Here is a 57,671-nt window from a genome sequence, read left to right on the forward strand (position 1 = left end):
GGCCTGCTGGATCTCGAAGGGCGTGCCGGAGAAGTCGATGCCGGGGTTGCGGCGGGCGGAGTTCAGCGACGGGGCCAGCGCGCGATGCCGCAGCTGGAGCAGCACCTTGGTCAGTCCGGCGATGCCGGCGGCGGACTCCAGATGACCGATGTTGGACTTCACGGAGCCGACGGCGACGGCCGGCCGCTCGGCGCCGGACCGGCCGCCGAACGCCTCGGCGAGGCCGGCGATCTCGATGGGGTCGCCGAGCGGGGTGCCGGTGCCGTGGGCCTCCACGTAGCCGACGGTGGCCGGCTCCACCCGGGCGCGCCGCAGCGCGCCGCGGATCACCTCGGCCTGCGCGGTGGCGCTGGGCACGGTGTAACCGCCGGTCTTGCCACCGGCGTTGATGGCGGACCCGCGGATGACGCCGAGCACGCGGTCCCCGTCGGCGACGGCGTCGGCGAGGGGCCGCAGCAGCACGGCGCCCACGCCCTCGCCGTCCACGAAGCCGTCGGCGCCGGCGCCGAAGCTCTTCAGCCGGTCGTCGTGGGAGATCATCCCGCGGTCCGCCAGCATGCGCAGGTGCATGGGGTGCAGGATCAGGTTGACCCCGCCGGCCACGGCGGCCCGGCACTCCCCCGCCCGGATGCTCTCGCAGGCCAGGTGGATCGCGGTGAGCGAGGCGGAGCAGGCGGTGTCGACGGCGAGGCTGGGGCCGGTGAAGTCGAAGGTGTAGGACACCCGGTTGGCGATCGACCAGTGGTTGGAGTGGGCGTCGGTGCGCACGCCGCGCGCGTTCGCCTCGCCGCCCATCCACTCGTAGTTGTTGTTCATGACGCCGACGAAGACGCCGACCGGGCCGCGTGCGGCGAGCCGGGCGGCCGGGTGGCCCGCGTCGTCCAGGACGGCCGCGGCGGTCTGCAGGAAGAGGCGTTCCTGCGGGTCCATGGCCTCGGCGTCGGCGGGCGAGATCTGGAAGAAGAGCGGGTCGAACTTGTCGACGTCGTCGATGAACCCCGCCCACTTGCTGTAGCTGCCGTGGGTCCCGGCGGGGTCGTAGTGCGTGTCGGCGTCCCAGCGGTCGGCGGGCACCTCGCGGATGCAGTGCCGGCCCGTCCGCAGGTTCTCCCACAGCTCGCCGACGGTGCCGGCCAGCGGGTAGCGGCCGGAGACGCCGACGATCGCCACGCCCTCGCCGGCCGCCGGGGTCTGGCCCGGGTCGCGGGCGGCCAGCAGGCTCAGCAGCAGCTTGCGCTTGTCGTCCACAGTTGCTCTCTCTCAGGTCTTCGATCGGCCGCCGCGGGCCGGGAGTTCACCGCCGGGAGGCGGGCCGGCCGGGGCCGTGGCCGGCCCCGGTCGGTTGAGGTGGCGGCCGGTGCGGGACGTCCGGGGCCGCCGGGGGTCAGGCCGGGTCCGTGGCGCGGGCCGCGGCCCGCTGGGCGCGCCGGGAGACCCGGGCCGGTTCGGCCGGCGCGGCCGGCGCGCCGCCGGGGGCCGGGGCGAGGCCCATCAGCTCGGCGAGGTTGCCGACGAAGGAACGGATGGTGGGGAACTCGACGAAGGCCGTGGCCGGGACATCGAAGTCGAGTTGCTCGCCGAGCTTGGCGACGACCTCGATCAGGACCAGCGAGTCCAGGCCCAGGTCGAAGAGGTTGATGTCGAGGGCAGCGCGGTCGCGGCCGCCGAGCACCTTGCCGATCTCCCCGGTGAGGTAGTCGGTGACGAGCCGCACGTTGTGCTCGGGGTCGGCCGGGTCGAGCCGGTGCAGCAGCCGGTCGTCGTCCTGGCCGGCCCGTGCGGCGGGGCCGTGACTGCCGGGCTCCACCCAGTGGCGGCGCCGTTCGAAGGGCTGGGTGGGCAGCGGTACCCGGTGGACGTCCCGGTCGCCGTGGACGGCCGCGAAGTCGAGGGCGGCGCCCCGCGCCCATGCCTGGGCGGCGACGGTGAGCAGATGGGCGTGGCCGGCCGGGGCCCCGTCCGACGGGGTGAGCGGGAGGGCGAAGCCGCCGGTGTCCGCGAGCAGCGCGTCCAGTGTGTCGAGGGAGGCCCGGCCGGTCCAGGTCACCGGGTCGCGGGCCTCGTCCTCGGTCATCCAGCGGCCGGTGCGCGCGCTGAGCACGGGCAGCCGGGGCGCCTGCGCGCGCTCCGGCGGGGTGCCGGTGGCGAGGGCGAGGGCGGCGGCTAGCGGGAGCGCCCCGGACAGGGCCGCGGCGGCGGCCGTTCCGGTACCGGTCGCGGCGAGACCGGTCGGGGTGAGGCCCCAGGCGGTCAGGGCGGTGGCGAGGGCGTACTCGTGGGCGAACGCCGCGTGCGGGTCGTCGCCGGCGAGCAGGTCCTCGGTGCGGCCGGCCCGGCCGAGGGCGGCGGCGCAGGCGTCGGCGGCGTCCCGGTAGGCGGGCACCGCGCCGTACAGCCCGGCGGTGTCCGCCGCGTCGGCGCCGGTGCCGGTGAGGACCAGCACGGCGCCGGTCTCGCCGGGCCCGGCGACGCCCTGCCGGGTGCGCGCCTCGTCGCCGAGGGCGAGGGCCATGGCGGCCTCGCGGGTGCCGCGGGCGACCACGGCGAGCCGGTGCGGATGAGCCCGGCGGCCGAGCCCGAGGGTCTGGGCGACGGCGCTGAGGTCGAGGCCGGGGCGGGCCCTGAGGTGGCGGGCGAGCGCTCCGGCGGACTGCTTCAGGGAGTTCGCGGAGCGGGCGGAGAGCACCAGCAGCTCCGGGTCGCGGCCCGGGTCCGTCTCGGTGCGGGCCGGCGGCTCCTCCAGGACGACGTGGGCGTTGGTGCCGCCGATGCCGAAGGAGCTGACGCCCGCCCGCAGCGGGTGGTCGCCCTCGGCCTTCCAGTCGGTGGTGCCGGTGTTGACGTAGAAGGGGCTCGTGGCGAAGTCGATCTCGGGGTTGGGCCGGGTGTAGTGCAGGCTCGGCACCAGCGTGCGGTGTTCCAGCATCAGCGCGGCCTTGATCAGGCCCGCCATCCCGGCCGCGGTGTCGAGGTGGCCGATGTTGGTCTTCACCGAGCCGAGCGCGCAGTACCCGGTGCGCTCCGCGCCGCCCTGCCGGAACGCCTCGGTGAGCGCGGCGACCTCGATCGGGTCGCCGAGCGGGGTGCCGGTGCCGTGCGCCTCGACGTAGCCGATGCTCCCGGGGTCGACGTCGGCGACGTCCTGGGCGTCGGCGATGACCTCGGCCTGCCCGGCGATGCTGGGCGCGGTGTAACCGGTCTTGGCGGAACCGTCGTTGTTGACGGCGGAGCCCTTCACGACGGCGTGGATCCAGTCGCCGTCGGCGAGCGCCTCGGAGAGCCGCTTGAGGACGACGACGCCGGCGCCGCTGCCGATGACGGTGCCCCGGGCCTCGGCGTCGAAGGCGCGGCAGTGGCCGTCGGGAGAGAAGATCATGCCGTCCTGGTACTGGTAGCCCTGGCGCGGCGGGGCGAGGTGCACGGCGCCGACGAGGGCCATGTCGCACTCGCCGCCGAGCAGGGCGAGGCACGCGGTGTGCACGGCCACCAGGGAGGTGGAGCAGGCGGTGTTGACGCTCATGCTGGGGCCGCGCAGGTCGAGCTTGTAGGACACTCGGGTGGCCAGGAAGTCCTTGTCGTTGGCGAGCATCAGCCGGTAGTGGTCGACGGTGGACGCGGCCCGGTAGCGCTCGCCGAGGTTGTGCAGCAGGTAGGTGTTGAGGCCGGCGCCCGCGTAGACGCCGATGTGCCCGTCGGTGCGCCCGGGGTCGTATCCGGCCCGCTGCAGGGCCTCCAGGGCGCACTCCAGGAAGACGCGGTGCTGGGGGTCGAGGATCTCGGCCTCGTCGTGGGTGAACTGGAACAGCTCGGAGTCGAACAGGTCCGTGCCGTCGACGGTCTGGGCGGCCCGGACGTAGCGGGGGTCGGCCAGCCGTTCGGCGGGGACGCCGGCGGCGAGCAGTTCCTCGTCGGTGTAGCGGGTCAGGGTCTCGCGGCCCTCGCTGAGCACGTCCCAGAACCGCTCGACGGAGTCCGCGCCCGGGAACCGGCAGGCCATGCCGACGATGGCGACGTCGGAGTCGGAAGGGGTCATGGTGGTTGTCTCCTGTTGCTGCTGGTTTCTCAGCCGAGCTGTATGCCGAGGTCCGCGGCGACGGACCGCATGTCGAGGAAGCTCCTGGCGACGAAACGGGCGGCGTCCTCGCCGGCGTCCATGCGCTGGAACAGGTCGATCAGGGTGCGTTCGTGCTCGTCGCGGTCGCCCTCGCCGGCGGCGATCTCCCGGACCACCGTGCCGAGCCGCTCCTCGACGTCCGCGAGGTCGAGCGAGCGGGGGAACTTGATGCTGAAGGTGTTCCGGTCGTAGGAGGCGTTGCGCTTGACGGACCGGACGTGGCTGGCCGCGTTGAGCTTGTAGAACATGCAGTCGAAGTTCTTGAACGAGTAGTAGTTCAGGAGCGGGAAGAGCGTGCAGTGGGTCTCCATCGGCGAGGACTCGTACAGGCCCTTGGCGCGCAGTTCCTCGACGATGCGGTCGGGGTCGTAGTCGTGGCGCATCGCGATGAACGGGAAGACGATCTTCGGCAGGTTCTCGTCGTCGTCGAAGAGCAGTTCCTCGAGCTGTCCGCCGAAGAGGGTGTCGGTGAGCCGCTCGCCGAACGTCTTGTAGAAGTCGCGGACGATCTCGCGGACGTTGGACTCCATGGTGAGGATCTGCTGCGGGTCGGCGCACAGCGCGATGTAGGGGATCTTCTGCCGGTAGGCCATGAGGATCGCGCGGAGCACGAAGAAGGTGCGGCAGGAGACACAGGGCAGCTTCTCGTCGAGGTAGTTGCCCGGCTTCTTGGGCGCGGGGCGGTTGAACACCTCCCGCATCATCAGCTTGATGTTGTCGTCGTCGGCGTCGAGGACGAACGTCGCCGGGATCTTCTCCCGGGCGAGCGCGATGTTCTGCGCGGCGTGCACGCTCTCGAAGGGCACGTCGAAGGTGAAGGCCAGCACCCGCTTGCTGTACTCGTTGGCGAACTTGTCCAGCATGTACGTGCTGTCCTTGCCACCGCTGTACATGAACAGGCAGTCGTACTCACCCGGTCCGGCCTTCGCCTGCTGGAACTCGGTGAACACCTCGCTGGTGTAGCGGTAGTTGACGAGGAGGTCGGAGGCGAAGTCCAGGTTGCACAGGTTGCACACCCCCTGGTCGTCGAGCACCACCCCCGGGTGGTCGGCCTTGAGCGAGCAGACGGTGCAACTGGACACGGAACCCCCTGTGGAACCTGTCGGATACGGCTGTGCGGTGTGTGTGGTCGGTGCGGTGCGGTGGCCGGTCGTCACGGGCGCTGCCTCCGGTCGCGGCGCCGGGTCAGCGCGCCGACGTCGCGGGAGCGCCGGGGCCGGCGCGCGGCGGGCCCGGTGTCCTCGCCGGCGTGTGCGGCCATGGCCCGTACGGTCGGATGGCCGAACATGTCGAGGCGGGTGACCCGCAGGCCGAGCCGCTCCCGCAGGGCGGCGACCACGGAGGTCAGGCGCAGTGAGTCGCCGCCAGCGTCGAAGAAGTTGTCCTCCGCGCCGACCTCCTCCAGGCCCAGCACCTCGCACCAGATGCCGGCGATGCGGCGTTCCAGGTCGGTGCGGGCGGCGGCCCCGCCCCCGGCGACGCGGGTGCCGCCCGGCCGGGGCAGCGCTCCCCGGTCCACCTTGCCGTTCGGGGTGAGGGGCAGCTCCGGGAGGGCGACGACGGCGGCCGGGACCATGTAGGCGGGCAGGACCTCGCGCAGGCCGGCGCGCAGCGCGTCCGGGGCCGGGGCGCCGGGCCCGGTGACGTAGGCGACCAGACGGCGCTCGCCCGGCCGGTCCTCGCGCACCACGGCGACGGCGGCGGTGACCCCCTCGGCGCGCCGCAGCGCGGACTCCACCTCGCCGAGTTCGACGCGGTAGCCGTTGAGCTTGACCTGGCCGTCGATGCGCTCCAGGTACTCCAGGCGGCCGTCGGGCAGGTGCCGCACCAGGTCGCCGGTGCGGTAGGCCCGGCCGGTGCCGCCGTCGGGTGCGGTCACGAAGCGTTCGGCGGTCAGCTCCGGGCGGCCGAGGTAGCCGTCGGCGACGCCGTCGCCGGACAGGTACAGCTCGCCCGGGACACCGGGCGGGACCGGGACGCCGCGCTCGTCGAGGACGTGGCAGCGGGTGTTGCCGATGGGGCGGCCGATGGTGACCTGCTCGCCGGGGCGCACCCGGTCGACGGTGGACCAGATGGTCGTCTCGGTCGGCCCGTACATGTTGTACAGGGCGCCGACGAGCGGCGCGAGGCGGTCGGCGAGTTCGCCGGGCAGTGGCTCGCCGCCGCACAGGGCACGCAGGGTCGGGTCGCCCCGCCAGCCGGCGGTCAGCAGCATCTGCCAGGTGGTCGGGGTGGCCTGCAGGACGGTGGGCGCCGACCGCTCCACGCGCTCGCGCAGGGCGAAGCCGTCGGCGGCGACGGCGGCGGACAGCACCTCCACGGTGCCGCCGCGCACCAGCGGCAGGTACAGCTCGAGGCCGGCGATGTCGAAGCAGACGGTGGTGAGGGCGAGCAGCGAGTCCGTGGAGCCGAAGCCGGGGGTGCGGGCCATGGTCCACAGGAAGTTGACCAGCGCCCGGTGCCCGACCTGGACGCCCTTGGGCGCCCCGGTGGAACCGGAGGTGTAGATGACGTAGGCGGGCGCGCCCGGCTCGGACCGGTCGAACGGTCCGCTCCCGTCCGCGCCGGGCGTGGTGCCGGCCAGGACCTCCGGCACGACGACGGGGGTGGCCGGGAAGGCGACGAGGGTGCCGCGCAGGGTTTCGTCGGTGAGGACGAGGCCGGCCCCCGAGTCGGTCAGCATGTGGCCGATGCGGGCGGCCGGGTAGATGGGGTCGATCGGCACGTAGGCGGCGCCGCTGCGCATCACCGCGAGCAGGCTGACCAGCAGCTCCGCCGAGCGCTCCAGAAGGACACCGACCACGGTCCCGGGGCCGGCGCCCAGCCCGGCCAGGTGCCGGGCCAGCCGGTCGGCCGCCGCGTCCAGTTCCGCGTAGGTCAGCTCGCGGTCCTCGAAGCGTACGGCGGTGACGTCCGGGGCGGCACAGGCGAGGTCGCCGATGAGCCGGCTGACGGTGCGCTCGCGCGGGTAGTCGGCTGCGGTGTCGTTCCAACGCCGCAGCACCAGCTCCCGCTCCTGGGGGTCCAGCAGTTCGACGGAGCCCAGCGGGCCTTCGGGTTCCCTCGCGGCACCGTCGAGGAAGAGCGCGAAGTGTGCTGTCAGCCAGCCTTCCTGACGCTCCGTCACTTCAGTGCCGCAGAAGCGCACCGAGCCGTCGGCGTCGATCCGGACGGTCAGCGGGCGGCGGGCGGGCCCGGCCGGTCCGTCGGACAGGACCACGGCGACGGGCAGCCCGGTGCGGGCGGCACCGGCCAGCTCTGGGTGGCGCAGCGCCACGTCACGGCGATATGGCGCGCGGGCCCGGATCCGGTCCAGTTCGGCGCCGACCCGGCCGGTGAGGTCGTCGAGGGTGTCCTCCAGCAGGCCGTGCGGGGCGCGCAACGGCACCTCGGTGGCCAGCAGCCCGGCCGCCGCGCCACCGGCGGGCGGGACGGACACGGCGACGTCCTGTTCGCCGCCCCGGGAGAGCCGGGCGAGGAAGGCCAGGACGGCGGCGAGCGCGACCCGCTCGGGCGCGGCGCCGTCGCGGGTGAGGGCCTCGGGCAGCGGAACGGGACCGGCCGGGCGGGCCTGCTCGGCCAGGCCGCCGAACCGGGGCGGCAGCATGGGCTCCAGCGACCGGAGCAGCCGCAGCCAGTGCCGCTCCTGCCGGTGCGCGGCGCGGGCGGCCTCGGCCAGCTCGGCCGCGGCGGCGTCGCCGAGGTGCGGGAAGCGGCCGTCGTGGTCGTCGGCCAGGATCGCGGCGAGCGCGACGGGGTCGAGCCGTTCGCCGGACAGGCCGGCGAGATCGGTGAGGCGCACGTCCCGGTCGCCGGTGGCCACGGTGAGGGCGTCGGAGCCCGAGCCGACGACCGTGCCGGGCGCGGCGGTGGAGGCCCGGCCGGTGACCTCCGCACCGCGTACGGCGACGAGTTCACCGCCGAGGGCGAGCAGCGCGGTGCCGAAGTCGTTGCGGCGGCGCCCGAACGACGTGGCCCGTACCAGCGCGTCCAGCTCGGCGGCGGGCTGGTGCCAGTCGAAGACACCGGCGCGCGGCAGTCCGTCGTAGCGGCCGTGGTAGGTCCGCAGGCCGAGGTCCTGCGGGGTACGGGTGACCGTCCCGGCGGCGAGCTCGTCGACCAGTTCGGCGAAGGACTCGATGCCCGCCTCGAAGCAGGCGACGTCCAGGTCGTGCGCGGTGGCGTCCTGGTCGACGGGCAGCGCGCGCCGCTTGAGCACGTCGCCGGTGTCCGCCTCGCGGTCCATCACGTGCCAGGTCACGCCGTGCTGCTTGTCGCCCTCGAGGATCGCCCAGCTCGTGGCGAACAGACCGGCGTGCCGGGGCAGCGGGCCGTCGTGGAAGTTCACCGGCAGCCCGGTCGGCAGCGCCAGCACCTCCTCGGGCAGCATCCGCAGGTTGGCGATGCTGAACAGGTGGTCGAAGCGCAGCGGTGCCAGCCGCTCGGCGAGGTCCGGGCCGAACCGCACGGCGGCCAGGCCCTCGCCCTCGGCCCAGGCGAGCAGCTCGGGCGACGGGGACACCACGGCGGCCACCGTGTGCCCGCGGGCCAGGAGCAGTCTCGTGCACTCGACGAGGAGGGTCTCCTCGCCGATCACGACGCAGCTGAACGGCTCGGCAGTCATCGTGCGTCTCCTTCGAACTTCCCGCGCTCCGCGAGCAGTACGGCCAGCAGCTCGTCCACGGCCGCGTCGGACAGGCCCTCGATCAGACGCCCGGCGTCGGCGGCCGGGTCGGGACCGGCGGGGGCGGTGGCGGGCCCGGGGACCGTGACAGGTCCGGGGGTGGCGGGCCCGGTGGGTGCCGGGACCGCTCGGGCCTCGGGAGCGGTCGGCTCCTCGGGCCGGATCGCGGCTTCGGGAGCCGGTTCGCCGACCGGCTCCGGGGCCGGTCCACCGGTCCGTTGCGGGGCCGGTCCACCGGTCCGTTGCGGGGCCGGTCCCGTGGTCGTCGTCGCCAGGCCGTGGAAGTGCTCGGCCAGGCGCCGGACGGTGATGCGCTCGAAGAGCAGCGTCGCCGGCTGGGGGCCGTACACGCCCTCCAGGGCCCGGGTCAGTTCCAGCACGACCAGCGAGTCCACTCCGTAGTTCTCGAAGGTGAGGTCCGGGTCGAGCTGGTCCGGGGCGAGCTCCAGCACCCGGGCGAACACCTCGGTCACCTTGCGGAGTTCGTCGTCGACGGCCGCGCGGTCACCGGCGGGAACGGCCGGGGTCCCGTCCGCGACGGGAGCGACCGGGGCGCCGGCGGCCCGGTGCGCGGCCTGGACCGCCGGGGGCCGGGACGCGGGCACCAGGCCGTCGCTGACGGCGGCGATGACGCTCTGGAAGGCCGGGCCGGCCTGCGTGGCCGGCGCCGCCGCGCCGATGTGGGTGAACCCGCAGACGGCGAGCGCGTCGCGCCACTGGCGCTCGCTCGCCAGCGGCGAGCGGGGCAGCCGCTGCTCGGGGTCGGCGAACAGCCACCAGCCGGGGGTGAGTCCGAAGACGAGCGCGAGCTGGTCCCGGGGCCGGGTGCCCTCGACCAGCAGCAGGGCCCCGTCCCGCCGCAGCAGCGCCTTGGCCCGCAGCAGCGTGTCGGTCAGGCGCTGCGTGGCGTGGAACACGTTGGTGCCGAGCACCACGTCGTACGCGCCGGGCTCGATGCCCTGGCCCTCGGCGTCCGCCTCGATGTCGAGCACTTCGAAACGGGCGAAGGGGTGGCCGGCGCCGAACCGGGTCCGGGCCTTGCGGACGAAGGCCGGGGAGACGTCGGTGAAGACGTACTCCACGGAACCGGCGTACGGCGCCAGCGCGGCCAGCACCGTCGCGGTGGTCCCGCCCGTGCCCGCGCCGACCTCCAGGATCCGCACCGTGCGGCCGGGCTCGGCGGCCCGGCGGGCGCGTACCCGATCGGTCACCAGCCGCGCCACCTCGGTGTTGCAGCGGTCGGTGACCGGGTCGCCCCGGTACACGGCGGCCACGCGCTCGGCGGAGCCGTCGGGGAAGAGGACGTCCATCGCGGAACGGCGGCCGGTGAGCACGTCGGGCAGTGCGGCCAGGCAGTCCCGCAGCAGCGAGCCGATGGGGGTGAGGGCCGGGTGCCGGTCCGTCAGGTCGTCGAGAGCGGCCACCAGGGCGGCCTCGTCCTCCACGGCGCGGTCCGTCGGACGCAGAGCGCCGTCGTCGTCGGCGCGCAGCACGCCCGAGGTCACCAGGATGGCGAGCTGGGCCTCGAACAGCGCCCGGTGTTCCGGTACGACACCCAGCCGGGCGGCGAGTTCCTCGTGTCCGGGCCCGTGGGCGCCGGGCGTGAACTGCTCGAACAGGCCGGCCCGGCGCAGTGCCGGGGCCAGCAACCGGTGCGCGAGATCCTCCAGCAGGTCGACCGCGCGCTGGTGCCCGGCCAGTTCGCCGTCGTCGGTGATGGTCCGGCCGGTGAAGCGGACCTCGGGCAGCGGGCCGGGCGTGCCGCCGGGCAGCCCGGGCAGCACGGTCAGGGTGCGGTCCGGGTCGATGCCCAGGTTGTCCAGGATGTGCCGCTCGGCGTCCAGCGCGAACACCTGCGGCAGGCCCGCCGCCAGCGCGCGCTCCACCACGGCCATACCGCGCTCGGCGGTCAGCGGACGGATGCCGGCGGCCTCGAACCGGCGCAGCACGCGCTCGCGTTCGGCGTCACCGCCCGCGTGCCAGTACCCGAGGTTCAGCACCCGCACCGGGAAGGGCAGCGTCCGCCCGGCGTGCGCGGCGTAGGCGTCGGCGAAGGTGCAGCCGGCCGCGTAACCCGCCTGGCCGTGGTTGCCCTCGAAGGCGACGCCGGAGGAGTAGAAGAGCACGAAGTCCAGCGGCTCCTCGCGCACCGCGTCCAGCACCGCGAAGGCGGTGTCCGTCTTGGACTCCACGGCGCGGCGCAGCTCCCGTTCGGACAGCTCGCGCAGCTCCCGGTTGACCAGCACCATCGCCGCGTTGAACACGCCGTGCAGGGCGCCGAACTCCTGCCGGGCCAGCCGGACGGCCTCGGCGAGCGCGGCCGGGTCGCCGGCGTCCAGGGCGAGGTGGCGCACCTCGGCCCCGTCCTTCTCCAGCTCGGCGATCACGCGCCGGCGCGTCTCGTCCAGCGGGGAGCGGCCGACCACGACCAGCTTCGCCCCGTAGGCGCGGGCGAGATGCCGGCAGGTGTCCCGGCCGACGGCACCGAGACCGCCGACGACGAGGTAGACACCGCCCTGCCGGAACGAGGGTGTGGCGCCGGGCAGTTCGACGCGCTCCAGGGTGCGGACCCGGCGCACACCGGCCCGGATCGACACCGGGGCCGGGCGGGCCGGGAACGGCTCGGCCACGATCGCCCGCGCGGTGTCCGCGGCCTCCGCGGAGCGCACGTCGACCAGCGCGACCCGCAGGTTCGGGTACTCCTTGGCCGCCACGGACGCCAGTCCCGCGAGGCCGGCGGCCCACGGGGCGGAGGCGTCGCCCGCCTCCAGCGGGTGCACGTCGGTGGTGACGACCTTCAGCCGCAGCGGCCGGTCGAGGACACCGTGCCGGTCCAGGGCCCGCACCAGGCGGTGCAGGGCGAGGACCGAGCGGTCCGTCAGGGCCCGCAGTTCACGCCGGCCGGCGGGCTCGCGGCCGGTGCCGGCACCCGTTTCGGGGCCGGTTCCGGTGCCGAGGAAGTAGACCAGGTCCGGCGTGGCCTCGCGCAGGGCGCGGTCCAGGCCGGCGTCGGTCAGACCGTCGGCGCCGATCCGCAGCCGCCGGACGTCCGCCCCGGTGTGGGCGGTGGCGAGGTCCGCGGCGAGGCCGGTGTCCGGACGCTCGGCTATCAGCAGCACGGTCCGGGCGGGTTCGGCCCGCCCGTCGGCGGGCCGGGCGGTCCACACGGGCCGGTGGACGACCACCGCCGGGTCCTTGGCCTGCCGGTAGGCCAGACCGGTGAACCGGACGCGCGGGGCGCCGGCGTCGTCGCAGAGCAGGACGTCGTAGCGGTCGGTGCCGGTCCGGCGGACGTACGACCAGCCGGTGACCGGGACCCGGCCGAGGACGTCGACGCGGTCGGCCGCGAAGGGCAGCATCGGCCTGCCCGGACCGGCGCGGTGGCGCGCCATCAGGGCGGCGACGGTGTGCAGGGCGGCGTCCAGCACGCCCGGGTGCAGGGCGTGGTCCGCGTCGCCGTCCACGGCGCCGATCCGGCCCAGTACCTCCTCGTCACCGGTCCAGACCTCGCGGACCCTGCGGAAGAACGGCCCGTACGGCAGGCCCTGGTCCGCCAGCAGACGGTAGAAGGCGTCCCCGTCGGGGCCCGCGTCGAGGCGGGCGCGCAGCTCCACCACGTCGAGCGCGGCCTGGGCGTCCTGGGCGACGCCGACCCGGCCACGGGACCGTACGGTGCCGTCGGGGCCGCGCACCTCGTACCCGTCGCCGTCCAGGGCCACGGACACGTCGCCGCCGGGACCGGACAGGGCCAGCGGGGCCACCCAGCGCACGTCCGTCAGGGCCCGGCCGGTCAGTGCGCCGTGCGCCTCGGCGACGAGGTCGAGGTGGCCGGTGCCCGGCAGAATGGGCCGGCCGCCGACGACGTGGTCGCGCAGCACGGGCTCGGCCGCCGCGAGCCGCCGCCGCCACTCGCGGGGCGCGGCGGGGGCGGGTGCCGGTGCGGCCGGTGCCGCGTGCGTGGGGACGCGCGGGGCGGGGACGCGCGGGGCGGGCACCTGGGCCTGGGCGGGGGCCGCCGGGCCGGGCCGGGGCGCTGCGGCCGGTGTGGCGGGGCCGGTGTCCAGCCAGTGCCGTACGCGCTCGAACGGGTAGGTCGGCAGCGGCACCCGGCGGCGTGTGCCGGGGCGCATCCGGTCGACCAGGTCCCAGTCGACGGTGACACCGGACACCCACAGCCGGGCCAGCAGATCGTCTCCCCCGGCGCCGATCTGGGCGGCGAGGAAGTCGTCGCCGCCGACGGCCTCGGTCAGCAGGCCGGCCAGCGCCGGATGCTGCTCGACCCGGCCGCGGTGCAGCCTCTGGTCGTCCTCACCGCGCCCGAAGGCGGTGAGCGCGGCCGCCGCGTCGGCGAGGTCGGCGGCGACGAACGCCAGCCGCTCGGCGAGGGGTTCGCGGCCGGTACGCAGGGTGTGCGAGACGTCGGCGAGGCGCGGCGCGGCCGGGTCGGCCTGCGCGGCGGCGCCGAGGGCCTGGCCCATCCCGGCCGCGTAGGCGCGCAGCCGGGTCTCGTCGCGGGCGGAGAGCACGATCAGGCCGGGCGTCTCGGGTCCGGGGTCGGCGGGTTCGGGTGCGAGGTACTCCTCGACGACGACGTGGGCGTTGGTGCCGCCCGCGCCGAAGGAGCTGACGGCGGCGCGGCGCGGCAGCGGGCGGCCGTCGGCGTCGTGCGGCCGGGGCCAGGGCTTCGTCTCGCGCTGCACGGTGAACGGCGAGCGGGTGAAGTCGATGACGGGGTTGGTCTCCTCGGCGTGCAGCGTGGGCAGCAGGGTGCCGTTGCGGAGCTGGAGCACGGCCTTGGTGAGCCCGGCGATGCCCGCGGCCCCCTCCAGGTGGCCGATGGCGGACTTCACCGAGCCGAGCGCGCAGAAACCGGTGTCGCCGGTGTCCCGGGCGAAGGCCTGCGCGAGCGCGGTGTGCTCGATCGGGTCGCCGAGGGCGGTGCCGGTGCCGTGGGCCTCGACGCAGCCGATGGTCCGCGCGTCGATGCCGGCGGCGGCCAGCGCCTGTTCGATCAGGGCCTGCTGGGCCTGTGGGTTGGGCACGGTGAAGCCGCTGGTGCGGCCGCCGTGGTTGACGGCGGTGGCGCGGATCACGGCGTGCACGGTGTCGCCGTCGCGCACGGCGTCCGACAGCGGCTTGAGCAGCACCGCGCCGACTCCCTCGCCGGGCACGTAGCCGCTGCCGCCGGCCCCGAAGGCACGGCACCGGCCGTCGGTGGACAGCATCGTCCGGTGGCTGAGGTGGACGTACTTGTCGGGGTGGACGGAGACGTTCACCCCGCCCGCGAGGGCGTACGAGCACTCGCCGCGGCGGATGCTCTCGCAGGCCTGGTGGACGGCGACGAGGGACGCCGAGCAGGCGGTGTCCACGACCACGCTGGGTCCGCGGAAGTCGCCGAAGTAGGAGACCTGGTTGGCGATGGAGGCGCGGTTGGCGAGGACCACCTGGTGGTTGCCGCGCGCCGATTCGGTGGCGGCGAGGACGGCGTAGTCGTCCCACATCACGCCGACGAACACGCCGACGTCGTGGCCCTGGCCGCCGAAGCGGGGCGCGGGGATGCGGGAGGGCGGGTAGCCGGCGTTCTCCAGCGCGGACCAGGCCGTCTCCAGGAACAGCCGTTCCTGCGGGTCCATGGTGCGGGCCTGCTTGGGCGAGATGCGGAAGAACAGCGAGTCGAAGCTGTCGACGTCGTCCAGGAAGCCGCCCCAGCGGCCGTAGCTGCGGCCGGGTGCGGCGGGGTCCGGGTCGAACAGGGCGTCGGCGTCCCAGCGGTCGGCCGGTACCTCGGTGACGCAGTCGCGTCCCTCGGCGAGGTTGCGCCAGAACTCGTCCAGGTCGCGGGCCTCGGGGTAACGGCCGCTGATGCCGATGACGGCGATCGGCTCGTCCCCGGCCGGTGCGGGCCGGGGCGGCTCCGGCCGGGTCACCGGCGCCGGGGCGGGCGCGGTGACGGGCGGCGCGGTCGTGGTGCCGGCGGTGTCGGCCGGGAAGAGGCGGGTCACTGCGTCGGCGTGTTCGGCCAGGACGTGGTCGGCCAGCTCGTCGACGGTGCGGCACTCGAAGAACACGGTGCCGCGCAGGCCGGGGAAGTCCTTTCCGAGCAGGGAGTTGGACTCCATGACGAGCACCGAGTCCATGCCGTAGTCGTCGAGCGGGATCCGGCTGTCGAGCCGTCCCACGGGCAGCTTCAGCACTCCGGCCAGGGCGGTGCGCAGATGCTCCACCAGCCGGGCCCGCACGCGGTCGTCCGCGGCGGGTCGAGCCGGTGCGGCCGGTGCGGCCGGTGTGTCGGCGGCGGGTGCGGCAGGCGGGTTCGCGGCGGGTGCGGCAGGGGTGCCGCCGGCCGGTGGCGTCGTGGTGGTGCCGGTGAGGGCCGTGTCGACGGCGGCCGCCTCGCCCCAGGCGGGGACCAGCCACGCGGTGCCGGCGCCGAGGGCGCTGTCGAGCAGGGCGACGCCCTGCTCGGCGTCGAGCGGCCGCATGCCGGTGCGGCGGGTGTAGGCGGCCAGTTCCTGTTCCCGGACCAGCCCGTCGACCCCTCCGACGGCCCACAGCGGCCAGGCAAGGGACAGGCTGCGGCCGTGCCGCAGGCCCTGCCGCGTCCAGTCGTCGCGCCGGGCCGTGTACAGGTCGGCGAACCGGTTGGCCGTGGCGTAGCTGGCCGCGCCGAAGTCCCCGATGACGGAGGAGACGGAGGAGAACACCACGAAGCAGTCGAGGTCGTCGTCGCGGGTGAGCCGGTCGAGGTGGACCAGGCCGTGGGTCTTGACCGCGAGCACCCGGGTGAACCGCTCCCGGTCGCCGGGGTCGGCGCGGCCCTCGTCGGCGACGCCGGCCAGGTGGAACACACCGTGCAGGGCGCCGAAGCGGTCGCGGGCGGTGGCCAGGGCGGCGGCCAGTTCGTCGGGGCGGGCCACGTCGGCGCGCGGGGCGAGCACCTCGGCACCGAGCCCGGTGAGCGTGCGGTGCCAGTCGCGCGCGGTGTCGTCCGGCTCGGAACGGCCGATCAGCACCAGTCTGGCCGCGCGGGTGCGGGCCAGATGCTCGGCGAGGACGCGGCCGATGGCTCCGCCGCCGCCGGTGACGACGTAGACGCCGCCGTCGCGCAGCGGTGCCGCGGTGGCGCCGGACGGCCGCACCGGCCGCAGGGCGCGGACCTGCCGGGCGCCGTTCGCCGTGCGGCGCGCCTCCAGCCCGGCCGCGCGGGGCACGGCGCGGAGTTCGGCGGCCACGGCCTCGGCGGTCGCGTCGGCGGCGAGGGCCGGAGCGACACCCAGGGTGAGCAGTTCCAGGCGGGGCGCGGTGGGCGCCGTGGACCGGGCGAACCCGGCCAGGGCGGCCCACTCCGGCCGGTCGTGGCCGCCCTCCTGGGGGTGGACGACGAGCAGACGCACACGGCCGGGCAGGGCGTCGGACCCGGCGGCTCCGAGCACCTGGAGCACCGTGCCGCAGACCCGGTCGAGCCGGCCGGCGGGGTCCCCCGCGTCCGGCGCCGGGGCGGGGGCGGTCAGGCCCCCGACGAAGGCGAGGTCCAGGCCGTCGGGGTGCGCGAGCCCGGCGAGGGCGTCGGCGAGGGCGCCGGGGTCCTCGGGGACGTTCACCACGCGGCGCCACACTCCGGTGGCGGCGAGGGCCGCCTCCAGTTCGGGGTGCCGGCCGAGGACGGCGAGGGTGTCGGCCGCATCCCCCTGCGCGGGTTCGGCGGCGGCCTGCCAGCGGGGTTCGTAGAGGCGCGCCTCACCGCCGGCGGGGGCGGTGGTACCCGGGGCGGGCGCGGCCTCGGGCTCCTCGGGCCTCGTGGTCCCGGATGCGGTGGCGGGCGCCGGGGTGCGGCCCGCGAAGTCACGGAGTTCGGCGAGGACGCGGCCCTGCTCGTCGTAGACGGTCAGGTCGAAGCGGCGGACGCCGGCCGTCTCCCCCGTCCGCCGGGCGTGGGCGAGGCACACCGGCGGCAGCGGCGCGTGCACGTCGAGCGCGCCGAGGCTGAAGGGCACCGCGAGTTCGCCCGCGCGGGGCGCGGTGGTGCGGCCGGCCCAGTGGCAGGCCCGCAGGGCGCCGTCGAGCAGCGCGGGGGGCACCTCGGTGACCGGGCCGCCGTCGCCGGCGTCGAGCCGGACCAGGGCCTCGCCGGACCCGGCGCGGATCTCGTCGATGACCTGGAAGGAGGGGCCGTAGCCGAACCCGGCGGCCGTGTAGTCGGCGTAGGCGCCGGCCCGGTCGCGCAGGACGGGCAGCCGGGCGCGCAGCGCGTCGAGGTCCTCCGGTGCGGCGGGCGCGGCGGCCGGAGCCGGGACGGCGCGGCCCCGGGCGTGGGTGGTGCGTTCGCCGCCGGTGTCGCCGTACACCTCGAAGAGCAGGGCGTCGCCGTCCGGCCGGAAGGAGACGTACAGCGTCCGCTCGGCCTCCGCGACCTCCACGGCGCGGCCCCACACCACCTCGCGCAGGGCGTGCCGGACGCCGGGCCGGGCGAGGTGGGCGGCGGCGCGGACGAACTCCAGCGTCGCGGCGCCGGCGAGCATGCGCCGGCCCTCGATGACGTGGTCGCGCAGCAGCGGGTCGCCGGAGCGCAGGGTCTTGGCGAAGCGGACCTCGTCGACGGTCGACTCGTTGGCGTCGACCAGGGGGTGCGGCGCGGACGTGCCGAGGTCCGGGTCGAGCGGGATCCAGTAGCGCTCGGGGGCGAACGGGTAGAGCGGTGCGCGGGTCCGGCGCGGGGCGGGGCCCGGGCGGCCGGCGTGCCAGGCCCGCCAGTCGACGTCGGCGCCGGTCAGCCAGCGGCGGGCCAGCTCACCGAGCGGGCCGTCGTCGGTGATCCCGGGCTCGGATTCTCCCCGGGCGCAGCGGCGCAGCGCGGCGGCGATGGTGGCACCGTCGGTGGCGACGACGGCGAAGCGGGCGTCCATGGCCTCGCGGCCGGTCTGGCTGGTGAAGCACAGGTCGGCGAGCGGCACCCGCTCCGTCTCCAGGAAGCGGGCGGCGCGTTCGGCGTGGGCGCGCAGCCGCTCCCCGTCCCGGGCGGACAGGACGAAGGCCACCGGCTCGCCGGTGTGCTGCCGCGCGGCGGGGACGTCGGCCGGCGGCTCGGGGCGGGGCGACTCCTCCAGGACCAGGTGGGCGTTGGAACCGCCGGCGCCGAAGGAGCTGAGGCCGGCGCGGCGCGGGGTGTCCCCGCCGGGCCAGTCGGCCAGGGCGCGTTGGACGCGGAACGGGGAGCGGTCGAAGTCGATGTTCGGGTTCAACTCCTCCGCGTGCAGCGAGGGCACCAGCGTGCGGTGGGTGAACTGGAGCAGCACCTTGGTGAGTCCGGCCATGCCGGCGGCGGACTCCAGGTGGCCCACGTTGGACTTGACCGAGCCGATCGGCCAGGTGCCGGGCCCGGCCTCGGCGGTGCGGTACGCCTGGCCGAGTCCGGTCAGCTCGATCGGGTCGCCGAGCGCGGTGCCGGTGCCGTGGGCCTCGACGTAGCCGATGCCGGCCGGGGAGACGCCGGCCCGCGCCATGGCCGCGGTGACGGCGCGCTGCTGGGCGTGCGGGCTGGGCACGGTGTAGCCGTTGGTCCTGGCGCCGTGGTTGACGGCACTGCCGAGGATGAGGCCGTGGATGCGGTCGCCGTCCGCCAGGGCGCGCCGGTACGGCTTGAGCAGGACGGCGCCGACGCCCTCGCCGGGCACGTAGCCGTCGCCGCCGGCGCCGAAGGCGCGGCAGCGGCCGTCGGAGGACAGGAAGCGGCCCTGGCTCAGGAAGGCGTACTTGTAGGGGTGGACGGAGACGTTGACGCCACCGGCCAGGGCCAGTTCGCTCTCGCCCCGGCGCAGACTCTCGCAGGCCAGGTGGATCGCGGTCAGCGAGGAGGAGCACATGGTGTCCAGCGCCATGCTCGGACCGGAGAGGTTCAGGGCGTGGCTGACCCGGTTGGCGATGGTCGCGAACGACGAGCCGGTCAGCGGGCGGCCGCCGCGCAGCGCGTCGAGGGCGCCGTGGAACTGGTACTCGCCGTACATCACGCCGACGTAAACGCCGACCGGACGGCCCGCCAGGTCGGCGCGGCGGTAACCGGCGTCCTCCATGACGTGCCAGGCGTTCTGCAGGAACAGCCGTTCCTGGGGGTCCATCAGCTCCGCCTGGCGCGGGGAGATGCCGAAGAACAGCGGGTCGAAGCGGTCGACGTCGCGCAGGAACCCGCCCCAGCGGGTGTGGGCGCGGCCGGGTGTGGCCGGGTCCGGGTCGTACCAGCGGGTGTGGTCCCAGCGGTCGGCGGGGATCTCGCTCACGCAGTCGCGGGCCCGCACCAGGTTGGCCCAGAACTCCTCGATGTCGTCCGCCATGGGGTAGCGGCCGGCGATGCCGATGACCGCGATGGCGTCGTCGTCCTCCGCCGACGAGGGGGCGGCGGGCCGGACGCCGGGTGCGGTGCGGGCCGTACGGGCCGTACGGGAGGAGCGCGGCGTCGCGGTGGCCGGGGAGGCGGCAGGCGACGACGCGGCGGCGGCCCCGCCGGTCTCCTCGGCCCCGGCGGTGCCGCGCAGTTCGGCGCTGTGGTGCTCGGCGAAGTAGCCGGCGAGTTCGCCGAGGGTCGCGTACTCGAAGAAGAGGGTCTTGGACAGTCGCTCGAAGTGCCTGTCGAGTTCGCGGTTGAGCTTGGTGATCGTCAGTGAGTCGATGCCATGGCGCTCGAACGGGTCGTCCTCACCCAGTTCGGCCGGGTCCAGGCCCGTCTCGGCGGCGATCAGGGTCCGCAGCAGCGTCACGGCAAGGGCGCGCGGCTCCTCGCCGCCCGGGGCGCCGGCCGCTTCGGCGGGGGCCGGGACACGGCCGGCGGGGGCGCGTCCCGACAGCGTGCCGTCGATCTTCCCCGGGTCGCCGTGAGCCGCGACGAACGCGCCGGGCACGCCGAGGACCCGCTCGAACAGGGCGAGGCCCGTGTCGGTGGGCAGGACGCCGAAGCCGGTGCGGGCGGCGATGTCCGCGGCGGCCTCGGCGGTCTGCCGCATGCCGCCGTCGGCCCACATGGGCCAGGCGACCGAGGTGATCCGCGGGTGGCGCTCGGCGTAGGCGTCCAGGTAGGCGTTGGCGTACGCGTAGTCGGTCTGGCCCGCGCTGCCGACGTGGGCGGCGATCGAGGAGAAGGCGACGAAGAAGTCCAGCGGGTCGTCGGCGGTGGCGGCGTCGAGCGCGCGCACTCCGCTCACCTTGGGCGCGAGAACGGCGGCGAAGTCGTCGGCGGCCTTGGTCAGGGCGAAGCCGTCGCGCAGCACGCCGGCCGCGTGGACGACGCCGGCGATGGGGCCCATCTCCGTGCGTATCGCCGCCAGTTGGCGGTCCACCGCCGCCGGGTCCGAGACGTCCGCGGTGCGGTAGGACAGGCGTTCACCGAGTGCGGCGGGCGGCTGCTCGCCGCGTCCGAGCAGCACCACGCGGGCGTCGGCGCGGCCGAGGATCCAGTCCGCGACGGCACGGCCGAGTCCGCCCGCGCCGCCCGAGACGACGTACACACCGCCGTCGCGGACGGCGACGGGTTCGGCGGCCGGGGCCGGCGCGGGCCGGGGCACGCGGCGGCCGCCGGTGGTGTGGGCCACCTCGGCGTCGCGGCCGTCACCGGCCAGTTCGGCCGCGAGCGCGGCCGTCTCGTCGACGCCCTCGGCGAGTCCGACGGCCTGGACGGCGAGCAGCGGGTTCTCGGCCCGTACGGTCCGGGCGAAGGCGCCCAGAGCGGCGCGCTCGGGCCGTGCGCCGTCGGCCTCGTGACGGTGCAGCAGCAGGACGCGCACGGGCGTGGTGGGCCGGGTCCGCAGCAGCCGCTGGACCAGCCCCAGCGCCTCCTCGGCGGTCGGCTCGTCCACCAGCAGCACGTCCGGTGCGGCCGCCGGGCCGGCCTCCTCCTCCAGGCCGATCACGGCGTCCAGCCCGGCCCCGGCGTCCCGTGCGGCCCCGGTCTCCGGCGCGGTCACCTCGCCGACGCCGCAGGCGGTCAGGGCGGCGGTGAGCCGCTCGCGGCGGCCCGCGGTCGCGGCGAGGACGACGCCGGTGGCGCCGGCCGGGGTGTCGTCGGGCTCGGCGGGCGCGTCGGTCCAGCGGCGTACCAGCAGGGCCGGCTCGCTCGGTTCGCCGGACCCGCCCACGGCCGCCTCGCCCGTTCCGCCGAGCACCCGTACGGCCAGGTCGGTCAGCCGGGCGAGGACGGTGCCGTGTTCGTCGGTCAGGGTCAGGTCGGCGCGGGCCGACCGCTCGCCCAGCCGGTGGGTGGCGACCAGCGCCCGGCAGGCGCCGGCGACCGGGGCGTGCACGGTCAGCCCGGCGAGGGCCAGCGGCAGGAACCCCTCGGCGGTGTCACCGTAGGAGCGGGCGAGGAGCAGCACCAGGGCGTGCAGGGCGCCGTCGAGGAGCGCGGGGTTGAGGACCGCGCCGTCGAGCGTGGCGCCGTCTGGCAGTTCGAGGGTGGCCAGGGCCTCCCCCTCGCCCAGCCGGACCCCGGTGAGGGCGCGCATCCGGGGGCCGTAGTCGAGGCCGAGGCGGCGCAGCGTGTCGTAGCACTCCGGGTGCCGAAGCGTCTCGGTGCAGCGGGCGGCCGCCGCCGCGAGGTCGACCGGGGCGGGCCGTTCGGCCGGGCCCGGCTCGATGCCGCCGGCCGCGTACACGGTGTCGTCACCGGTGATCTCGAATCCGGCGCCGTCGTCCTCGCGCCAGAGCGAGACCAGCGAGGTGCGCGGCCCGGTGGCGTGGCTCAGCAGGCGCTCGAAGGAGACGTCGTGCAGGGAGACGGCCGTGCCGAGGGACAACTCGCCGGCCGCGCGGGCGAGTTCCAGGTGCGCGGCGGCGGGCATGACGGGTTCGCCCTGCACCCGGTGGTCGGCGAGGTAGAACTCCTCGCCGGTCCGGGTGGTGCGGTAGGCGAGGGTGTCGAGGGTGGAGACGTTCTCGTCGAGCAGGGGGTGCGGGCCCGGTGCGGCGAGCTGCGGGGCGGTGGCCTTGTCCGGTCCGGTCAGCCAGCAGCGGCGGCCCTCGAACGGGTAGGTGGGCAGCGGCACCCGGCCGCGCTCCTCGCCCGCGAACCAGCCGGCCCAGTCGACCTCGGCCCCGGCCTGCCAGGCACGGGCCACCGCGCCCCACGGCCCGTCGGCGACGCCGAGGGCGGCGCCGCGCACCTCGTCCGCCGCGCCGCGCAGCGCGATCCGGTCGCGGCCGGGGGCGGGGCGGGGCGCCTCGGTGCCGGGGCGGCCGAGAGCGGCCAGGGCCTCGGCGGGTGTCAGCGCGCCGGTGACGCACGCGGCGACGCGGGCGGCGAGTCCGTCGCCGTGGACGGCTACGGGCCGCAGCCCGAGGTCCAGCCACAGCCTGCCGAGCGCGTACTGCACGGCGAAGGCCGAGCCGGGGGCACCGTGGTCGAGCGCGCCGGCGGCCACGGCCGCCGCGTGGTGCCCGGCGAAGGCGGGTTCCGCGGCGCACCACCGCTCGGCCAGCCCGGCCGCGTCGGGCACCTCCTCGGCGAAGACGAAGGACACCTCGCCGGTGGCCGGCCGCTCGGGCACCTCGGCGCGGCGGAGCGCGTCGGCGAGGGCGGCGCGGTCGGCGCCGGTGACGGCGAGCCGGTACTCATGGGTGCGGCGCCCGACCGCCAGGGTGTAGGCGACGTCGGCGAGCGCGGCCCGGTCGTCGCGCTCGAGGTGGGCGGCCAGGTCGCCGGCCGCCGTGCGCAGCGCGCTCGGGGTACGGGCCGAGACCACCAGGACCTGCTGCGGGCGGGAGCCACCGGCGGCGGGCGCGGGCGGCGCCTCCTGGAGTACGGCGTGCGCGTTGGTGCCGCCGATGCCGAAGGAGCTGACGCCCGCGCGCAGCGGCCCGTCCCCGGTCCACGGGGTGGTGGCGGTGCTGACCTTGAAGGGGCTCGCGGCGAAGTCGACGGCCGGGTTGGGCGTGCGGTGGTTGATGGTCGGCACCAGGGTGCGGTGCTTCATCATCAGCGCCGTCTTGATGACGCCGGCGACGCCCGCGGCGGCGTCCAGGTGGCCGACGTTGGACTTCACCGACCCGATCGCGCAGAAGCCGGTGTCGGCGGTGGCCTCGCGAAAGGCCTTGGTGAGGGCGGAGACCTCGACGGGGTCGCCGAGCCGGGTCGCGGTGCCGTGGGCCTCGACGTAGCCGATGGAGCGCGGGTCGACGCCGGAGACGGTGTGCGCCTCGCGGATGACGGCACTCTGCCCGGCGGCGCCGGGGGCGGCGAAACTGACCTTGCCGCTGCCGTCGTTGTTGGTGGCCGTGCCCTTGATGACGGCGTGGATGGTGTCCCGGTCGGCGAGGGCGTCCCGCAGCGGCTTCAGGACGACGACGCCCACACCGTTGCCGAGGACGGTGCCGCCGGCGTCCGCGTCGAAGGCGCGCACGTGCCCGTCCCGGGACAGGATGGCGCCTTCCTCGTACAGGTAGCCCTTGACCTGCGGCAGTTTGACGGTGACACCACCGGCCAGGGCCATGTCGCACTCGCCGTTGATCAGGCCCTGGCAGGCCAGGTGAAGGGCGACGAGCGAGGTGGAGCAGGCGGTCTGCACGGTGTAGCTCGGGCCCTTGAGGTCGAGCTTGTACGACAGCCGGGTGGCCAGGTAGTCCTTGTCGTTGCCGACCATCACCGCGAAGTGGCTGGAGGTGGTGGTCTGGTCGACGTGCGGCAGGACGTGCTGCTGGAGGTAGGTGTTGATGGCGGCGCCGGCGTAGACGCTGATCAGCCCGTCGAAGCGGGCCGGGTCGTAGCCGGCGTGCTCGAGGGCCGCGTGCCCGGTCTGCAGCATGATGCGGTGCTGCGGGTCGGTCATGGCTGCCTCGGCCGGGGTGAACTCGAAGTACCCGGTGTCGAACAGGTCGACGTCGGGGATGACGCCGTGCGCCGGGACGTAGGCGGGGTCCGTGAGCAGCCGGGAGGGCACGCCCGCCGCCGCCAGTTCCTCGGGGCTGAACCGGGTGATGCCCTCGCGGCCCTCGCGCAGGAGGTGCCAGAAGGAGTCCAGGTCGTCGGCGCCGGGGAAACGCCCGGCCATGCCGATGATCGCCACATCCGTCTCGGCCGCCTGGACCTCGGGGCTGCTCACTGGGCCAACTCTTCCTTTTCGTACGGCTGTCCGGGTGCGGACGGCCGGTTGCCGGCTGTGCGGGGATGGGGGCGGGTGCCCGTCGGGGGTGCCGGGGCCGGGCACCGCGGCGGCCGTGACCGACGGCGGCGGTTCACCGTCCGGTCCTGCGTCGTGCGGGGCGCCGGCCGCTCTTTGGCTGGGGCCTGGCGGCGCCGGTGCGCGGGGCGGGCGGCCGGCCCCCGCCGGTGACCGGTGCCGGGGCGCGCAGTTCGGCGAGCGAGCCGCCGGGGTCCTGGGCGATCCGGGCGAGGAGGTGTTCGTAGGCACGGGCGAGGCGCTCGGCCGTGGCCGGGGTGAACAGGTCGGTGCTGTACTCCAGGTAGCCGGCCAGTCCCGCGCCGGTCTCCTGCACCACCAGGCTCAGGTCGTACCGGGACGTGCCGGCGTCGGTGCGCAGTTGGGTCACCACCAGGGCGCCGGCGTCGTCGGCCGACGGCACGTCCCAGGTGGGCAGTAGGTTGAACGTGGCCTGGAACAGCGGGGATTGGGCCGGGTCGCGGTGCGGCACCAGGGCGCCGACGAGGTCCGCGCACGGCACGTCCTTGTGGGCGTGGGCCTCGCCGGTGGCGTCCTTGGCCTGGGCCAGCAACTCGGTGAAGGCGCGCCGCGGGTCCGCGTCGAGACGCATCGGCAGCATGTTCACGAAGTAGCCGACCACGCCCTCCAGTTCGGCGTCGGGCCGGTTGGCGACCGGGGTGCCGATGACCAGGTCGGGGTCGTCGCTCTCGCCGCCGAGCAGGGCGGCGAACGCCGACAGCAGCGTCATGTAGAGGGTGGCGCCGTGATCCTGGCCGAGCCGCCTCAGACCGGCGGCCACATCGCCGGGGGCGCTCAGCTCGACGTGGGCGCCCCGGTACGTCTTCACCGGGCACCGTTCGTAGTCGGTGCGCGCCGACAGGCACCCGGGCGCTCCGTCGAGCCGTCGCAGCCAGTGGTCCCGCTGGCGGTCGAGCTCCTCGGCCGTGACGGCCGTGGCCTGCCGGCGGGCGAAGTCGGCGTAACTCATCGGCAGCGGCGCGAGCTCCGGCTCCTCGCCTCGGGCGAACGCCCGGTACAGGGCCTGCTGTTCGGTCAGGACGATGTTCACCGACCAGCCGTCGAAGACGCCCCACGGGCGGGTCAGTACGGCGATGTGCCGGTCGTCGGCGAGCGTGAGCAGATGGGAGCGCAGCGCGTACGGCCCCTCGGGGTCGAAGGGCCGGGCCCGTTCGGCGCGCAGCCAGGCGGCGAGGCCCGCCTCGTCGAGCGGGGCGGGCGCGACGGACACCGCGAAGCCGGCCGCGTCGTGCACGCGCTGGGTGAGGTCGCCGCCGGGCCGGCGGTGGTAGCCGGTGCGCAGCACGGCATGACGTTCCACGAGGGCGCGCACACTGCGGACGAAGGCGTCGCGGTCGAGCGGCCCGTCGAGCCGGAAGGCGAGCTGCACGTTGTCGTGCGCGGCGGCCAGATGCCCGGGCCGGTCGAGGAACCACAGGTCCCGCTGCTGCAGGGACAGGGGCGCGGCGTCCTCGACCGGCAGGCCGGGCGGATCGGCCGGGTCGGCCGGTTCGGCCGGCGTCGCGCTGCCCTGGCCGCCCGGCACCGAGGCGACGCCGTCGGCGGCGGCAGAGCCGGCTGCCCGCGGTTCGCCCTCCTGCGAGACCGAGGCGGTGCCGTCACCCGGCACGAGGGGCGAACCGGCAGGCGCCGAGCCCTCCTGCCCACCGGGCGCGTCGTCCACCGCGCCGGCCGGGCCTCCCGGCGCCGAGGCGGTGTCTTCGGCGGGCGCTGCGGCCGAACCGGCTCGCGCCGCGCCGCTCCGCCCGCCGCCGAGCAGGTCGTCCACCGCGGCAGCCATCTCGGCCATGCCGGAGGCGGTGAAGACCACCTGGAGCGGGAGGTCCGCGCCCATCTCCTTCTTCACCCGCAGCGAGAGCCGGGTGGCCAGCAGGGAGTGCCCGCCGAGGTCGAAGAAGCCGTCGTTGAGGCCGACGCGGGCGACCCCCAGCACCTCCGACACGATGCGGCACAGCTCGCGCTGGGTGGGCGTGTGCGGGGCGACGTACTCCTCGCGGGCCAGGTCGGCCTCGGTCGGCTCGGGCAGGGCACCGCGGTCGACCTTGCCGTTGCGGTTGACGGGCAGTTCGTCGAGGACGACGAACGCGGTGGGCACCATGTAGTCGGGCAGCCGCGCGGCCAGGTACTCCTTGAGCCGCCGGGCCTGCGGTGCGTCCGATCCGGCCTCCTCGCGCGGGTGCCGCACCGGGCTGACGTAGGCGACGAGGGAACGGGCGGCGCCGGTGCCGCGCGGCAGGACGACGGCCCGGTGCACGGCGGGGTGCCCGTGCAGGGCGTTCTCGATCTCGCCGGGCTCGACCCGGAAGCCGCGGATCTTGACCTGGTCGTCGACCCGGCCGAGGTGCTCGATCAGCCCGTCGGAACGCCACCGCACCAGGTCGCCGGTGCGGTACATGCGGGTACCCGGGGTGAACGGGTTGGCCACGACCCGCTCGGCGGTCAGCCCCGGCCGGCCGAGGAAGCCGCGGGCGAGCTGGTCGCCGGCGATGTACAGCTCGCCGGCGACGCCGGTCGGCAGCGGCCGCAACGCGTTGTCGAGGACGTACGCCTGCGTGTTGTACACGGGCGCGCCGATGGGCACGCGGGTGGCGCCGGGCTCGGGGGTGTACGGGCCGTACAGGCCGAGGGCGCCGCCCACCTCGGTGGGGCCGCACAGGTTGAACAGCAGGGTGTCGGGCAGGGCGCGCGCCACCCGCTCGGCCAGCTCCACGGACAGCGGTTCGCCGGTCGCCTCGAGCCGGACCAGGCCGGTGCACTCGGCGGCGGCCGGCTCGGAGAGGAACTCGGCGAGCATGGAGGGCACGAAGTCGATGTCGGTGATGCCGTGTTCCCGGACGGCCGAGGCCAGGTATTCGGGGTCCTTCTGGCCGCCGGGGCGGGCGATGACGATCGTCGCGCCGACCTGCAGCGGCCAGAACAGCTCCTTGACGGAGACGTCGAAGCCGATGGAGGTCTTGAACAGGATCCGGTCGCCCTCCTCGCCCCGGTAGACGCCCTGGTCCCAGGCGAGCCAGTTCATGCCGGCCCGGTGGGTGATGACGACGCCCTTGGGCCGGCCGGTGGTGCCGGAGGTGTACAGCACGTAGGCGGGGTGGTCCGGGCGGACCTCGGCGCCGGGGTCGGTGTCCGCCGTGCCGGAGGTATCGGGCAGCTCGTCGAGGACGAGCAGCGGGCGGGCGTCGCAGACCATCGTCTCGCGGCGCTCGTCGGGCAGGTCGGGGTCGAGCGGCAGGTAGGCGGCGCCGGACTTGAGGATGCCGTAGATCGCGACGAGCAGGTCGAGGGAGCGCGCCATGCCGACGCCGACGATCCGCTCGGGGCCGGCGCCCCGCTCGATCAGCCAGTGCGCGAGCCGGTTGGCGCGGGCGTCGAACTCCGCGTAGGTCAGGGCCTGGTCCTCGTGCACGAGCGCCGTCGCGTCGGGGGTGCGGGCGGCCTGGGCGGCGAAGGCGGCGGTGAGGGTGGGAGCCGGCATCGGGGTGCCGGTGTCGTTCCACTCGGTCAGCAGGCGCCGCCGCTCGGCGCCGGGCAGCACGTCGAGGTCCAGGGCGCGGGTGCCGGTTCCGTCGTCGGCGGCGAGGGCCTCGGTCAGGCCGGTGAGGGCGGTGAGGAGGTAGCCGGCGACGGCGTCGGCGGACAGCGAGTCGTCGACCTGGAGGTCGAGGGAGAGTTCGCTGCCGAAGTCGTCGACGGACACCGACACCGGGTAGTTGATGCCGTCGGCGGCGGCGACGAACCGCACTCCGGCGTCGTCGATGCGCGGGGCCTCGGCCTCGCCGTGCCCGGGTTCGAAGTGGCGGAAGTTGGCGACGGCGCTGAACAGCGGGGCGTCGCCGTCCATGCCGCTGCACCGCTGGGCCAGGCCCAGCGGGGTGTGCTCGCGGGCGACCAGGCCGCGCAGCGCGACGTCGACGTCGTCGATCAGCTCGCGGACGGTGCGATCGGCCAGCCGGACCCGCAGCGGGAGGGTGTTGATGAAGTTGCCGAGCATTCGCTCCACGCCGGGCACGCCCTGGAGCCGTCCGGACATCACCGAGCCGAAGACGACGTCGTCGCGGTTGCTGCACGCGGCCACGACCCGTGCCCAGGCGGCGTGGAACAGGCAGGCGGGGCTGAGCCGCAGCCGCCTGGCGTGGGCGCGCAGCTCGCCGGTGAGTTCCGCGGGGAGGGTGCGGCGCAGTCGGGTGACCCGGCGGGCGTCGCCGTGCACGTCGGCCAGGCCGAAGGGGAACGTCGGCTCGGTGACGTCGCCGAGGGCGGCGCGGAAGTGGTCCTCCGCCTCGTCGCCGGCCTGCCGGCTCATGGTGTGGGCGACGAAGTCGCGGTACGGCGGCGGGGGCGGCAGCAGGTCGGTGCGGCCGGCCATGTGCAGGGCCAGCTCCCCGAGGGTGAGCCGCAGCGAGGTGGCGTCCTCGATGAGGTGGTGGGCGGTCAGCAGGAGGTACCGGCGCTCGGAGTCCGGGTCCTCGGCGACCGTCAGCCGCAGCAGCGGCGCGCTGTCGAGGCTCATCCGCTCGGGTCCGGCCGTCAGGGAGCGGGCCTGTTGCCCGGCGTCCCCGCCGGGTTCGAGACGGACGCGGCGCAGCGGCAGCCGGGCGGTGCGGTGCACGACCTGCACGGGTTCGGGCAGTCCGGTGGTGAGGACGGCGGTGCGCATCACGTCGTGGCGGTCGACGACCGCCTGCAGGGCGGCGGTGAACCGGGCGCACGCCGCTTCGTCGTCGGCGACGTAGAGGGTGGAGACGAGGTAGGGGTCGTGGTCCGGGTCCATCAGGTGGTGGAAGAGGATGCCCTCCTGCGTCGAGAGCAGCGGGTAGACGTCCTGCACGTTGGGCGCGCCGCCGGGCACGGCCGCGGTGATCGTGTCGAGCTGGTCCTGGGTGAGGTCGATCAGGGGCAGCAGTTCCGGGGTGAGCCGGGTGCAGCCGTCCGGGATCAGGTTGGGCGGGGCGCTGTACCCGGCCGCGTCGGGGGTGTCGTCGATCCGGGCGGCGAGGGCCGCGAGGCCGGGCTCGGCGAAGACGTCCTGCACGGCCACGTTCAGGCCGTGTTCCTTGAGCCGGGCCACCAGCACGGTGATCATCAGGGAGTGGCCGCCGAGGGCGAAGAAGTTGTCCTCGGCGCTGATCCGTTCGGCGTCGAACCCGGTCAGTTCGGCCCATACCCGGGCGAGCAGCCGTTCGGTGCGGGTGGCGGGGGCGACGTAGGCGCGCTGGGCGAAGGCGTCGATGCCGGGGGCGGGCAGGGCCGCCCGGTCGAGCTTGCCGTGGGCCGTGACGGGCAGGGCGTCCAGGACGACGAAGGCGCCGGGCACCATGTAGTCGGGCAGGGCGGCCGCCAGGTGCCGGGTCAGCTCGGCCCGGTGGTCGTCGCACGGGTGACCGGGGTCCAGGACGGTGTACGCGACGAGGCGGGGGCTGCCCGGCTGGTCCTCGCGGACGAGGACGGCGCAGGCCCGCACGGCCGGGTGCTCGGCGAGGCGGTGCTCGATCTCGCCCAACTCGATGCGGAAGCCGCGCAGTTTGACCTGGCCGTCGGCACGGCCGAGGAACTCCAGGGTGCCGTCGGGCAGCCACCGTGCCAGGTCGCCGGTGCGGTACATGCGCGATCCGGGCTCGCCGAACGGGTCGGGCACGAACCGTTCGCGGGTCAGTTCCGGCTGGTGGAGATAGCCGCGGGCAAGTCCGGCGCCGGCGATGTACAGCTCGCCGGCGCAGCCGATGCCCTGGGGCTCGCGGGCCTCGTTCAGGACGTACAGCCGGATGTTCTGGATGGGCCGGCCGATGGGCACCGTGCGCGGGGCGGGTCCGGCGGGGCAGGCCCAGTGGCTGACGTCGACGGCGGCCTCGGTGGGGCCGTAGAGGTTGTGCAGGGGCGCCGGGTGGCGCTCGTAATGGCGGGCGCACAGGTCCGGGGGCAGGGCCTCGCCGCTGCAGAAGACGTGGCGGACGGTGGTGCACTCGCTCCAGCCCGGCTCCTCGACGATCGTGCGCAGCATGGAGGGCACGAAGTGCAGGGTGGTCACGCCGAACCGGCGGACGGCGGAGACCAGGTAGGCGGGGTCGCGGTGGCCGCCGGGCTCGGCGACGGCGAGCCGGGCGCCGGAGAGCAGGGGCCAGAAGAACTCCCACACCGACACGTCGAAGCTGTACGGGGTCTTCTGCAGGACGACGTCGTCCTCACCGAGGCGGTACTCGTTCTGCATCCACTCGATGCGGTTGACCGCCGCCCGGTGCTCGATCATGACGCCCTTGGGGCGGCCGGTGGAGCCGGAGGTGTGGATGACGTAGGCCAGGTGCTCGCCGGTCAGCCCGAGTTCGCCGGCGGGCAGGTCGTCCTCGCGGCCGCCGGTGACGTCCTGCCCGGCCCGGTCGCGCAGGGTGCCGTCGCGGTGCAGGCCGAGCAGGTGGGCGGCGCCGCGCAGGGGCTCGGTGTCCAGGTCCGGCTGGGTGAGGACGACCTGGACGCCGGTGGACTCGACGAGGGCGGCGCGCCGGGCGTCGGGGTGGGTCGGCTCGATGGGCAGGTAGGCGCCGCCGGCCTTGAGGGTGCCCAGGATGCCGGCGACCATCTCGGCGGAGCGGTGCGCGTGCAGGCCGACGAGGGTGTCCGGTCCGACGCCGTGCCCGCGCAGACCGTGGGCGATGCGGTTGGCCCAGGCGTTGAGTTCGCCGTAGGTCCAGGAGCGGTCGGCGTCGACGAGCGCGGTGCGCTCCGGGTGGCGGCCCACCTCGTCCTGGAACAGCTCGTGCAGGCAGCGGTCGGCGGAGTACGGCCGCCCGGTGTCGTTCCACACCTCGACCACCCGGCGGCGCTCCCCGGCGTCCACCATGCTCAGCCCGGACAGGGGCCGGGACGGGTCGGCCGCGACGGCCTCCAGCAGCCGCGTGTAGTGGCCGATGAAGCGCCGGACGGTCTCCCGGTCGTACAGGTCGGTGTTGTACTCGACGGTGCCGGCCAGCCCGTCCGGGGTCTCCCGCAGGTCGACGGTGAGGTCGAACTTGGTGAAAGTCAGCTCGACGTCGACCGGGGTGACGTCGAGGTCGCCGAGGGACGCGGAGCGATCGGTCTGCGCCTCCTGGAGGACGAACAGGGTCTGGAAGACCGGCGAGTGAGCGAGGCTGCGCTCGGTGTCGAGCGCGTCCACCACGGCCTCGAACGGCACGTCCTGGTGGTCGTAGGCCTCCAGCGCGGTCTTCCTGACGCGCGCGAGGAGTTCCGGGAAGGCGGGGTCGCCGGACAGGTCGGTGCGCATCACCAGGGTGTTGGCGAAGAAGCCGACCAGGTCCTCCGCCTCGCGCCGGTTGCGGCCGGCGACCACGGTGCCGACGGCGATGTCGCTCTGGTGCGTATAGCGGTTCAGGACGACGTCGTAGGCCGCCAGGAGGGTCATGTAGAGGGTGGCGTCGTGGGACTTGGCCACCTCGCGCAGCGCGCCGAGCAGTTCGGCGGGGCAGCTGAAGGTCTCACTGGCGCCCGCGTACGTCTTCACGCGGGGGCGTTCCCGGTCGGTGGGCAGGGTGAGCCGGGGGTCGACGCCCGCCAACTGGCGCTTCCAGTAGCCGACCTGGCGTTCCTGCACCTCGTCGGCGAGCCACTGCCGCTGCCAGTGCGCCCAGTCGGCGTACTGGACGGGCAGGGGTTCGAGCGGTGCGGGCCGGCCCGCACCGAACGCCTCGTAACAGGCCACCAGATCACGGAAGAACACCCCGACCGACCAGCCGTCGCAGACGCTGTGGTGGGTCGTGACGAGCAGGTGGTGCTCCTGTTCGGACTGCCGCAGCAGACGGGCACGGATGAGCGGTCCGCGCGCCAGGTCGAACGGGGCGGCGGCCTCCTCCCGGCAGATCCCGGGCAGGTGCGCCGGGTCGGCGAGTTCCTCCTGCGTGACGGTGAAGTCGGCGCCGTCACCGACGATCTGCCCCGGTACGCCCTCGTGTTCGGCGAACCGGGTGCGCAGCACCTCGTGCCGCTGGACGACCGCCGTCAGGGCCCGCAGCAGCGCGGGACGGTCGAGGCGGCCGCTGAGCCGCATCGCCACCGGGATGTTGTACGCGGCGCCCGTGCCGCCCAGCTTCTCCAGGAACCACAGGCGTTGCTGGGTGAACGACAGCGGCAGCGGCTCGCCGGTGTCACGCGGCAGGCGCGGCACGGCACGCAGCGCGGACAGGTCGACGCCCTGCTTGCGCAGCAGCGCGATCACGGCGCGCTGCCGCTTCGCGGGCAGGGAGCGGATCCTCCGGACGAGGTCCAGTCCGGTGTCCTGACTGGTGATGTCCATCGTCAACCTCTGCCTCAGCTCTCGATGTCCAGGGCGTCCAGCTCCTCGTCGCTCATGTGCTCGACGAGGGCGATGCTTTCGAGGATCAGGTCCACGTCGAGCGTGCCCGCGTCCGTCGTGCGGACGGCGCGCCGCCCGAGCTCCAGGGCCATGTCGGCGAGCCGGGGCGCACTGAAGACCGCCTCCACCGGCAGCTCCACGCCCACCCGTTCGGTCAGCCGGTTGATGAGGCGGGTGGCCAGCAGCGAGTTGCCGCCGAGGGCGAAGAAGTCGCTGCGGCCGTCCAGCCGCTCCGGGGCGACGCCCAGGACGTCGGCCCAGGCGCGCGTCATCGTGCCCAGGGTGTCGGAGGGCGTGCCGGGCTCGGCGGGCGTGTCCGGCGCGGGCGGTTCGGTCGCCGGCCGCCGGGTGGCGGCGGGCTGCTCTGGGGTGCGGCCGACCCAGTAGCGGCCCGTCTCGAAGGCCGTCGGCGGCAGCGGTGCCATGAGGCGGGGCCCGTCGTGCAGGCCGGCCCACGGCACCCGGACGCCGCGCGCCCAGAGTTCGGCGAGCTGCTCCAGGGCGCGGTCCTGGACCAGTCCGGCGAGGAAGCCCTCGCCGCGGGCGCCGGTCAGGACCGCGGCGAGCGGTCCGGCGTCCTCCTCGGCGTTGCCGCGGTGCACGCTCGCCCGGACGGCCGTCGTGGCCGGGCCCTCGGCGAGCTCGGCGGCGAGGGCGTCGCGGAGTTGCCCGCGGTCGGCGGCCACCACGGCGAGCCGCTCTGCCTGGGGCTCCCGGCCGAGCTGCGAGGTGTAGGCGAGGTCGGCGAGGCTCACCGTGGCGTCGCCGTCGAGGAAGTCGTGCAGTCGGCCCACGGCCGTGCGCAGCAGCTCGGGGGTGCGGGCGGAGACCAGGACGACCTGCGGTGCCGGGTCGTCCGGCACCGTGCGGACGGGAGCGGGCGGCGCCTCGACGACGATGCTGACGTGACTGCCGCCGGCCGCCACGGAGTTGATGAGGGCGCGACGGGGGGCGCCACCGCGCGGCTCCCAGCCGGTCGGCTCGTCGGCGAGCCGGAGGGCCGAACCCTCCAGGTCCAGCCGGGGGTTGGCGGTCCCGGTGGCGACGAGCGGGGCGACCTGGCCGTGCTGGAGCTGCAGCACGACCTTGGTGAGCTGGGCGATGCCGGAGGCCGCCTCGGGGTGGCCGAGGTTCGACTTCACGGTGCCCACCGGCACGGGTTCGGTGACGTCGGCGAACACCTCGCGCAGGGCGCGCACTTCGACCTCGTCGGAGAAGGCGGTGCCGTTGGCGGCGGCCTCGACGCAGCCGATGTCGGCCGGTGCGGTGCCGGCCCGTTCCAGGGCCCGTCGCATGGTGGCGACCTGGGTGCGGTGACTGGGTGTCATGAAGCCGTTGGAGCGGCCGCCGTGCAGTGAGGCGGTGCCCCGGATGACCGCGTGCACGGTGTCACCGTCCCGCAGCGCCGCGTCCAGCGGCTTGAGCAGGACGGCGCCGACCGCCTCGGCGGGCAGGTAGCCGTCGCCGTCGCGGAAGCTGCGCGCGCCGGGGTGGGTGCCGAGCAGTTGCATCTCGCCGAGTGCCAGGTACTTGTCGGGGTGGACGTTCAGGTTGACGCCGCCGGCGACGGCCAGCTCGCACTCGCCGCGCAGCAGGTCGGCACAGGCGAGGTGCACGGCCATCGCGGAGGACGTGCACATGCTGTCCACGGCCAGGCTCGGGCCCTCCAGGCCGAAGAAGTGGGAGACGCGGTTGGCGATGAGGTTGTACGAGGCGGAGGCGGTGAGCGCCGCCAGGGCCGGGTCGGCGGCCGCGTCCGCCCGGTACATCTGGTAGGCGGCGCCGACGTAGACGCCCACCCGCCGGCCGTGGCGCCGCTCGACGACCTCCTGGGTGACGCCGCCCTGCTCCAGCAGGTGCCACACCGTCTCCAGGAACAGCCGCTGCTGGGGGTCCATGGCGGCGGCCTCGCTCGGCGCGATGCCGAAGTGCAGCGGGTCGAAGCGGTCGATGCCGTCCAGGAACGCCCCCCACTGGGCCCGGTCGCCGCTGTCCCAGCGGTCGGCCGGCACCTCGGTGACGCAGTCCCTGCCCTCGCGCAGCGCCGCCCAGAACTCCTCCAGGTCGTCGGCGTGCGGGTAGCGTCCACTGATCCCGATGACGGCGATGCCGTCCGCACCCTGCTCGCTCTCGCGCCGGGCCGGTGCCGGGGTCCGCGGGAGCCGGGGCGCGACGGCCGGGGCGGCGGCGGGCGCGGGGGCGGGCTCGCCGACCAGGGCGCGCAGGGCCTCCGGATGGTCCGCGGCGAGATACTGGGCGAGGCCGCGTACGGTCCGCACCTCGAACAGCAGCGTCCGCGACAGCGGGCCGAAGGTCTCCTCCAGCGGCTGGAGCATGGTCACGGCGAGCACCGAGTCCATGCCGTACCGCTCCAACGGCGTGTCGGGGTCCAGCCGCTCGGGTCCCAGTTTCAGCGCCGCCGCGAGCACCCGCCGCAGGTGGGCCACGGCCCGCTCCTCGACGGCCGGTACGGCGGTGGCGGATTCGGCGACGCTTTCGGTGCCGGTGCCGGTGCCGGTGCCGGGGTCCGGGGCATCCGTCGTGACCGGGGCCGGCGGGGCGGCGTCGGTCGCCGGAGCCGGCGGGGCGCTCTGGGTCAGCGTGGCCGACAGAGCCGTGCGGTCGCCCGCGACGACCAGCAGCCCGCCGTCCTCGCGTACGCCCTCGTCGGCCAGGGCGAACCGCAGTGCCGCGAGCCCACGCCGGGTGTCGAGCGGCACGAGTCCCGTGGCGCGCAGTTGCTCCCGGACCGTGTCTCCGGCTCCCATGCCGCCCTCGTCCCACAGCGGCCAGCCGACGGACACGGTACGGCCGCTGCGCAGGCCCGTGTCGACGAGCCGGTTGCGGTGGGCGGCGTAGGCGTCCATGAACGCGTTGGCGGCGGCGTAGTCGGCCTGGCCGGGGTTGCCGAAGGCGCCGGCGATCGAGGAGAAGCAGACGAACAGCTCCAGCGGCTGCTCGCGGGTCAGCTCGTCGAGGTGGACGAGGCCGGCGACCTTGGGGGCGAGGACGCGCTCCAGTTCCTCGGCGCTCTTGCGGACGAGGAAGTTGTCGTGGACGACGCCGGCGGAGTGCAGCACGCCGGTCAGCGGCCCGTGCTCGTCGGTGATGTGGGCCAGCAGACGGGCCAGGGCGTCGCGGTCGGTGACGTCGGCGCGCCGGTGGTCGACGGTCAGGCCGGTGGCGCGCAGGGCGTCCAGCTCGGCCCGCTGGGCGTCGGTCAGCGGGGAGCGCCCGGTGAGCACCACGGTGGCCGTGCCGACGGCGGCGGCGATGTCCCGGGCCACGATGAGGCCCAGTCCGCCGACCCCGCCGGTGACAAGGTAGACACCGCCCTCCCGCCAGGGCGTCGGCGCGGGCCGCAGCGGGACCTCGGTGGGGCGGCGCACCAGGCGGCGGCCGTCACGGTGGCGCACCTCCGGCTCCGGGCCGGTGGCCGCCTCGGCTGCGAGACGGGCGGCGACGGTGGCGGGGGCGGCGCCGTCCAGGCACTCCACGTACTGCGTGTGCAGCCGCGGGTTCTCCAGGTGGGCGGTGCGCAGCAGCCCCGCCAGCCCGCCGAGGCAGGCGGCCGGGTCGTCCCCGGCGGTGCCCACGGCGGCGACCTGGAGCAGGGTGGGCCGGCGGACACCGCGCAGCAGCAGGTCGCGGGTCAGGGTGAACACCTGGCGCGCCGCGTCGGTGTACAGGCGGTCCGGCGGGCCGTCGGCGAGGTCGAGGACGGTGCAGGTCGTGTCGGCGGGCAGGGCGGCCCGCAGGGTGTCGCGGTCGCCGTCGGTGAGCCGGCCGAACACGACGACGTACCGTTCGGCGAACGCCTCGCCGGGCGCGGTGGCCCCGGTGGCGGGCAGGTCGGTCCAGCGGGGCCGCAGCAGGACGACGTCGCCGTCGTCACCGCCGGCGGACCGCCGCGGCGCGCCTTCGGTGTCGAGGTCGAACCAGCAGCGCTCGCGGGCGAAGGGGTAGCCGGGCAGGCTGATGCGGTACGGGCCAGGGCCCGTGGCACCGGCGAGGTCCCACTTCACGGCGCCGCCTTCGGCCCAGAGCGCGAGCAGGGCCTCGTGCCTGCCCTGTTCGCGCCAGGCGGTCACGGCGGCGCTGACGGCGTCGTCGTCAGCCTGCCGGTCCGGGCGGACGGTCCCCCGGGTCCAGGGCCCGGGCGCGGCGGGGGCGGCGGCGAAGGCGGCGAGCCGGTCGCGGGCCTCGGTGAGGGAACCCACGGCGAGGGCGAGGCGCTGCTCCAGGGCCATGCGTCCGGTCTGCAGGGTCCAGGCCACGGAGGGGAGGTCGGCGTCGGACAACTCGCCGAGCCGGGTGTGCAGGCGGCGGGCCTGCTCGACGAGCTGCTCCTCGTTCCGGGCGGACAGCACGAGCAGGAAGGGTCCGTCGGGAGTGGTCTCCGGGCGGGCCGGCGCCGGGTACTCCTCGATGACCACGTGGGCGTTGGAGCCGCCGCCGCCGAAGCTGGAGACGCCGGCCAGCCGGGGCAGGGTGGTTCGCTCGCCGTCGGCATCCCGGACCGGGCGGTGCCACGGCTCCAGGGTGCGCTGGACACGCAGGGGGGTGCGGTCGAAGTCGATGTGCGGGTTGAGGGTGGCGGAGTGCAGGCTCGGCACGAGTTCGCCGTGCCGCATCTGCAGCAGCACCTTGGTGACGCCGGCGATGCCGGCGGCGCTCTCGCAGTGCCCGATGTTGGACTTCACGGAGCCGATCGCGAGGCGCTCGGGGGCGCCGCCCGCGCTGCGGAAGGCCCGCTGCAGACCGGCCACCTCGATGGGGTCGCCGAGTGAGGTGCCGGTGCCGTGGGCCTCCAGATAGCCGAGGGCGCCGGGGTCGACACCGGCGGCCGTGAGCGCGTCGGCGATCACCTCGCCCTGGGCGACTGGGGTGGGCACGGAGTACCCGGAGGTGCGGCCGCCGTGGTTGACCGCGGTGGCCTTGATGACGCCGTGGATCTGGTCGCCGTCGGCGATGGCCCGCGCCAGCGGTTTGAGCAGGACGGCGCCGACGCCCTCGCCGGGCACGTAGCCGTCGCCGCCCTCGCCGAAGCTGCGGCACCGGCCGTCGCTGGAGAGGAAGTCGCGGCGGCCGAGGACGAGGTACTTGTTGGGGTGCGGGGTGAGGTTGACGCCGCCCGCGAGCGCGGTGTCGCACTGGCCGCTGCGGATCGCCTCGCAGGCCAGGTGGATGGAGGTCAGGGAGGACGAGCACATGGTGTCCACGGCCAGGCTCGGGCCGTGGAAGTCGTAGAAGTACGAGACCCGGTTGGCGACCGTGGAGGCGCTGCCCCACAGGGCGTCGGGCGCTCCGCGTTCCTGCGCCTGGGCGCCAAGGAGCTGGTACTCCTGGTACATCACCCCGACGTACACCCCGACCCTGCCGCCGCGGGAAAGTCGGTCGGCGGTGTACCCGGCGTCCTCCAGGGTGTGGTGGGCGCACTGGAGGAAGAGGCGCTCCTGCGGGTCGAGGTGGTCCGCCTCGAGCAGGGATATCTGGAAGAACAGCGGGTCGAACCGGTCGATGTCGTCCAGGAAGCCGCCCCAGGAACCGGCGCCGGCCGCGGCGTAGCGGTCGCGGTTCCAGCGGTCGGCCGGGATCTCGCGGACGCAGTCGCGGCCCGAGCGCAGGTTCTGCCAGAACTCGTCGAGGTCGGCGGCCTGCGGGTAGCGGCCGCTGACCCCGATGATCGCGATGTCGCCGTCGCGCACGGGCTCCGGGACCGGGTCGGCCGCGGCCGCGCTCGTGGTCGTCCGCCGGGGTGCCGGGTCCGGCAGGAGGCGGGTCGACAGGCCGGTCAGCTCCACGCACACCCGGCCGTGCTCGTCGAGGACGGTGACGTCGAGGCGGGCCGTGCCGTCGCCGGTGTCCGAGCCGGGCTGGTGCCGGATCCAGGCGTACGCCGTGGCGGCGGTGGCGGTGACGGGTTCGGCGCGGTCCAGGGCGAACGGCAGGGCGAGCCCGGCGGACCGGCCGTCGGCCGCCTGGTCCAGCCACAGGCCGATCGTCGCCTGGAGGGCGCCGTCGAGGATGCTCGGGTGCATCAGGGCGCCGGCGCCGAGCGGTTCGGCCTCGGCCGGGAGCCGCAGTTCGGCCAGGACCTGGGGGCGCCCCTCGGCGTCGGTGCCGGTGCGCAGCCCGGTCACGGACCGCTGGGAGGGACCGTAGGCCATGCCCATGCGGTCGTACAGGCCGTACAGCCGCTCGGCCGGGTGGAAGGTGTCGGCGCAGGCCGCGCGCAGTTCGCCGAGGAGCGGCGTGCGGCGGGTGCCGTCCCGGCCGACAACCGCGCGGCCCTGGCCGCAGAGCGTGCTCTCGCCGTGGTCGCCGACGCTCTCGATCTCGTAGGCGCAGCCGCCCGCCGCGGAGGTCCGCACCCTGACCCGCAGGGTGAGCCCGGCGGGGCCGCAGACGGCGGGCCGCAGCCACACCACGTCGGTCAGCCGGACGGTGGCCGCGTCGTCCTGTCCCAGCGCCCGGGCGACCGCCACACGCGCCATCTCCAGGTGGGCGACACCGGGCAGGATCCGGTCGCCGTGCACCTGATGGTCCCGCAGGAACGGTTCGTCGCCCGTGAAGCGGGTCTCGTACGTCGTCACATCCCCGTCGTTCTCACCGACGGTCCCGCGGAGCAGCGCGTGCGGCACCGGAGCCGCTGCCGCTGCCGCCGGGGTGTGGTGCCCGGGCGTCAGGTGCGCCGTGAGGGCGTTCAGGGTGCGGTGCTCGCGGAGGGCCGCCGGGGCGAGGGTCAGCCCCAGGCGCGCGCCGACGCGGTCGGCCAGGCGGGCGAGTCCGGTGACGTCCAGCCCGAACTCGGCCAGCTCGGCGTCGGCGTGCACATCGGCGGCGTCGACGCCGAGGAGGGCGGCCACTTCGTCGGTGAGGGCGGCCCGGATGCCGCCGAGCGCCTCGTGGCCCGACGTGGCGGACCGCACGGCAGTGGCGGCCGGGGCGGGCGGGAGGTCGTGGACGGCGGGCGCGACGGTTTCCGTCCGGGCGGGGGCCGCCGTGGCGGTGGCCGGCGGAACGGGCGTCCCCGGAGCGGGCGCGGCCGGGACGGGCACCGTCGACGCCGTCGTGGTGGCCGGGGCGGGAGCGGGGACCTGGGTCTCCAGCCACTCCGCCAGCTCGGCGACCGTCCGGTACTCGAACATCACCGTCGGCGACAACTCCACCGACAGCCGCTCCTCCAACTCCGCCACCAACGACAGCAGATCGGCCGACGCCAACCCCAACTCGTAGTAACCCGAACCCACATCGACCCCGTCGACAGCCACCCCCAACCGGGCCGCCACCGCCCCCCGCACCACATCCACCAGACCACCCGGCGACGCGGCGGGCGTCGCCGGGCTCGTGGCCGGAACGGGCGCGGCCGGGACGGGCACCGTCGACGCCGTCGCGGTGGCCGGGACGGGCGCGGGGACCTGGGTCTCCAGCCACTCCGCCAGCTCGGCGACCGTCCGGTACTCGAACATCACCGTCGGCGACAACTCCACCGACAGCCGCTCCTCCAACTCCGCCACCAGCGACAGCAGATCGGCCGACGCCAACCCCAACTCGTAGTAACCCGAACCCACATCGATCCCGTCGACAGCCACCCCCAACCGGGCCGCCACCGCCCCCCGCACCACATCCACCAGACCACCCGGCGACGCGGCGACGGCCGGTGCGGCGGGGAGCGGACCGGCCGGTGCGGGGGCGTCCCCGCGTACGTCGAGGGAGGCCGCGGCGCGAATCCGCTTGGCGACGAACCGGCCGACCTCGGCCACCTTCGCGCCCTCGGCGTCGTAGAACTCCACGACCAGCCGGATCAGTTCCTCGTCCCGGCGTACGGAGTCGGCGGGGACGCGGACGTAGCAGCGCCCGCCGAGCGATCCGGCGGCGCGGAACTGTTCGAACATCAGCGGCAGGTACAGGCCGGGGCCGTCGTTGTCGCCGTGCAGCATGCCGAGGGCGACGCCACCGCCCAGCAGGCCGGCCTCGAACAGCGCGGGGTGGAAGAGGAACCCGGCGACGGAACCCTGGTGCTCGGGGGCGAGTTCGAGTTCGGCGACCCAGTCGCGGGTGCGGTGGTGGACCACTCCCCGGAGTTTCATCAGTCCCGAGTGGTGCAGGTCGTACTCGCGGCACCAGGTGTAGATCTCGTCGAGCGTGGTGCGCCGGGTGGCGCCCTCGACGGGCAGCGCCAGCCGTTCACCGAAGGTGACGCGCGGCCGGCGGCGCACGTTCGCGACGGCGTGCAGCACCTCTGCGGTGTCCGCGGGGCGGCGGCTGCGCACCTCGACCCGCCAGCCGCCGTTCGCCGCGGGACGCCCCTCGACCGTGGTCAGCACCCGCTCCCCTGGCCCGGCGACCAGCGGGGCGAGAATGGCGAGATCGCGCAACTCCACTTCCGGCATGGGATGTCCGTGCCGGGCCAGGACCTGCAGGACCAGATCCACGTAGCCGACGCCGGGCAGCAGGCTGCGGCCGTACACGACGTGCCCGTGCAGCAGCGGGTTGTCGGCGGTGACGGCGAAGGTCTCGGTGAAGGTGGTCGTTTCGATCATCGGTGTCCGTCCAGAAGGAGCGTCAGGCCGGCGGGGCGGCCCGGCGGGGCCCAGCCGTCGGAAGGCAGCCGGAGTTGCACGAGCAGAGGTGTCCGAGTGCCGTCTCCGGCAGACCGGGGCGCGGCCGGGGGCGGGCCGGGACACACGGTTCCCGGCGCCCTCGCGGCATCCGTGCCGGTGCGCTCAGCACAGGGCGACGGCGGTCAGGAGCAGCCCGTCGCGGCGCAGCCACCGCCCGGTCACCCGGGGGACGGCCCGGCCGGCGGCCATCGGCGGGGGCACCAGGAAGCGTGCGCCGAACCGGCCCCCGCCGGCGATGTCCACCCGTACCGCGTCGAACCCGAGCATGCGCCGGGCGAGCGGAAAGAAGACCTTGTACACGGCCTCCTTGCAGCTGAACAGCAGCCGGTCCCAGGAGAGGGCCGAATGCCGCGCGGCGAGCCGGCCGACCATGGCCCGCTCCTCGGGCAGCCCGATCATCTCCAGGACGCCCTCCGGGAGTGGCTCGTCCCGTTCGGCGTCGATGCCCACGGAGTGCACGCGACTGGTCCGCGCGACGGCCGCCGCGCGATATCCGGCGCAGTGCGTCATGCTGCCCACGACTCCGGCCGGCCAGCGTGGTGCGCGCTGTGTTCCGGGTGGCAGGGGAAAAGGGGGGATTCCGAGGTCGCCGAGCGCGGCACGGGCACAGTGCCGCACCGTGGTGAATTCCCGACGCCGGGCGGGAACGGCCCCCATTACGGCCGCTTCCTCTTCACTGAAGAGATGATTGCCCCGGTCGTCTTCGAATGCTTCCGCGGAGGCCACTTCCCGCGGAAGTATCTCCTCGATCACTTTCTCCCCCAGTTATTTCTTCCCACCCCTGCACAACACAATGGTGCCCTTGCGTCACCAGGCGGTGAGCGAGAACCGCTCTCTGAGATCGCGGGCGCCGATCGCGAAATCCCGGATCCGCTCGGCCTTCTCGACCATCTTGTCGTCGCCGGCCTTCTTGGAGATGGCGATGAGCCAGTCGTAGGTCTCGCTGGGGTGCACGTCGTAGGTGAAGTGAACCTTGGAGAGCAGGAAGAGGATGTCCCGGAAGTTCTCCCGCTCGACGACATCGGCCAGCGAGCGGATCCGTTCCGCGCGTTCCCTGGTGAACGGCTTCCGGTCCGGGAGTTCGGGGGTCTCACCGGGGGCGTAGACGGAGGCGTCGGCGAACGCCTCCTTCTCGTCGAAGGAGCCGTTGAAGGCGAGGTCGACGCAGAGCGCCTGCCGGCTGATGTCGGAGAAGTTGACGGCGGAGTGGACGGCCGCCGCGTCCAGGAACCAGATCTCGCCGGGCCGCATGTGGATGACGGTGTCGTCGTCCGAGTGGAAGGCCAGCGGGCTGTCCTCGAGGACCATGAAGGTACGGAAGTACAGGTCGAGTTCACGGTCGAGCTCGACGAAGTCGCGGTGCGGGATCACGATGGCGTTCTTCAGGTTCCGGGTGCGCGCCATCTGCAGCCGGTCCTGGTCGTAGACCGTGGTGATGATCTCGTCGAGGTACGGGACGTGCTCGGCGTGCCGGGTGGGCCGGGCGGGCGCGCCCTCCAGGTCCCGGTAGAGCCGGTCCTCGCTGCCTCCGCTGGCGTTGTACAACGGGATGTTCTTCCAGAACCCGTTGCTGAACTCGTCGTACTCCTCCTCCACAGTGGGGACCGCGGCGAGGTAGTCGAGGTCCTTTCTCAGCCGCTCCTGGTCGAGTTCGATGCGGCCGAGTATGTGGGAGCGCATGCGTCGTCCTCCGTCGTGGCAAGGTAACCGTGCGGACCGGCTCAAGCGTGATACGGGCAAGGGAAATTCAATATTCATCTGCTTCCGGTGAACGGGCAGGCAGAAGCAGACGCCATGACCTTCCTGGTCAGCAACCAACGCCAGGTGTCAGAAGTTGAATAGTGAGTGAACGGCGCGATGACACGCCTCGCCCTACGTCGCTCTCGCGCCCACGAAATCCCCCGTTGCCCCTGCCATCACGGTCGATTCACTCAGGAGAGGATCGGAACCGTGATCGAATTGAGTTCGAGCTTAGAGCAGCCTCTTCTTGGCCGTCAACCGTTCCATGACCATCTAACAATCGGCCGGCGGCTCCCCTATACGACATGGAAGCAAGTCGGCCGTCGAATTCACGCCACGCCCCGCACGGCCCCTGCGGCCGCACGCCCCCTCCCCCGGACGGGGGCACCGGCGGCACCCGCCCCCGGATGGATCGTGCGCCAGGCCTTTACGGCGATCCAACGTTGCACTACTTTGCCGCAAGATTCAGCAACTCCTTGCACGTCCCCGGTGCTTGGGACCGGCACCGGGGGTCTCCCCCTCTGTTGTCAGGAGCCGCCGTGTCTTCACTCACCCCCACCCGCGTCCGGAGAAGACGCCCCCTCGGACGCGGCCGACCGCTCACCGCGGTCCTCGCGACGCTGGCGGGCCTGCTGGCCGCGCTGCTGCCGGCCGTCGCCGCCCGGGCCGCGACCAGCGCGACCGTGTACTACAAACCGGCCGCGAGCTGGTCCACCGTGGACATCCACTACGCCCCGACCGGCGGCAGCTGGACCACCGTCCCCGGTGTGGCCATGGAGGCGGCCTGCTCGGGCTGGTACAAGAAGACCGTCGACCTGGGCGGCGCGTCCGGGCTGGCGGCGACGTTCAACAACGGCGCCGGCACCTGGGACAACAACGGCGGCGCCGATTACCGCCTCGGCGACGGCGTCTCCGCCGTGTCGGGCGGCCAGGTGACCACCACCGACCCGTGCGCCTCGGCCGCCCCCACCTCAGCGACCGTCTACTACTGGACCGCGACGAAGAACTGGCCGTCGTACTACCTCCACTGGGCGCCCTCCGGCGGCAGCTGGACCACCGCCCCCGGCGCCCGTATGACCGCCGCCTGCACCGACTGGGTCAAGCTGACCGTCGACCTCGGCACCGCCACCACCTGGCAGGCCACCTTCAACAACGGTAACGGTGTCTGGGACAGCGCCAACGGCGCCAATTACCAGCTCGGCACCGGCACGATCACCGTCAAGGACGGCGTCGTCGCCCACAGCGACCCCTGCGACTCGGCCGAGCCCCCGCAGGGCAACGCGGCGACCGTCTGGTACTCGACGGCCGCGGTCGGCTGGTCCACCGTCAACCTGCACTGGGCGCCCACCGGCGGAAGCTGGACCACCGCCCCCGGCACCGGTATGGAGCCCGCCTGCACGGGCTGGGTGAGGAAGACCGTCGACCTCGGCACCGCCACCACCTGGCAGGCCACCTTCAACAACGGCAACGGTGTCTGGGACAACGACAACGGCGCGAACTATTCGCTCACGAAGGGCAATTCACGGGTCAAGGACCGCACCGTCACGGCGAACGCGACCGACCCCTGCGCGGCCGCCGAACCCGACACCACCCCTCCGTCGGCGCCGACGGGCGTGGGCGCGAGCGTCACCGGCACCTCCGTCGTGCTCACCTGGAACGCCGCCACCGACGACACCGGCGTCACGGGCTACCAGGTGACCCGCACCGGCGGCAGCCGGGGCCCGGCGGTGGGCGACACCTCCTCCACCGTGCTCTCCGTGAGCGGGCTGGAGGCGGAGACCGCCTACTGCTGGACCGTGCGGGCCCTGGACGCGGCCGGCAACCTCTCCGCCGCCAGCACCGAGAAGTGCGCCACCACCGGCGAGACCCCGCCGCCCACCGCCGCCGGCACCCCGCTCAGCGGCGACCCGCGCAAGGACCCGGTCTACTTCGTGCTCACCGCCCGCTTCTACGACGGCGACAGCTCCAACAACCGCGGCGGCAGCCAGCACGTGAAGTCCGGCAACGCGGCCAACGACGACCCCATGTTCCGGGGCGACTTCAAGGGCCTGGTCCAGAAACTCGACTACATCAAGGCCCTCGGCTTCTCCGCCGTGTGGATCACCCCGGTCGTGCTCAACCGCTCGGACTACGACTACCACGGCTACCACGGCTGGGACTTCTACAAGGTCGACCCCCGGCTGGAGTCGGCCGGCGCCTCCTACCAGGACCTGATCAACGCGGCCCACGCGAAGGGCATGAAGATCTACCAGGACGTGGTCTACAACCACTCCTCCCGGTGGGGCGCCAAGGGCCTGTTCACGCCCACCGTGTACGGGGTGCGCGACGCGCAGTGGAGCTGGTACTACGACGCGCCGAACAGCGACTTCGCCTACGACGGCCTGACCGTCGAGCCCGCCTCCGGCAAGTCGTACTACGACGGCGACCTGTGGTCGACGGCAGAGCCCAGCGGCAACACCTGCCTCAACTGGGGCAAGCCCACCGGCCAGAAGAGCGCCGAGGGCTACACGCTCTACAACTGCCAGTGGCCGAGCCCCACCAACAAACTGTTCCCCGCGTCGCTCTACCACCAGTGCTGGCTCGGCAACTGGGAAGGTGAGGACTCCCGTTCCTGCTGGATCCACGAGGACCTCGCCGACTTCAACACCGAGAACCCCACCGTGCAGCAGTACCTGATCGGCGCGTACGACAAGTACATCGACATGGGCGTGGACGGCTTCCGGGTTGACACCGCCGTCCACGTCCCGCGCGTCACCTGGAACCGGCGCTTCCTGCCCGCGATCCACGACGAGGTCACCCGCAGGTTCGGCGCGGACAAGGCCAGGGACTTCTTCGTCTTCGGCGAGGTCGCCGCCTTCGTCAACGACAAGTGGAACCACGGCTCGGTCAACCACTCCGCGCAGTTCTTCACCTGGAAGGAGCGTAAGGAGTACACCTCCGACGACGTCCAGGCGGCCCTCGACCAGTACGACTACGAGGAGAATCTGGGCCCGGCGGGACAGCCGACGTCGGCCAACGCCTTCCTCGACGGCAACGGCTACCACGCACCCGACCACAGCCGGTTCAGCGGCATGGACATCATCGACATGCGCATGCACAACAACTTCGGGGACGCGTCCAACGCCTTCAACAACGGCAAGGACTCCGACGACTCGACCAACGACGCCACCTACAACGTCGTCTACGTCGACAGCCACGACTACGGCCCGAACAAGTCGAGCACGCGCTACAACGGCGGAACCGACGCCTGGGCCGAGAACATGTCCCTGATGTGGACGTTCCGCGGCATCCCCACCCTCTACTACGGATCGGAGATCGAGTTCCAGGCCGGCAAGCAGATCGACTGCGGCCCCACCTGCCCCCTGGCCACCACCGGCCGCGCCTACTACGGCGACAAGGTGGCGGGCGAGGTCACGGCGGGCGGCTTCTCCGAGGTCACGAGCGCGAGCGGGGCCGTGGCCACCACCCTCCAGCAGCCGCTGGTCAAGCACCTGCAGCGGCTCAACCGGATCCGCCGGGCCGTGCCCGCCCTCCAGATGGGCCAGTACTCCACGGCGGGCGTCAGCGGCGACATGGCCTTCAAGCGGCGCTACACCGACACCGCCACCGGTGTCGACAGCTACGCGCTGGTCGCCGTCGGCAACGCCGCCACCTTCACCGGCGTCCTCAACGGCACCTACAAGGAGGCCGTCACCGGCAGGACGGTGACCGTCGGCGACGGCACCCTGTCCGTCCCGGCCTCTGGCAAGGGCAACCTCCGGGTCTACGTCCTCGACCTGGGCGGCGCCAACGCGGCGCCCGGGAAGATCGGCACGGACGGCCCTTACCTGAAGTAGTCACCGGGTCCGGCGGCGCGGTGGACGCACCGAGCCGCCGGCCCGCGCTCGGGAACCCTGAGCGAACACCGGTTGCGAACCGGATCCCCGGGTACAGCGATGGAATATGGGTTGTCCCCGCACCACCCGGTTCTTACTGAAAGTGATGTGTTCGTGACTCTTCCCGGCGGCGACGACGACCGCGCCAGGGGCTCGGGTGACGATCCGAGCGCCGACGCGCGGGCGATCGCCGATGCCGTGGAGTGTCTCTCGAACCTCTGGTCCGTCGCCGCCCAGGAGGCGGCCGTACGGCTGTCCCTCCACCAGTTGCGGGCACTGCGGGTGCTGGAGAAGGCGCCGGAGTCCAATCTCACGGGCCTGGCGGAGCGTCTCGACATAGGGCTGCCCACCGCCAGCCGGCTCTGTGACCGGCTGGAGGCGGCCGGTCTGCTGGAGCGCGAGCTGCACCCGCACCGGCGCCGCGAGGTGCAGCTCAGGCTCACCGTCCAGGGGCGCCGGGTGCTGGCGGACGTGGCCCGCAGGCGCACCCAGGCCCTGGCCGGCGTGCTGGCGGCGATGGCGCCCGCGGAGCGGTCGGCGCTGGTCCGCGGCATGCGGACCTTCCTCGGTGCCCAGGGCGAGGGGCCCGCCCGGCCGCCGGAGACGCCGTAGCGTCAGCGGCCGGACGGCGCCTCGCCGGGCTCGCGTCCCGTCCAGTCGAGGCAGACGACGGCGGCGTCGGCGAGGAGACCTTCGTCGCCGACGTGTTCGATCAGCCCGGCGACGACCGACCGCGCCGCCTCGTGCGGCTGTGTCTGCCGGGTCGCGCCCAGGATCTGGCGCAGCACGCCCTCCCCGAACACCTCTCCGGACGCCGAGCGGGTGCCGTGGACGCCGGTGCTGATGACGATCAGGCGGTCGCCGGGCTCCACCTGGAAGGTCTGCTCCTCGTAGAGGGTCTCCTCGAACATCCCGAGCGGTAGCTGAGCCTCGAGCTCGACGCGTTCGATGGTCATTCCGCGCTGGCGGTAGAGCTGGGGCGACCCGGCGTCGACGGCGTGCACCGTGCCGGTGTCCAGGTCGAAACGGAGCAGCAGCGTGGAGGCGTACGACTTGCCTCCGTACTGGGAGAAGAGCGCCTGGTCGGCGAGGCAGGCCTGGTCCGCGAGGCCGATGCCGGCGCGGCGGGCGTTGCGCAGCGCGCTCACGGCGAGGTTCGCGAGCAGGGAGGCCTCTATGCCCTCCCCCATGCCGTCGGTGACGGTGAGCGTGAGGTGGTCGGCGCTGGTGGACCAGTCGAAGTTGTCGCCGCCGATGGCGTAGGCCGGCTCCAGGTGGGCGCCGATGACGTACTCGTCGCGGGCGCACCCGCGGCCCGGCAGGAGCTGCCACTGCATCTCGGCGGCGAGAGTGAGACGGCGGGTGCGGCGGGCCTGGAGGTACAGGTCGGTGTCCCGGCCGGCCGTGGCGACCTCGTGGCCGAGGCCGGTGGCGAAGTCGCCGAGGCGCAGCACCGTGCTCGGGTCGGCGCCGGAGCCGGGGACCTGGACGGAGAGCACACCGAGGCGGTCGCCGCGGACGGTGATGGGCAGGTGGACGAGTTGCGTGGCCGGGTCGGCGGTCACCTCCACCACCGGGTTCTGGGTGGTGAAGGCGGTGCCGGCGGGGCCGTCGTGGGCGGAGACCGGTTCGCCCGTCAGCGGCAGGTGGGTGACGGGCTGCAGGACCGTCAGGCCGTAGTCGGCGAGCAGGAGCGTCACGTCCCGGGCGCCGAAGCGCTCGGCCAGCAGCCGGCCGGCGGTGGCGACCAGGGCGTGCGGCGGTGCCGAGCGCAACTGGGCTTCCTCGGACGGGACCGGTTCGGCGGCATTCACAGCGTCTCCATCCTGTTCCCATGGGACCTCCACGCTATCGCCCCCGCGCGGGGAGCGACCCCCCGGTGTCAGGACGGAGCGGTGCGGCACAGCAGAATGCAGACGTCGTCGTCGCGTTCGGAGTCGTGCGCCAGGGGCTTGAGCAGTGACTCGGCGCACCCTTCCAGGTCGTCCAGCACGGACTCGTCCAGTGCGGCCAGGGTCCGGCCGAGCAGTTCGATGCCCGGGTCGATGCCCCGGGTCCGCCGCTCGACCAGGCCGTCGGTGTAGAGGACGAGCGTCGAGCCGGGCGGCAGGTCCGCCGTGTGGTCCTCGTACTCGAACGGGATGGGCACGCCCAGCATGACGCCGGGCCTGGTGTCCAGCACGCGCACGGTGCCGCCGGGCGCGCGGACCACGGCCGGGGGGTGTCCGGCGGCGGCCCATACGACATGGGGGTCGCCGGGCCGGAACCGGGCGATCACGGCGGTCGCGTAGAGGTTCGGCTGCTGGTGGCGCAGCATGCGGTGCAGGCGGGTGAGGATCCGGGCGGGGCTGTCGTCCTCGAGCGCGTAGGCCCGCAGGGCGGTGCGCAGCTGGCCCATGATGACGGCGGCGCGCAGCCCGTGTCCGGTGACGTCCCCGACCACGGTCAGCAGGCTGCCGTCGGGGTGCGGGAAGGCGTCGTACCAGTCGCCGCCTATGTTGAGTCCCCGGGTGGCGGGGAGGTAGCGGGCCGCCAGTCGCAGCCCCTCGGTGGGGGGCAGGTCGGTGAGCTGGGCGCGTTGCAGCACTTCGGCGGTGTCCCGGTGCTGTTCGTAGCGGCGGGCGTTGTCCAGGGCGATGGCGGTGCGGCGGGCCAGTTCGACCAGCATCACGGTGGTGTCCTCGTCGAAGCGGTCGCCGGGCGCGGTGAGGGTGAGCACCCCCGCGGTGCGGCGCACGGTGAGGGGGATGCTCAGCAGCGGCCGGTCCGGGGACAGAGCGGAGGGCGGGAGGTCGTCGATGCCGGGGAGGGCGCCGGGACGCGGTCCGGCGTGCTGGGGACGGTCGTGGCGGGCGGCCGCGACCGCCGCGGCGGAGTGAGCGCCGTCCGGGCCCGCCGGTTCGTCGAAGAGCCATACGTCGACCCCGCTCGCGTACTCGGGGACGAGCAGCTCCGGGAGGCACCGCAGTATGTCCTCCTGGTCGAGGGACGCGGTCACGGCCGCGCTGGCGTCGGCGAGGAAGGTGAGCAGCCGCCGCGCCTTCTCGGCCTCGCCGCGGGCGGCTCGTTCCGCGTCGAGCAGTGCCCGCTGGGTTCGCGCGGCGGCGTCGAGTTCGGCGTGCAGGGCCAGCACGCCCTGGTTGGTCTGGTGTAGTTCCTCGCGGTGCAGGCGGAGCTGCCGCTCCGTCTCGTCCAGGCGGCGCAGGATCGCCGCAGTCTCGGCGTCCGCCGCCAGGACCGCTTCCGCGTGCGGGATGTCGTCGGGGCCCGCCGGCCGGGCGTCCGGCGCGGTCACGGGCGTCCGGCCGGGCGGTCGCAGGCCAGGACGGCCACGCAGGTGTCGTCGCGTACGGGGCTGGCGGCGCTGCTGGCGTCCCGGAGGACGGTCGCCGCGACCACGGCCGGATCGTGGCCGAGGAGGCCGGGGTCCTCGGGCGGCACCCATCGGCTGGGCAGTCCGTCGCTGTGCAGCACGAGCAGGCTGCCCGGCCGCCAGGGCAGGCGGTGCACGGGTACGGTCGCCGGGAACTGGGCGCCGACGATGCCGGGGTGGGAGACGAGGTGCTCCCACGAGCCGCTGGTGTGCAGCCGGGCGCCTATGTTGCCGACCCCGGCGAACGCCAGTTCCCCGCTGTCCGTGTCCAGTTGGGCCACGGCGACGGCGGCCCCGCGGGTGGGCCGCAGGGCGGGGTGCAGGTGCCGCAGGATCTCGTCGGGCGGCAGGTGCCCGGCGCCGTGCAGGGCGTCGACCGCCGCGTCGGAGGCGTGGGCGGCCCTGGCTCCGTGGCCGAGGCCGTCGGCGAGCATCAGGGTCGTGCGGGAGCCCGACCGGGCGCAGCTCCAGGCGTCCCCGGAGTACTCGGCCCGGGCGAGCGGGATGTTGATCCCACCGGCCGCGCGGATGTCGCGGGTCTGCCGCGGCCCGGGGTTCTGGTGGACGCGGGCCACCGCGACGGTGCCCCGGCGGGTGCTGTACAGATCGAACACGTCGGCGATGCGCCGGCACGTGCCCAGGCCGGCGCCGAGTGACGCCTCGCTGGTGGTGTGGCCGTCCCGCAGGGCCGCGGCGACGTCGGGGATGCCGGGGCCGTGGTCGAGGGCGGCGAGCTGCACGGCCGGGCCGCGGGCACCCGCCGTCGCACGGTCGACGAGGTTGATCAGCACGGTGCCGCCACCGGCGTGCTTGAGCAGGTTGGTCGCCAGCTCGGTGGCCACCAGGGCCGCGACCGCGGTGCGGTGGGCGTCGAGGCGGGCGTGGTAGCCCGCCTCCTCGGTCGCCACCCGGACGTCCCGTACGCGGGTGGAGTCGTGCACCGGGACGGTCCACACGCGTGTCATCCGGACCCCGGCCGGGCGGCGGGCACGCCGGTGACCCAGGCGACGAGGGTGACGACGGTGCCCTCACCGGGCGTGGTGTCGATGGTGAACTCGTCCACCAGCCGCCTGGCTCCGCTGAGGCCGAGTCCGAGGCCCCCGCCGGTGGTGTAGCCGTCGGTCGTGGCCAGCTCGACGTCGCGGATGCCGGGACCGGTGTCGCTGAAGGACAGCCGCAGTCCGCGCGCCGGCGCGTCGGTCACCGGGGTGATCAGCGCCTCGCCGCCGCCACCGTGGATCAGGGTGTTCCGGGCCAGTTCACTGGCCGCGGTGACGAGTTTGGTCTGCTGCACCAGTCCGAACCCGAGTTCGGCCGCGAACCGCCGCACCTGATGGCGGACCCACGCGAGGTCCGCGTCCGAGCCGATGGGCAGGCTCGTCGCGGTGACGGGATCGGAGGCCGGCGTCACGTGCACCCCGCAGCTTCGCCCGGGGCGGCTGTGGAGGCGTCCTGCCGGAGCAGCTCGAAGGCACGGTCGACGTCTAGCGCGGTCACCACGCCGGGCAGGGTCAGGCCCAGCTCGGCCAGGGTGATCGCCACGGCGGGCGCCATCCCGCACAGGACGGTACGGGCGGCCAGCAATCGGGCGTTGGCGGCGATCTCCGCGATGACGCGGCCGAGGAAGGAGTCGACGATGTCGACGCCGGAGACGTCGATGACCACACCGGTCGCCTCGCTGTGGGCCACCCGGTGGGCGATGTCCTGCTGGAGCTGCTCGGCCACGCCGTCGTGCAGCTCCCCCTGGAGGGAGACCAGCAGGGTGTCCCCCAGCACCAGGACCGGCACCGCGGCCAGGCTGCCCGGGAAGGGGGTGGGGAAGGTCATCGCGGGTTCACACCGGCCGCACGGCGGGAGACCTCGATGCCCTGCCGGGTGAGGGCGTAGGCCAGGGCGTCGGCCAGCGAACTGCGGGTGACGACCGAGCCCAGGTCGATGCCGAGGTGCACGATGGTCTGCGCGATGGCCGGGCGGATACCGGAGACGACGCACTCGGCGCCCATCAGGCGGGCCGCGGCGACCGTCTTCATCAGGTGCTGCGCGACGAGCGAGTCGACCGTGGGCACGCCCGTGATGTCGAGGATCGCGTACCGGGCCCGCTGCTCCACTATGGCCTGGAGCAGCGACTCCATGACCACCTGGCTGCGGGCACTGTCCAGGGTGCCGATCAGGGGCACCGCGACGATGCCGTCCCACAGGCTGATCACGGGGGTGGCCACTTCGAGCAGCTGCTGCCGCTGCCGCGCGATCAGCTCCTCGCCCGCGCCGATCGTCGTCTCCATGATCACCAGACGCAGGGTGCCCATCAGGACGGTGAGCGCCAGCAGGACGTCCCGCGTCTCATCGCCGGACGGGTCCTGGGCCTCGCCGTGCAGCAGATCGGCGGTCGCCGTCCGCAGGCCCGCGGCCTCGTCCGCGATCTGGGCGGGGCTGTATCCGCTGCGGGCCCGGGAGGCGGCCATGCGCCCGAGCTGCTCACGCGCCGAGTCGAAGCCGGGGGCCGCGACGTTCTCCAGCCTGCCGGTGGACGCGACGTCCGCCAGGGCGTCCACCACGGCCTTGCCCGCCTCCACGGCCTCGTCCCGGGAGACGGTGAAGACCGTCCTGAAGAGAGGCGCGTCCGCCCAGCGCTGGGCGATCTGCTCGCGACGGCGCTCCAGGAAGGCTCCCAGCTCCCGCGCCACCGACTCGGCCGTCGCCTGCTCCGACACTCGCATCATCTCCCACTGGAACAGGCCGTCGCGCCAGGACCGGCACCACTCTGTCAATTATTGCCTCATGACAAACATTAATGCCGCACGTGCCCCGGAAACGACACAGCATCGACACATTCACGCTCGCGCGCCCGGTGGCACGCGCTTGCGGCGGCTCAGCGTCCGCGCCAGTCCAGACAGACGATCAGGGCGTCGTCCTGCGGCACGGGCTGTCCGCGATGGCCGGTCAGCTCCCTCAGGATGGCACGCGGCACCTCGGCGGCCGACAGCAGGCGGGTGGACATGACCGCCCGGGCCAGCGCGGCGTCCCCGTACGCCTCACCCAGGGGTGAGGCGACCGCGTAGACCCCGTCGCTGACGAAGACCAGCCGGTCGCCGGGCTCCACCTGGAACTCCTGGGTCACGTAGTCGGTCTCCTCGAACATGCCCAGCGGGAGCTGCGCCTCGAAGGTCACGCGCTCGACCACGCCGTCGCGCAGCCGCAGCAGCTGCGGGGAGCCGGCGTCCACCATCTTCGCCCGGCCCGTGGCGAGTTCGAAGTCGAACATCAGCACCGAGAGATAGCAGCGCCCCCGGTAGTGGGCGTACACCGCCTGGTCGGCCAGCGCGGCCTGGTCGAGCAGGGCGATACCGGCCCGCCGGGCGTTGCGCAGGGCGTTGATGGCGAGGTTCGTCAGCAGGGAGGCTTCGATGCCCTCCCCCATGCCGTTGGTGACGTAGAGCATGAGGCGGTCCGCCGTGACGGACCAGTCGAAGTTGTCGCCGTAGATCGCGTAGGCCGGCTCCAGCTGCGCACCGAGTTCGAACTCGGGCCGGGCGCAGGAGCGGCCGGGCAGCAGCTGCCACTGCATCTCGGCGGCCAGCGTCAGCCGGTCCTTGCGCCTCGCCTGCAGATACACGTCCGTGTCGCGTTCGGCCACGACCACCTCGTGTCCGAGCACCTCGGCGATGTCCGCCAGCTCTCCCAGCAGGTCGGGCGCGACATCCCCGTCCGGCAGGGCGACCGACAGCACGCCCAGCCGGTCTCCGCGCACGGTGACCGGCAGATGGACGCGCACGGAACCGCCCTTGGCGCTCTCCACGAACGGCTCCTGCGCGCCGAAGGCACGGCCGACGGTGCTGTTGTGCAACGACACGGGCTCCGCGGTGTGCGGCAGCTCCGACACCGGCTGCAGGACGGTGAGGCCGTAGTCGGCCAGGAACAGCTCGACGGACTCCGCCGCGTACTCCTCGGCCAGCACCCGGCGCACGGCGTCGAGCAACTCGTCCGGGGCCGCCCTGCGCAGAGCACGCTCAGCGGTCACAAATCTGTTCACGATCTTGAATACACCCATCCTTCGGCGGACATATAGGGATCCCGCCCGGGCCGAGCCGCGCCGGCGTCCGAACCATCTCTTGCCAATACCGGCACCTAGTACGCTGGCAACCGTCCCAGGTGCCTGCGAGAGTGTGACGGTGACTGTCTTCCACCCCCGCCCAGAGCCTGTCGAGGTCGCCCACGTGACCTTGACGGCCGTGGAGTTGCTGGAAGTCCTGTGGGGCCGGGCATCGACCGCGCCGGCTTCTCCGTCCCAGATGCGCGTGCTGCTGATGCTCGAGCACCACGACGGGATCAATCTGCGTACACTCGCCGATTCTCTCGCCTCCACGCCCCCGTCCACCAGCCGGCTCTGCGACCGGCTGGTGGCCGCCGGCTTCGTCGAGCGCGCGATCAGCCCCGCCGACCGGCGCGAGGTGCGGCTGCATCTCAGCAACCGCGGCCGCGCCTTCCTCGACGATCTGCGCGCGCGCCGGGAGAAGGAGTTGCAGGCGGTGCTGGAGCGGATGCCCGCCACCAAGCGCACCGCCCTCCTCGAAGGGCTGGAGGCGTTCTGCGACACGGCGGCGTCGCGGATACACGACGACGCCCCGCGCGCCGGCGACCGGACGGCCTGAGCGCAGGGCCGGACCACCGATCGCTCCGGCATGACGGGGCTCGGGTGGCCGGCACACGGAGCGATCTCCGCCCACCGGAACATTGCGGATCCTTCCCCGTGCGGTACGACTGGGCTACTTTGTTGTCTCACGGGCATAGTTGTCAAACGGCAACTGTTTGGGATTCCTGGGCGACCGATCCATCACGGGGGAAGGGAACGCGCTGAGCGCGACGACGGGACCCGCCGGCCGTCCGGCCGACGGGTCCCGGATGTCAGGCGGTGCTGAGCATGCCTTCGCGCAGCCGGCCGAGGAGTCGGGAGATCAGCCGGGAGACGTGCATCTGGGAGACGCCGAGACGCTCGCCGATCTGGGCCTGGGTGAGTTCCTCGACGAAGCGCCAGTGGATGATCTTGCGGTCGCGTTCGCCGAGCTCGGCGATGAGCGGGGCGAGGGAGTGGAAGTCCTCGATCAGACCGAGGGCGGCGTCCTCGTTGCCGATGAAGTCCGCGAGCGCGGCCTCGCCGTCCTCGCTGCCGCCGATCGTCGCGTCCAGGGAGGCCGAGGTGTACCCGTTGGAGGCCAGCTGGGCCTCGACGACCTCGCTCTCCGGCAGGCTCATCAGCTCGGACAGCTCCTTGGTCGTCGGCGTCCGGCCCAGGCGGCTGCGCAGTTCCTCGTTGGCGCGGGCGAGCTGGACGCGGGCCTCCTGGAGCCGGCGCGGGACGTGCACGGCCCAGGAGGTGTCGCGGAAGAACCGCTTGATCTCACCCACGATGTAGGGGACGGCGAAGGAGGTGAACTCGACCTCGCGGGACAGCTCGAACCGGTCGATGGCCTTGATCAGGCCGATCATGCCGACCTGGACGATGTCCTCCATCTCGTCCGCGCCCCGGCTGCGGAACCGGCCGGCCGCGTAGCGGACGAGGGACATGTTCATCTCTATCAGCGTGTTGCGCGCGTACTGGTACTCGGGCGTCCCCTCCGCCAGCACCGTCAGCCGGTCGAAGAACTGCTTCGACAACTCACGCGCGTCCTTCGGTGCGATCCTGGAAGGGTCCGCGATCTCCGGAACGCCCACCGCCTGCCCAGCGGTCCGTACGGCCGTCGTCACCATCCTGCGCCCCTCCCAATCGATCATGTTTACCTGCGCCGGCACATCACCCGGCAAGCAGGCGAATACCCCGGCCATCGACGGGCATTCCTCGAACATTTCTCAATCCACGCCCGCCTCTCCACCCTTCTCACACCTTCCTTCACCTGGCCGACCCGCTCAGTCCGTGCCGAGCCCGAGTCCGGCGGCCAGCGTCGGCCAGGACGCCTCGAACTCGCCCCGCCACGCGGACCACGCGTGCGTCCCGCCCCGGTACAGGTGCGCCCGTACCGGCACGCCGAGGTCGGTGAGGTGCCGGACGAACCCCTGCGCCTGCCACCACAACGTGCCCTCCAGGATGGCGCCGTCGAGGTTGCCGAAGTCGTCGTTGGGGATGCCGCTGCCCTGCGAGACGTACAGGCGGGTGCCCTTGAGCCGCGCGGCCAGACGGTACGGGTTGTGCGCCGTCCAGTCCGCCCGCTGGAGCAGGGGGCTGCCCCACAGGGTGGCCGGCAGCCGTCCCTCCCGGGCGATGATCGCGTCGACGACCGAGGTCATGCCGGGGGCCGACGTGTCGAGGATCCCGCTGTACGACGCGGCTGCGGCGAAGGCGCCGGGCCGGCGTGCCGCGAGTGCCAGGGCGCCGTAGCCGCCCGTGGACACTCCGGCGACGGCCCGGCGCGGTCCCGCGTGGAACTCGTCGCGCAGCAGTCCCCTGACCTCGTCGACCTGGAAGGTCTCGTAGTCGGGTGTGCGGCGGCCGAAGTTCCACCAGTCGGTGGGGATGCCGGTGGGTCCCGCCGACGGCATGACGGTGATGACGTCCTGGCCGGCCAGGAACTCCTCGACATCCGTCTCCCGGGTCCACGAGGTGTAGTCGTCGTGCGCGCCGTGCAGCAGGTAGAGCACGGGCCGCTCGCGCTCGGGCGCTTCGGCGTACGAGACCGGGAGCAGGACGCGCACCGGGACGTCGGCGCCCACGGCCGGGGAACGGACCGTCAGGTCGACGGTCCGCTCGTCGAGCCAGTGCCGCCCGACGACGCGGGCGCCGTCGTCGGCTCCTGCGGCCCGCCGGGTGGACGGGGCCGGCGCGCCCTGTGCCGTGGACGCCTCGAGCGCGCCGCCCGTGGCGAGCAGGGCGGCGGTGACGGTGAGTACGGCGAGGCGGGCGCGGGGGGATCCGCGGTGCCGGCGGCTTCGGCGCATCAGGGCTCCAGGGTTTCGGCGGCGGACTCGGACGGGCCGAGGGCGCGGGTCAGCTCCCCGGCGAGGGCGTCCACCGCGGGTGGGTCGAGCAGCTCCAGGTGGTGGCCGGGGAGATCGGTCACGGTGAGGTCGGGACAGTGGGCGTCCCAGCCGAGCGTGGCGTCGGTGCGTTCGTAGCGGGCGTCGCGGACCGTGTGGGGTGCCTGTCGTGTCGCCCGGTAGAGGAGGGTTCTGCCCGGGTACGGGCCCGGTGTGTGGAGTTCTCCGCCGCGCAGGTCCAGGTACGAGGCGCGCTGGTGCGCCAGGACGGCGGCGGGCAGGTCGACGGCCTTCTCCAGGAGCCGCAGTACGCGGTCGATCTGTTCGGTGTGGTGCAGGGACCCCAGTTCCTCGTAGGGCAGCATCAGGTCGGCCCCGTACGTGGTGCGGACGTACCGCGCGAAGTCCGCGAAGCGGCGCCGGGCCTCGTCGGCCGGGGTGGCCGCGGGCGGGGCCGGCAGCGGCAGCACCGAGTCGATGAGGACCAGCGCGGCGACCTCGCCGTGCCCGCTCAGCAGCCGGGCCGTCTGCTGGGCGACGACCCCGCCGTACGACCAGCCGCCCAGTACCCACGGGCCGGCGGGCCGCAGCAGGCGGATCCGGCGGGCGAACTCGCGGGCGCGGCCCGGCACGTCGTCCGGGCCTTCGAGGCGGTCGAAGCCGAGCACCGGCCGCTGTCCGTCCAGGCGCGCGGCCAGGCGCCCGTACACGTCGGAGGAACCGCCGGCGGCGTGCGCCAGGAACAGCGGCGGGTGCGGGCCGTCGCCGGGGAACG

21 protein-coding genes and 1 pseudogene (2 of these 22 running past the window's edge) are annotated in these 57,671 nt (G+C 74.2%); 3 read left to right on the top strand and 19 right to left on the bottom strand.

The window, feature by feature from the left end:
* The 9 genes from ACFVVO_RS05850 to ACFVVO_RS05890 all read right to left on the bottom strand — a co-directional run.
* Positions 1-1,248, bottom strand: partial view of an amino acid adenylation domain-containing protein gene (locus ACFVVO_RS05850; protein ID WP_390052029.1) — the 5' portion only. Its footprint begins 16,809 nt before the window's first position; only the first 1,248 of its 18,057 coding nucleotides appear in the window; it begins with the start codon at positions 1,246-1,248; its stop codon lies off the left edge, out of view.
* 136 nt (positions 1,249-1,384) lie between these two features.
* Positions 1,385-4,033 (bottom strand): beta-ketoacyl synthase N-terminal-like domain-containing protein, encoded by a 2,649-nt coding sequence (locus tag ACFVVO_RS05855; RefSeq protein ID WP_390052031.1) that lies wholly within the window; start codon positions 4,031-4,033, stop codon positions 1,385-1,387.
* Positions 4,034-4,062: 29 nt separating this feature from the next.
* A complete protein-coding gene (locus ACFVVO_RS05860; protein WP_390052033.1) occupies positions 4,063-5,196 on the bottom strand; it encodes an OzmP in 1,134 nt (377 codons plus the stop codon).
* Positions 5,197-5,267: 71 nt separating this feature from the next.
* Positions 5,268-8,738, bottom strand: a complete 3,471-nt coding sequence (locus tag ACFVVO_RS05865; RefSeq protein WP_390052034.1) for an amino acid adenylation domain-containing protein — start codon at positions 8,736-8,738, stop codon at positions 5,268-5,270.
* The gene (locus ACFVVO_RS05870) at positions 8,735-23,875 is read right to left on the bottom strand and encodes an SDR family NAD(P)-dependent oxidoreductase (protein ID WP_390052036.1); all 15,141 of its coding nucleotides are present in this window, start codon (positions 23,873-23,875) and stop codon (positions 8,735-8,737) included. Before ACFVVO_RS05870 ends, ACFVVO_RS05865 begins: the two co-directional genes overlap by 4 nt.
* Before the next feature lie 133 nt (positions 23,876-24,008).
* Entirely contained in the window at positions 24,009-32,255 is an 8,247-nt protein-coding gene (locus ACFVVO_RS05875; protein ID WP_390052038.1) for an amino acid adenylation domain-containing protein, read from the bottom strand.
* Between the two features lie 14 nt (positions 32,256-32,269).
* A complete protein-coding gene (locus tag ACFVVO_RS05880; protein ID WP_390052040.1) occupies positions 32,270-40,861 on the bottom strand; it encodes an SDR family NAD(P)-dependent oxidoreductase in 8,592 nt (2,863 codons plus the stop codon).
* Between the two features lie 183 nt (positions 40,862-41,044).
* Entirely contained in the window at positions 41,045-41,695 is a 651-nt protein-coding gene (locus ACFVVO_RS05885; protein ID WP_390052042.1) for a 4'-phosphopantetheinyl transferase, read from the bottom strand.
* Between the two features lie 54 nt (positions 41,696-41,749).
* On the bottom strand, positions 41,750-42,622 hold the full coding sequence (locus ACFVVO_RS05890) for an aspartyl/asparaginyl beta-hydroxylase domain-containing protein (protein WP_390052044.1): 873 nt from the start codon (positions 42,620-42,622) through the stop codon (positions 41,750-41,752).
* Between the two features lie 599 nt (positions 42,623-43,221).
* Between ACFVVO_RS05890 and ACFVVO_RS05895 the strand changes: the two genes are divergently transcribed.
* Both ACFVVO_RS05895 and ACFVVO_RS05900 read left to right on the top strand, forming a co-directional pair.
* Positions 43,222-46,518, top strand: coding sequence for a carbohydrate binding domain-containing protein (locus tag ACFVVO_RS05895; RefSeq protein WP_390052046.1), 3,297 nt, complete (start codon positions 43,222-43,224; stop codon positions 46,516-46,518).
* A gap of 99 nt (positions 46,519-46,617) precedes the next feature.
* Positions 46,618-47,169 carry a MarR family winged helix-turn-helix transcriptional regulator gene (locus ACFVVO_RS05900; protein WP_390052048.1) on the top strand — a complete coding sequence of 184 codons (552 nt, stop codon included), beginning with the start codon at positions 46,618-46,620 and terminating at the stop codon, positions 47,167-47,169.
* Positions 47,170-47,171: 2 nt separating this feature from the next.
* Here ACFVVO_RS05900 and ACFVVO_RS05905 read toward each other — a convergent pair whose 3' ends face one another.
* From ACFVVO_RS05905 to ACFVVO_RS05935, 7 genes and pseudogenes are all read right to left on the bottom strand, one after another.
* Positions 47,172-48,371: a PP2C family protein-serine/threonine phosphatase gene (locus ACFVVO_RS05905; RefSeq protein WP_390052050.1), complete on the bottom strand. Its 1,200-nt coding sequence runs from the start codon at positions 48,369-48,371 to the stop codon at positions 47,172-47,174.
* 68 nt (positions 48,372-48,439) lie between these two features.
* Positions 48,440-50,053 (bottom strand): PP2C family protein-serine/threonine phosphatase, encoded by a 1,614-nt coding sequence (locus ACFVVO_RS05910; RefSeq protein ID WP_390052354.1) that lies wholly within the window; start codon positions 50,051-50,053, stop codon positions 48,440-48,442.
* Positions 49,945-50,895: pseudogene (locus tag ACFVVO_RS05915) on the bottom strand (SpoIIE family protein phosphatase); the annotation flags it as partial. The pseudogene ACFVVO_RS05915 and the gene ACFVVO_RS05910, both read right to left, overlap by 109 nt.
* The gene (locus ACFVVO_RS05920) at positions 50,892-51,347 is read right to left on the bottom strand and encodes an ATP-binding protein (protein ID WP_390052052.1); all 456 of its coding nucleotides are present in this window, start codon (positions 51,345-51,347) and stop codon (positions 50,892-50,894) included. The gene ACFVVO_RS05920 and the pseudogene ACFVVO_RS05915, both read right to left, overlap by 4 nt.
* A complete protein-coding gene (locus ACFVVO_RS05925; protein WP_390052053.1) occupies positions 51,338-51,757 on the bottom strand; it encodes an STAS domain-containing protein in 420 nt (139 codons plus the stop codon). The genes ACFVVO_RS05920 and ACFVVO_RS05925 overlap by 10 nt, the downstream gene beginning before the upstream one ends.
* The gene (locus ACFVVO_RS05930) at positions 51,754-52,647 is read right to left on the bottom strand and encodes an STAS domain-containing protein (protein ID WP_390052355.1); all 894 of its coding nucleotides are present in this window, start codon (positions 52,645-52,647) and stop codon (positions 51,754-51,756) included. Before ACFVVO_RS05930 ends, ACFVVO_RS05925 begins: the two co-directional genes overlap by 4 nt.
* 152 nt (positions 52,648-52,799) lie before the next feature.
* Positions 52,800-53,960: a PP2C family protein-serine/threonine phosphatase gene (locus ACFVVO_RS05935; RefSeq protein ID WP_390052055.1), complete on the bottom strand. Its 1,161-nt coding sequence runs from the start codon at positions 53,958-53,960 to the stop codon at positions 52,800-52,802.
* Between the two features lie 184 nt (positions 53,961-54,144).
* Between ACFVVO_RS05935 and ACFVVO_RS05940 the strand changes: the two genes are divergently transcribed.
* Positions 54,145-54,579, top strand: a complete 435-nt coding sequence (locus ACFVVO_RS05940) for a MarR family winged helix-turn-helix transcriptional regulator (protein WP_390052056.1) — start codon at positions 54,145-54,147, stop codon at positions 54,577-54,579.
* Positions 54,580-54,832: 253 nt separating this feature from the next.
* Here the strand turns inward: ACFVVO_RS05940 and ACFVVO_RS05945 are convergent, their stop codons facing one another.
* The 3 genes from ACFVVO_RS05945 to ACFVVO_RS05955 all read right to left on the bottom strand — a co-directional run.
* Complete coding sequence (locus ACFVVO_RS05945) at positions 54,833-55,675, bottom strand: RNA polymerase sigma factor SigF (protein ID WP_390052356.1); 843 nt, start codon at positions 55,673-55,675, stop codon at positions 54,833-54,835.
* A gap of 156 nt (positions 55,676-55,831) precedes the next feature.
* Complete coding sequence (locus ACFVVO_RS05950) at positions 55,832-56,857, bottom strand: alpha/beta hydrolase (protein ID WP_390052058.1); 1,026 nt, start codon at positions 56,855-56,857, stop codon at positions 55,832-55,834.
* Positions 56,857-57,671, bottom strand: the final stretch of a protein-coding gene (locus tag ACFVVO_RS05955) for an acyltransferase domain-containing protein (protein ID WP_390052060.1). Its footprint extends 2,164 nt past the window's final position; 815 of the gene's 2,979 nt are visible here — the last part of the coding sequence; its start codon lies off the right edge, out of view; it ends in the stop codon at positions 56,857-56,859. The genes ACFVVO_RS05950 and ACFVVO_RS05955 overlap by 1 nt, the downstream gene beginning before the upstream one ends.

The organism is Streptomyces sp. NPDC058145 (genome assembly GCF_042884245.1).
In the GTDB taxonomy this organism is placed as follows: Bacteria; Actinomycetota; Actinomycetes; order Streptomycetales; family Streptomycetaceae; genus Streptomyces.

Coding starts and splice junctions, on each gene's coding strand:
- ACFVVO_RS05865 (WP_390052034.1), bottom strand. CDS start 8,738: ATGACTGCCGAGCCGTTCAGCTGCGTCGTGATCGGCGAGGAGACCCTC.
- ACFVVO_RS05900 (WP_390052048.1), top strand. CDS start 46,618: ATGGAATATGGGTTGTCCCCGCACCACCCGGTTCTTACTGAAAGTGAT.
- ACFVVO_RS05875 (WP_390052038.1), bottom strand. CDS start 32,255: ATGGACATCACCAGTCAGGACACCGGACTGGACCTCGTCCGGAGGATC.
- ACFVVO_RS05890 (WP_390052044.1), bottom strand. CDS start 42,622: ATGCGCTCCCACATACTCGGCCGCATCGAACTCGACCAGGAGCGGCTG.
- ACFVVO_RS05930 (WP_390052355.1), bottom strand. CDS start 52,647: ATGCGAGTGTCGGAGCAGGCGACGGCCGAGTCGGTGGCGCGGGAGCTG.
- ACFVVO_RS05880 (WP_390052040.1), bottom strand. CDS start 40,861: ATGATCGAAACGACCACCTTCACCGAGACCTTCGCCGTCACCGCCGAC.
- ACFVVO_RS05950 (WP_390052058.1), bottom strand. CDS start 56,857: ATGCGCCGAAGCCGCCGGCACCGCGGATCCCCCCGCGCCCGCCTCGCC.
- ACFVVO_RS05925 (WP_390052053.1), bottom strand. CDS start 51,757: ATGACCTTCCCCACCCCCTTCCCGGGCAGCCTGGCCGCGGTGCCGGTC.
- ACFVVO_RS05945 (WP_390052356.1), bottom strand. CDS start 55,675: ATGGTGACGACGGCCGTACGGACCGCTGGGCAGGCGGTGGGCGTTCCG.
- ACFVVO_RS05855 (WP_390052031.1), bottom strand. CDS start 4,033: ATGACCCCTTCCGACTCCGACGTCGCCATCGTCGGCATGGCCTGCCGG.